Here is a 57,671-nt window from a genome sequence, read left to right as displayed (position 1 = left end):
TAACGGAAGAGATATTATCAGGCACCTTGGTGACGATTGGCGATGCATCGCATCAACGACATGTCTCGTATTTTGCTTATCGGTATCAGTCGCGTTTGCATCCATCTGGTGAGCAGGTTTGGTCATCCCTGAAAAAATTGCAGAACAAGCCTGACAATGTGTAGATTCGCTGCATCCAGCTTTTGCTGCTTACCGAGAATAAGATGTTATCTCAAAATAAAATCGAACGAAGAAACGTGAAGTTACCCAAGAGTAACCTTTGCACTGCTATATTTTTTTAACGCGTTGCCGATAACGAGAAAAGATGAGTAGACATTTCACATTTGCTGCGAAAAGTCATAGTTTCAAACGGGAGGTGTTATGCCGTTGAAAGAGCTAATCCCAAATTTCGTGAAAGCGATGGGACATCGCGTTGTCAGCTACATTCTTAACGTTTCTGAGTCAGAAGCGAGGCAAGTATTACAACAGCAATTCAAGCTTTCATTAAAGCAAAAAGATACCTTGGCTTCCTACATTCAGTTGTGCCGACAAATGCGCGCTGTCGCGGTGTCTCAAGGGGATATTGAGCAATCTTTCTTTCATCGTTTACCTCATGTTCTGCATGGCAACCATCATATCTTCACGGTTTGGCACAAACAGAATGATGGCCGTGTTGTAGAACCTAAAGTGGCCGATCCTCTCTCAAACTGTTTGGCTGCATTGGCTGTCGATTTATACCCTTTATTTTTGGTCAAAGCGGGGACTCGGCCTCACCTGTTTTATCGGGCTTCAGGTTATCTCAGTGCTGCTATATCTCACCTTCCCGGCAGCAAAGCGTTATACCGACAAGTTTTGGAAGATTTGTCATTTGAACGCATTTTTGAAGTTATCGGTAATTCACCCAGTGAAACGTATGGACACTATGCCGATTCAAATGGTCGGAGAGGGGTCATCACGTTGGCGTCCTTACCCGCGGCGATTTTGATCAATAGCTACGATCTCATGCGTATCCGTGGGCCAGTTTCGTTGAATATTTTTGTTGATACTGTACTGGAAATGCTCGAAATAGCCAGAAGCGTCGCCGATGGAGAAGTCGCGCAAATTCCACTTTTTGTGGGGTTCAGAAACGCGTCATTAACCCATATTGACGAGCTGGAAACCAAGTGGGGAACGTTACGTCGATATACGCCAGCTATCGCCGAGTATGTATTGCAAATACCGAGTCAGATGGCAAAGCGAAAAGACAGTGGCTTTATGCTGGAGTCGGGGTTTGCTTATGCTGTCAACAGTGGCGACTTACTGGATGACGATGACTGGCCTGATGAGGTGCAAGATGCAGAGAATGAACAAGCGTCAACTGAACTGAATATCACGCTTTGTATGGCAATGTGTTTTTTTTCCGAATCTTCTCCCTTTGTTGCGCCGGAATGGGTTTGGCGCATCGATCCGTTCTCTCTTGAAAGTGCCAAAGAGTGGGTGGACACAGTACAGGAGGCCGAATACCCGCTAGAGATCACTGATGGCGTTCTTAACGATTTGGAAAACTGGAGCTTGAGGCTGGAGGATACTGATTCGAGAGGCATACGCATTGCGTTCTCTCGGCTGTTTTGTGCAGCGAGGCAGCCCGACAAGTTGGATGGTTTGTTGGACAGCATATTGGCATTGAGAAACCTGTTTGCTGCGGGATCTGACGTAAAACGCGTTTCAGAAGGCGTTGGCGCGTTGGTGATTGGGGGAAGTGATGAGGCGGTTCGTTTGGCTGAAATGCTAGAGGAAGACTGGACACTGATCCTATCTGGTGAAGCGTGGTGGGACGGTGATGAAATACGCGAAAAAACACTGAGTTGTATTTCGCTGTGTTTAACCTGTCTTCATCATATCTACCTAAAATATCCGACGCTCATTAGTGACCCAGAACGTCTGGATCACATTATCGCCTTGCAAGCACACTAACATGTGATACTTCTCATGATAAACGTCCTGATAAAGAGGCGGAATATAGTGTAGAACTTAGTTTGAGGGTTTAGTTGATCGTGAAGAATGTGCTCTAATTAAAAGGAATGCTAACAATCAAAAATACAAGGGACCATTGTGAGCGCGAAAGTCAGTCAACTTAATGTATTTCCAGTAAAATCTATCTGTGGGTTAAGCCTTTCTAATGTGTGGGTCGAGAAGATTGGATTCACCTTCGACCGACGTTTTATGGTTGCGGACAGCACTGGCAAGTTCGTAACAGGTAGAACTAAGCCCGAGATGACGAAGATTAAAGCGTCGATTAATGCGGATGGAATTTCCCTGACTCACCCAACCATGTCCCCTCTAATGCTCAAATACGCGCACTTTTCGATGGAGCGCGTCGATACCAATGTTTTCAAAGATGAATTTCCGGCATATTCGACAACATCGACTGCGAATGCGTGGTTTAGCCACCTTTTAGGGGGCAATAATCAATTGCTTTATGTTGGTCATGAATCTTCACCTCGCGTTTCTTCCAGCGCTGAAACAGAGGTAAGTTTTGCGGATGGATTTCCGGTGTTGCTTATCTCTGAGGCCTCCTTGGATGCGCTTAATGCTCGCTCTTCCGACAAACATTCGATGGATCAATTCCGTACAAATATCGTCGTGACTGGCTGTGAAGCGTTTGAAGAAGACACTTGGGGTAAAGTGCGTATTGGTACTGTTGTGTTTAAGGTTGCGCGTCCGTGTAGCCGTTGTATTTTCACCACACTGGATTTAGAAAACGGGCGTTTTCGCGCAACGGGAGAACCCATTACAACGTTGAGCCAATTCCGCACCGATGAAAATGGCAATGTAAATTTTGGTATGAATTTGATCGCGCTTAACGAAGGAGTCATCTCTGCGGATGATGAAATTGAAATACTAGAATACCGCGATGCAGAAACGTATGAAGACCATACCACGTCAAAACTGAACTTGAAGGTCAGAGAAGTAGAATCGATAGCCAACGATTTCAAAACATTTTGGTTTGACAGCAAACAAGGTACCTTACCGGTATACAAAGCAGGGCAACACTTGCCAATAGAGTTAAATATTGATGGTCAACGTGTTCAACGTCGTTATACCTTGTCCTCTTCACCGACCCGCCCTGACAGGCTGGCAATTTCGGTTAAACGTGTAGAAGGTGGTCAGGTGTCGAACTGGATTCATGACAACCTTGACGTTGGTGCCCAATTCAAGGCATTGCAACCGGACGGCCAGTTTCATCTGAATGACGATGTGTCGAAGCGCAATCCGTTGCTGCTGTTGTCGGGGGGAAGTGGTGTCACGCCTATGATATCAATGCTTCGAGCCTTAGCGGACAGTGATAGTATTGAGGATGTGGTGTTCTGGCATCAATGTCGTTCTGAAGAAGATATCCCGTTTAACGCAGAGCTTCAGGCGCTCACTCAACAACATCCGGGTTTAGTGGTTATCTACAGTCTCAGCCGTCCATCCTCTTCTTGGTCGGGGGAATCTGGCCGATTAAATGTGGCCCATCTATCCGCGATTCCTGAGCTTGAGAACCGAGAAATTTATTTGTGTGGGCCATTCGGTTTTATGGACTCGGCAAAAGCGCTGCTTGAAGAAATCGGTATCCCTTCGGAGAACGTTCAGCAGGAGTTTTTCGAGGCACCGTCGGTAGAGAAAGACGCGCCAGCGAAAGCGGTCTCAATCACTCTTGATGGTGAGTTCATTCACGGCAGCAATCAACGATCTATTCTCGTTCAAGCTGAGGAAGCGGGCGTTCAGGTGGATTATTCATGTCGAGCGGGTGTTTGTGGTTGCTGTAAGTTGAAATTGGTGGAGGGTGAGGTGGATCAGCCTGACATGCCAGCGCTCTTCCCTGGTGAGAAAGAAGAGGGTTTGGTGCTTGCCTGCTGTTGTATTCCGCAAAGTGATGTGGTTTTGACTAAGGTTTAATCAACTGGCAAAAACCTAACGGAATTTTTCTGAAACCTAACATAATTCGCTGCTGCTGTGCGCTATCATGGCAGCAGCTTTTTTATTGGATGAAAACAAATGACAAACATGAAAAAAATACTGATTGTGCTGATCGCGAACGGGATTGCATTCAGTGGCTACTTGACGGTTCAGTATTTGTCATCCAATCAACTTTCTTCTCAACACGCGTTAGAGGCGGTGATCGCTCAGCGAGAAGCAACAAACCTGAAATTGGCGGCATCCAGAGACGAAGTGACCGCATTGGCCCATGAAATAGACGCGAAGAATACGAAAATAGAGACGCTGCTACGTGATATCAGCGAAAAAGAAAGCTCGTCTCAGTCCCTCCAAACTCAAATCAACACTCATCAACAAGCATACGCGCAGCAGCTCTTAAAACGGGAAGAGACCATTGCTGCTTTGGACTCACAAATTGCAGCGTTAAAACAGCGTATTGTTGATACGGACAAGCTATATGCCCAAAGGTACTCCCTAGCAAAACAGGTCGGCGATCTTAATGAACGTATATTGAAAGCCAGCCACAAAGCAGAACTTAGCAAAACAGCATGCGAAGAGTTTAAACAAGGAAACTCGTGGAATTGGGTCTCTGAGGAAGACTGTAACAACTTCAACAAATGGCGCCAAGAAGGTCAGCAACTTATTGTCGAGTTTGAAAATAAAAACAGAGAACTGGATGGGGTGAATCGGCAAATAGCGACATTCAATGCTTCTTGACCGTCTTCTCCGGCTTCTAACGACGTATGACGTTACGTGGCTGATGGAGATCGAAAAACGGCTTCCCTTCGGCTAATGCTGCGATAGAAATCAATATCGTGGCGATAAAGTGGGCAACACGCACTATGCTTATGAGAAGGATGTCATAAGCATGAGACATTAGTGCGTAATTTACGTTATATTTTGCGCCTTGATAGATTGGCGGTAGCCAGAATTTTCCTTGATGCATTCAGTATCAAAATCATTGAAACGTAGGGGGAGACACTTTGACGACCCGAGTATTGATCACTGATGACTCTGCTTTAGCGCGAAAGCAGCTAGCACGCTCATTACCTTCAGATATTGGCGCTGAGGTGTCGTTTGCAGAAAACGGCAAGGTCGCTGTTGAAATGCTTCAAGCAGAGCAATTTGATGTTATGTTTCTAGATTTGACCATGCCAGTGATGGATGGTTATGAGACGCTAGAAGCGCTGAAAAAGAGCCGCATAAACGTCCCTGTTTATGTAGTATCCGGTGATATTCAACCGAAAGCGCAAGAACGCGTGCTAAGGTTGGGCGCGAAAGCGTTTGTCAAAAAGCCGGTTAGCGTTGAAAAGCTCGAAGAGATCCTCGAACCTTACAAATCAAACGAAGCCGCGCCAACGCCAGCACCTAGTGTTCAACCCAGTGTTTCAAATCAACCAAGTCCAGTAAGCCCCGCCCCAACAAACACGCTGAACGATATGAAAGTCGGCAGACGTGAAATGTACATGGAAGTGGTTAACGTTGCGATGGGGCGAGCGGCGGATTCGCTCGCTAAATTTTTTGATGTATTCGTTCACATGCCATTACCGCAGGTCAATGTGTTAGAGGTGAGCGAATTGGTGATGGCCATTCGCCATTTAGCCAACAATGACAACATGTCTGGCATCTGTCAGGGCTTTAGTGGGGAAGGGCTGGCAGGCGAAGCGTTGATGTTGATATCAGATTCCTCGATGAAGGATCTGCTCGACATCATGGATTATCCAGATGATGGTTCAGTCGATAACGAACTTGAAGTGATGGTCGACGTTAGTAACGTTCTTATCAGTGCATTTTTATCGGGTATCGGCGAGCAAGCAGGTCTTGTTTTTGCGCAGAGTTACCCCGCCATTATCGGTCAGCATTTGGCTGTAGATAGATTGGTTGAAAACATGCATGGTACGTGGAAGCGAACGGTAACCATAGAAGTGACATACTCGATCGATGGTACAAACATTAAGTGTGACTTGCTCCTGTTACTGGTGGATGATTCACTGCCTTTACTCGATGCAAAACTGGCTTATTTGATGGATGACGAGGATTAACCATGATTGACTCACCAGAATTTGAACAGTTCAACTGGATGGTCGATATGGTTCAGAATATCGACATGGGCCTTATCGTTGTAGATCGCGATTTTACTGTCCACATGTGGAACGGCTTTATGGTTCATCACACGGGAAAGCACCCAAATAAAGTGCAAGGTAAATCGTTGTTTGATGTGTTTCCTGAGATAAATGAAGCGTGGTTTCGCGCCAAGTGTCGTCCCGTGTTTGAATTGAAATGTCGAAGCTTTGTGGTGTGGAAGCAGCGGCCATATCTTTTCCACTGCCGGAATGTTCGGCCTATTACGGGGGAGGCTAACTATATGTATCAGAATGTCACGCTAAACCCTATGGTGAACTTACGGGGTGAAGCGCAGCACATGTTCATCTCCGTTGCGGATGTGACGGGCGAAGCGTTAGAACAGAAGCACAGATAAGTAGAAAAATGCCTGCAATGAGCAGGCATTTTTTTTAGATATTTGTCTGGGTCAAGGTCTCACGCAATTTGGCGCTTTATTGTTTGAGGGTGGTAAACGGTTAATCGCAGCTTGCAGGTCAGCTATTCGTGTGGAATGCGAAGGGTGTGAGGAGAAAAACTCCGGCGGCGCACCCTCTGAAGCCTTCGCCATGTTCTTCCACAGTTCAACGCTTTGCTCCGGGTTAAATTCCGCGTCGCTCATGAGTTGAAGGCCAATTAAATCCGATTCAGATTCGTGTGTTCGGCTGAAGGGGAGAAGCACCCCAACGTTAACGCCCAATCCAAGTCCCGCCATGATTGCATCTCGGTTTGCTGTGCCTGAAGCGCCTAACGCTATATTGGCGATTTGGAGTGCCCCGTTCGCGGCTACTGAGCTGGAAACACGTTCCCCGCCATGGTTTGCCATCACATGGCCAATCTCATGACCCACGACGGCCGCGAGTTGGTCTGGTGTTTTTGCGACATTAAGCAAACCGGTGTAAACCCCAATTTTACCGCCGGGTAATGCGAATGCATTGACCTGATCGCTGTCAAAAACGACCACTTCCCAACTTTCAAAATCAGGCTGCGGCGGCGTGACTTTTAGAAGGGCATTGGTGACGCATTGCACGTAAGTATTCGTGCGTTTATCGTGGCTGATTTTTTCTTCTTTTTTTAGTTCAGAAAAGGACTGGCTACCCAACGTCGCCATTTCGGAGCCTGACACCATGATGAATTGATTCCGTCCAGTAGGCGATGTCGAACAACCTATAAGTACTGTAATCAGTGCTGTTACAGCGGTAAGTTTCACAATAGATAACGTCATGACTTCGTCCTTTAAAGCGTGTCTTTTTTGAAGTGTATCCTTTCGGTAACGATTTTTACCACTTCGCTTTACAAAGGTGAAGGCCTTAATAAAAACCTGTCGCTTTTTAAAACATTTACTCCAATGAGCTTCAAAGAAGTCACATTGAAAGACGGAATAAGCTGATGGAAAAAAATAGCGATTTCATGGCGGAGAAAGGATAATGACGCAAAGACGCATGCAGTATCAGGAGCTACCTTGTCTATCTGGAAGAAACCGATTTCAATTGAAGGATTGAATGCCACCTCTGCAAACACCTTGATGGCATATTTGGATATTCGCTATACCGAGTTTGATGACAACAGCTTATCGGGCACGATGCCCGTTGATCATCGCACTCACCAGCCAATGGGTATGCTCCATGGCGGTGCTTCGGTGGTATTAGCCGAATCATTGGGTTCTCTGGCCGCAAATATGGCGGTAGATGAAAACAAGTACTGCGTTGGTTTAGATATTAACGCCAACCATATTCGTGCGATGCGTACCGGTCTTGTGCACGGAAAGGCCACTGCGGTGCATTTAGGGGCGACAACGCATGTATGGCAGATTGAAATCACAGATGAGCGTGGACGTTTGGTGTGTACTAGCCGATTGACAATGGCTGTTTTGCAACATAAAGGTAAGTAAGAAATGGTAATCCAAATTTCTGGCGGTCGTGTCATTGCTACCATGCATGAAGTCATGGTGAAACTTCAAGAGAACAGAGCAACACTGCAAGCACAAGTGGATGATATTTCCATTTTGGCGGCAGCCAAAATGCTGGTGGTTAGTGGCGGTAGCATCAATTGGAGTATATCGCTGGAAACGGACGAAAACGTTCAAGCCCTAAGTGATGCAACGGGGATTGCTGCTAAAGAATAATAAAGTGATAAAACGCGCGAGAGTTCTATACTCGCGCGTTCCAATGTAAACGGTAGGCGAATCAGAACGTTGCCGTTACTTCATAACTGGTGAACTTACGAACGTTAATCACACCAGCATCAAAAATGAGGTATTGCCCTTTAATGCCTTTCAGTACCCCGGAGACAACTGGGTCTTTGTCAAAATTCAATGACGTTATTTTTACGGGAAATTTCGTGACAGGGTAACTTATCTGGACGATATCATGTTGAACGGGTTCGACAGCATCAAAACCATATTGAAGACGAAGGCTGAAAATTTTCGCATCAATTTGAGGTAATAGGCGACGCGCTTCTTCTTTTAAATCGATATCAACATTGTTGCCTTTCAGCATTGTTCGCCAATTGGTTTTGTCTGCCAAAAACTCCGCAATAGCAACCTCGACCAGCCCTGACAATTGGCGTGTTTTTACCTTCAGAATCGGCAGAGCTTGTGTCGCACCCTGATCAATCCAGCGCGTAGGGATTTGACTCGCGCGGGTGATGCCTACCTTCAAACCCGATGTGTTTGAGAGATATACGATATGGTCTGTCATGCAGAACTGCTCGCCCCATTCAGGTTCGCGGCACGTGCCGTCTGCAAAGTGACAGGTTTCTGGCTTCAAAATACACATGTCGCAGCGTGCGAGTTTTTTAGTGCAAGGAAAACAGTGCCCTTGACTGAAGCTCTTGTTTGTTTTTGAGCCACAGGCATCGCAATAGATATTACCTGTGTATGTCAGTGTGAGTTTTTTCCCGATAAGGCTATTGAGTTCGACGAGTTTGTCGCCCACGGGTAAAGAATATGTCACGCCATTTTCCAGCGTGCTCTTCATTTTGCTCAAAGTTCCAGTAGTCATGCTCGTTATTATATTTGCTTCCTTTTGGTGGCAGTAGTGTATACCCAAGCGACTTAAAAATGCAGTGATCTGAGAAAGATCTGAACGTGGAATTCAGTAAGACAAGCGCGGCGTGGGGCATTAGGGGTTCTGCGCTAGCGCGAAACTAAGCCATCATTCAGATTTTTATATAGCGAGACAGAGACGATCAGCATATTGAGGTTGATGTCTTCATTGATGTCATCAATGACGAAAAGGTCTGCTTCTGACGCCGAGGTATTGTGTTTAGCCAATGCGACGATGTCTTGATTGATGTCGCCATAAATTGTGCGTTGTTCCACTTTTTGATATTGACCAAACTCAAGTAGCGAAAGCGGAGCAAGTTCAGGCTGAGCAGAAACCGGAAAAGTGAAAACCATAGCAGCAGCAAGCAAAGAGGCTTTTAACAAACGCATATCATATTCCTTCATTATTTTTATGAAGAGTGTCATACGCCTCGTTATTCTATGTCAGACGTGCGTCAGAAGCCGGACGTGAAACGGTTAAATCGCTTTAAAAATGCGGGCTCTGGGCTGAAGATCACGTTGTCACTGAGGGGGGGGGACGAAAGGGAAAATTAGGCGTTTACACAACGTGTGCTGCATAAACGCCTGAAGATTATGCGTCGACCTTGATGAGATTCAAAGCAACACGGTAGCTATCGACAAATGACGGAATTGGCAAAAACTCAAACCGACTGTGAAAGTTGTGTGCGCCGGTGAAAAAGTTCGGCGTAAACAGCCCTTTTACTGATAACGCAGAGCCGTCGGTGCCGCCACGCATTGCTATGGTCTTCGCTGGGATCTCCATCACCTCCAACACACGATACAGACGCGTTAACGCTTCTACATCGTCGCCCATTGCCTGCGCAATGTTGCTATACACATCGGTCAGGGAAAGCGAGATTTCGGCTTTTGGATGCTTATGCTTTAGCAGCGTTTCAACCGACTGCAAATACGCCTTTCTATCGTCGTATTGCGATAGAACGAAGTCTCGGATAGCGACGACCACTTTGGCCGTATTTTGATTACCTTGAATATCAGTGACCCAGAAATAGCCTTCGCGACCCTCGGTTTGCTCTGGCAACCCGTGATCTCTCAGCAAATCAATAAAGTCAGCGGCAATGAGGTTTGGGTTGACCAACACATTTTTTGCGCTCATTGGGTGCGCTGTTGTGCCTGCAATGTCAAGCACAGCAGTCCCCGCATTGAAGGTCTCATAAATCACTTCTCCGCGTTCACAGCAATCAATGGTGTAGCAATAGTCGACAGGGAATTTGTCGAGAGGCAACGCTTTAGCGCCTCGCAGGCCAATCTCTTCGTCAGGGACAAACGCAAAGTAGATGTCGCCATGTGCGATGCGAGAGGTTTTCAGCTCACTCGCAAGCGTCATCATCACGGATATAGCAGATTTGTCATCTGCACCGAGCACACTGGTGCCGTCAGAAAACAGAATGTCCTGATCCCGATATTTTGCTAACTCTGGATGAGAATCTTCGCCAATCATGATGTTCTCTTGCGCATTGAGGCACAGTAGTGAACCTTCGTAGCGGAGGATTTGAGGGTGAATATCAGGGCTAAGACCGACATCTACCGTATCAAGGTGGGCGATAAAACCGATTTTTTTTGCACCATCAACATTGCCCGGTAAGCGAGCAAGGGCAATTCCAGTTTCTAGTAGCTCAGTTTCCGCATAACCCATGCTATTTAACTCATCGCAAAGCAATTTAGCCAGCGTGCGTTGTCCTTCACTGGATGGCAACGTGGTAACACTGCCATCAGACTGGCTACTGACAGCCACGTATCGTTTGAAGTTTTCAATGAGTGTTTGTTCGATGTTTTTCATTATTGTTATCTCTTAAAGGCCGTACGTGTATCCACTGTTAAAGCCAAGTGGGATATTGAATCCCCAGAACAGATAAAGCATTGCCATTAACGCGAAGAGCAGGGCAACGGTATACGGCAACATCATTGAGACCAAGGTACCAATTCCCGCCTGGCTGCTGTATCGCTGCATATAGGAAATGATCAAAGGATAGAAGGCAAACATCGGGGTGCTGACGTTGACAGCGCTATCTGAAATTCGGAACGCCGCTTGTGTTAACTCTGGTGAAATACCTACTGCCATTAACATAGGCACCAGAACAGGGGCAAGAATCGCCCATTTTGATGATGCAGAGGTAATGATGATGTTCAGAACTGCAGTAAGTAAAATCACACCAAAGATGGTCAACTGGCCCGGCATGTTTAGAGCTTTCAAACCTTCAGCACCAGACAGTGCAATCAGGCTACCAATGTTGGATTTGCTAAAGCAGTAAAGGAACTGTGCACAGAAGAAAGCAAACACGATAAACGATATCAATGATGCCGTAATACTTTCCATGGATTTGGTGACATCTTTCGATGTTTTGAATTTTCCGCTAACAAAGCCGTAAACCAAACCAGGTGCAGTGAAGAAAATGAGCAACATGGGAACAATGGTTTTCATTGCTGGCGCGGCAGGGCTGGTGAGTGAACCATCAGGCGCACGGAACAACGATGACTCAGGTACCATCAAGGCCACCATGAGCAGAGCGATGCCCAACAGTGTCCAGTTGGCGAGCCTGAACGCACGTGCTTCGCCATCTGACAGTGTTTCGCTGTTTTCATCTACTTGAGGGACGTCAACAGGCAAAGTGCGCTTCAGACGCGGCTCAACGATTTTGTCCGTCACATACCAGCAGGCACCAATAACGGCAAAGGTAGAGGCGAATGAATAGAAGAAATTACACAGAACATTGACGACGTAGGTAGGGTCTAACACTTGCGCAGCAGACTCTGTAAAACCTGCCAGAATTGGGTCGATAATAGACGGGGTGTATGATGCCGTGAACCCACCAGCCAGACCCGCAAATCCGGCGGCGATACCCGCTAAAGGATGCTTGCCTGATTTATAGAAGATATACGCTGATACGGGCATGAGAACAACATAAGCAGAGTCAGACGCCACATGCGCCAAAATGCCAATGAAGATCACGGAAGGCGTTACGGCTGACATAGGAACCACTGCCAGCAGTTTTCTTAGTGCTGTGGTGATATAACCTGAGCCTTCTGCAATACCAATTCCCAGTGTCGCCACAATAACAATACCTAGCGGAGGGAAATTGACAAAGTTACTCACCATCGCACTGAGCAAACTCATCAACTCTGTTGAGGTAAAGAGATTTACCACTTGAATAGGTTTGTTAGTCAGAGGGTGTATGTAATCAAACTGAATTTGTGATAGCACCATCGAGAGCATGATGCAGATGAGTGTTGCGAACAAGAACAGCATAGTAATGTCGGGAATTTTATTACCAACGTTTTCTATACGATCAAGCCAGCTTTTTTTATTGAGAGGTTTGGGTGATGTTTGTGTCGCCATGAATAATCCATTATACAGCAGTTATTAATAGACCTGTTTATTAGCTTTTTTAATTGGGGTATGGCAAGAAGAAACAACCGATACTTTGCGTTGAGATAAGGAAAGAAATGGATTGTATATTGGCGTATTAGAATATTGTTTTAATTGGTATTTAAATTGTTATATGTGGCACGTGGAAAGCGCAGAGAGCCAGTATTAATGGTCCGCTATCTTAGCGTGCAAGTGTTGTCATGAAATGTATAGAAATTTATATAAGATGGCTATAGTTCAACATAAACAGGACAATGATCGGAAAGACGATAATTTGCCACTGTGTGGTATGAATATCGAAACTGTTTTGCAAGAGCAGGAACGGTGCTGGAGAGGGCGCCGGGGCTGGCGATGACATGGTCAATCAATTTGTCATAGACGACTTGCTCCCAACGTTTGGTTCGGTAATTAAATCTGCGTGCTTTGCATTTGGCCCGCGTGTGCTCAGAAAGATTGATCAATAGGCCTTCACCCGCTTTTTTTATTAATGATTCCCATACCCATTCATTTGATGAATTCATGTAATGATTAAAATCACCCGCAATAACAAATTCCTGCCCCAGTTTTTGACGTGTTTTAATCCATACATTCAGCGCATCAATTTGTCGTTCGAGTTTTTTACAGCTGTTATTTCGACGGACGGGTGTTTCAAAGCACCCTGATTTGAGATGAATAGAAAGCAGGTGTAATGGTGGCCTGTTTTTTCTTTTTACTTCTATATACGATCCGTAGCGTAAATGACCGCGAGATAAAAACGTAGGTAAGCCTAGAGGTTCGTAATCGGCATGGTCAATGACCTCTAGACTTTTTCTGACAGCCCAGCCTGTGAACTGATTGCTTTTGCGGCTCTTAGTGTAAAACTGCGCCCGATCAGATAAGAAGAAATTGTATTCATCGGGGTCGATAACCTTAGCAAGTGTGTCCAGACTGTCCACTTCCTGAAATGCCACAAGATCCGCGTTTAACACTGAGACCACCGTTTGCATCATGAGGTAGTCTTCTGCATTTCTCTGTCCTTGAATCATGTCACCTTTGTCGCTCAGCCATTCCATATTCCATGTCGCAAGGGTTAACGATGCGTTTGCACTGCTAACTTTCACCGACAGAGCAACAACGACTGCAACACATACAGTACGAAATAGCTGGGACAGAGAAAGGTGATTTTGACGCATCATTAAGTCGAGGATCCTGCGCTGGGTTAGGGTGTTCTTTCACACTTCTAGTGGTGTGTGTCATGTTTGCTGTGCGCGCCCATGAGAATAACTCTGAGTGTTCATTGGGCTAGATGTTGTTGGCTCCTTTGAACGATTCGTTGTTGACTACTGACAAAGATGTACATTTAACCGGATAGTAGAACATTGTCATCTTGGTCGTTTTACAACATGGTGATTTTGAGTGTTGTGTTGGATTTTTTTACAGACTTTTTTTGAATATTGAATTTATTGCACAGTAATCGAATAGATAAAAATCGCATGCATGTATGCAATGATCTAAATCAAAGTATTGGCTCCGCTGAAATCGTCTAATGCACCACATGTTGTATCTCTGTGTGTGAATGCCCCTACATTTTGTATTTATTGACCTTGCTCTCATTTGAGTGTAATGCGACTTTTCTTCGCGTTATTTTTTGTGGAGGCAGGAACAAGATTCGGGTATTTCAGTCGTGGTTAAACGCAAAAAGTCAGACGTTTCCGCCCATCACCAGATTGATACAATCCTATCTATCCCTGCCGTAAGCAGGGCTTTTTGTTGAGGAGCTAGTAGTGAAACCTGTTGTCATCAAACGCGATGGATGCCGCGTACCTTTCCAGCGTAAGCGTATTGAAGAAGCTGTTTTAAGTGCTGCTGATGCTGTAGAAGACATGGATCAAGCCTATGCAGCAGCAGTGGCAGATGGTGTTTTATCTCAATTTATGCGCCTAGAAGAAGTAGAAATACACCAAATTCAAGATGCCGTTGAGAATCACCTGATGGCAGGGCCATACAAAGCTGTCGCTCGTGCATATATCGAGTACCGTCATGACAGGGACAGTATTCGTGAGAAAAAGAGCCAGTTGAGTCACGAGATCCGTGGCTTGGTAGAGCAAACAAACTCCGACATCCTTAACGAAAACGCAAATAAAGACAGCAAGGTTATTCCGACACAACGCGACCTGCTTGCAGGTATCGTCGCGAAACACTACGCCAAGCAATATATGTTGCCACGCTCCGTGGTTCGTGCGCATGAGATGGGCGATATCCATTATCACGATTTGGATTACGCACCGTTCTTCCCAATGTTTAACTGCATGTTGGTGGACTTGGAAAACATGCTTACTCATGGTTTCAAAATGGGTAACGCGGAAATTGATACGCCGAAGTCCATTCAAACCGCTACGGCAGTGACTGCTCAGATTATCGCGCAGGTGGCGAGTCATATTTACGGTGGTACAACCATCAACCGTATTGACGAAGTACTGGCTCCGTACGTCGAAATTAGCTACGAGAAGCACCTTGAAGTTGCGCGCGAATGGGACATTCCGAACGCAGAAGAATACGCGATAGCACGTACTGAAAAAGAATGTTATGACGCATTCCAATCACTGGAATACGAAGTAAACACACTGCATACAGCAAACGGTCAAACTCCATTCGTGACCTTCGGTTTTGGTTTGGGCGAATCATGGGCTGCACGCATGATTCAACAGTCTATCTTGCGTAACCGTATCGCAGGTTTGGGTAAAAACCGTAAAACGGCGGTATTCCCGAAACTGGTGGTTAGCCTGAAATCTGGCTTGAACCTGAAAGAGGGCGAGCCAAATTACGACGTGAAACAATTGGCTTTGGAGTGCGCGTCTAAGCGCATGTACCCAGACATCCTGAATTACGATCGTGTTGTTGAAGTGACGGGTTCATTCAAAACGCCGATGGGTTGTCGCAGCTTCTTGTCCACGTACGAAGAAAATGGCGAATTGATTCACGAAGGTCGAAACAACATCGGTGTCATCAGCATTAACTTGCCACGTGTCGCAATGCGTGCCCAGGGTGATGAAACCGAGTTTTATCGTCTGCTTGATGAAGTCTTGGCTGTTTCGCGTGAAGGTTTGGATACACGCATTGCGCGTCTGCAAGGCGTAAAAGCACGTGTAGCTCCGATTCTCTATATGGAAGGCGCGTGTGGTGTTCGTCTAAACCCTGATGACGACGTTAGCGAGATCTTCAAAAATGGCCGTGCGTCAATTTCACTGGGCTACATCGGTATTCATGAAACCGTGAATGCGTTGTACGGTACTGCTGATCACGTCTACGACTCAGAAATGCTGCGCCAGAAAGCCATTGAAGTGGTTGAATACCTGCGCAAAGCGACCGACAGCTGGAAAAATGAAACAGGCTACGGATTCAGCCTATACAGCACGCCGAGTGAGAACCTGTGTAGCCGTTTCTGTAAGATCGATGCGAAGGAATTTGGCGTCGTTGCAGGTGTGACAGATAAAGGGTATTACACCAACAGTTTCCATTTGGATGTTGAGAAGAAAGTTAACCCTTACGACAAGATCGATTTTGAAATGCCATACCCAGCAATCGCGAACGGTGGTTTCATTTGTTACGGCGAATATCCAAACATTCAGCATAACGTTGAAGCGTTGGAAAACGTTTGGGACTATAGCTACGAGCGCGTTCCCTACTATGGGACTAACACGCCAATCGATGAGTGCTACGAGTGTGGTTTCACCGGCGAGTTTGATTGTTCAAGCAAAGGCTTTGTATGCCCGAGCTGTGGCAACCATGATTCCACCAAAGTATCGGTAACGCGTCGCGTATGTGGTTACTTGGGAAGCCCGGATGCGCGCCCATTCAATGATGGCAAGCAGGAAGAAGTCAAACGCCGCGTTAAGCACATGTAAGGCAAAGATGAACGTTCATCAGTATTACCCCGTTGATGTGGTTAATGGCGAAGGTACGCGTTGCACCCTGTTTGTGGCCGGGTGTGAACACCAATGTCGAGGCTGCTATAACCAGTCAACGTGGTCGTTAGATTCAGGGTCGTTATTTGATCAGGCAATGGAAGACAAGATCATTGCCGATCTTAACGACGCACGTATTAAACGCCGCGGTTTGTCACTCAGTGGCGGTGACCCGTTACACCCTGCAAACGTTGAAACCATTCTTAAACTGGTTCAGCGCGTGAAAGCGGAATGTGAAGGCAAAGACATTTGGCTATGGACAGGGTATACGCTTGCTGAGTTGACGGATGCACAGCGCGAAGTCGTTCAGCTTGTTGATGTGTTAGTCGATGGGAAGTTTGAAAAGGATCTTGCCGATCCTTCATTGCCTTGGCGAGGAAGTTCGAATCAAATTGTTCATCGTTTGACACAAAGTTAATACACCAATTCGTCTATCCTCATAACGCCGCTTACCATAGCGGCGTTATTTTTAGGGAACTTGCGCCGTTTTTGCCGTCTAACACCTTACGTATCGAATCCTCATAGAATGGATGAATTTATGAAGTACAAATTTGTTGCCTTCTTTTTCTTGCTTTGCTTAAGCCCTTTGTCGTTTGCAGCATCGAGTGCTGATGCTCAACACTACGAACACGCGCCGGATGGCAAACTCATTATGGGAGAAAAGGAGTGGGTAAAGGTTGATACCGTTGGCGTCACCCTTAAGGCAAGAGTGGATACTGGGGCTACTACCTCTTCGATAAGTGCCATTGATATTCAGTCCTTCAAAAAAGAAGGCAAGAAATGGGTTAAATTCCGCTTGGCACATGACGGGAGAGAAAGTCGCGAGATTGAGCGACCTGTTGTTCGGATTGTCCGAATTATTCAATCGAGCGCTGAAGGGTATGACCGTCGTTACGTTGTTGAATTACCCATTACTATTGGTGATGTGACCGAAACAACACAGTTTACCCTTCGAGACCGACAGCATTTGATTTTTCCTGTGTTACTAGGGCGCAGTTATCTCAAAGGCATCGCGATGGTGGACGTAAGCAGAAAGTATGTGCAGCCAAAGCCGCTTGAGGCGCAATAGACACATCATTACTTTATCAATTGCCATATATGGGTATAATCCCCGCCTTACTTAGCGTCACTTCTACTTTTACGAGCATCCCATGTCAAAAATGTTTTACAAAGGCCGCAAAGAAACCAGACAGAATCATGTTATGTCTGGCTATAACGTTAACCGCGATGTAAAGGTTGGTACGGAAGAGTCTCCTGTTACAGTGACAGTGAAAAGCGAGCAGCGCAAAGAAGAAATTGAAGCATTGGTTGCTGAGCACAGCATCGTTGCGATTATCGTTGTAGATGCTGATCAAGAAGAAAACACCGTCGAACTTGATACTGTTATCAACAAACCAAAAACCATCGTGTTTGAGAAAACGCCAAACCGTAATGATCCATGCTCTTGCGGTAGCGGCAAGAAGTACAAAAAGTGTTGTGCATAAGCAACGCGAAACAAGATGACCGCCTATGGCGGTTTTTTTGTATTTGCGGGTCAAAAAATACTGAGCGAATTTGAGTGAAGGTAGTGCATGTCCTGAGCACATGCAGGGAAACATCTGTTCATCGATAACAAGCAGAAACGTTGAAATCGCTCTACATGCTTTCAGTGCAACGTTAATCTACTCTCAGGATGCTGTTTTTACTTGCACCCATACAGCCTTTCGTTATACATACAAAGGATTAGGTGTTCGATAAGGAAGTTATCTCATGTTTAACCTGCTTTCTCCTGCGCAGCAGGATCCCATCCTCTCACTTTCCGTGGCATTCCGCGCAGACCCGCGCGACGAAAAAATGGATTTGGGCATTGGTGTGTATAAAGACAGCCAAGGCGCGACACCCATCATGCAGGCCGTAAAATCTGCACAGCACATTCTCGCTGACACGCAAACCACGAAAAGCTACGTTGGCTTGTCGGGAAGTGAAGGCTTCAATCAGGCGATGACAGACTTACTGTTGAAAGGTACGGCAGGTTACAGTCGTTCCGCCGCTGTTCAGACACCAGGTGCGAGCGGTGCACTGCGTATGCTGGCTGATCTGATGTTTTTAGCCAAGCCAATCACTACCGTCTGGATCAGTAATCCTAGCTATGTGAATCACAAGCCAGTGATGGAAGCTGCGGGGCTTACGGTAAAATTTTACCCGTACTTTAACAGTGAAACCAAAACCGTGGATGCTGATGCAATGCTTGACGCGCTGGCAGCTGCAGGCCCTGATGACGTGGTATTGCTCCATGGTTGTTGCCATAACCCCACAGGCGCAGATATTCGCCAAGAGCATTGGCAAGCTGTTGCGGCATTGGCACAGAAAAACGGTTTCATCCCGTTTGTAGATATTGCCTATCAAGGTTTCGGCGCAGGGCTAGAAGAAGACGCCTATGGCGTAAGATTAATGGCTGACAGTGTGGAAGAAATGCTGATTGCCACTTCTTGTTCAAAAAACTTTGGCTTGTACAGAGAGAGAACTGGAGCGGCCATTGTGATTGGTAAAAACGCCAATGAAGCGATGAATGCAAAAGGTCGTATTCTCCAGCTTGCGCGTTCTACTTATACAATGCCACCTGATCACGGGGCAGCCATTGTTGAAACCATTCTTTCAAGTGAAGAACTGACAAAAGAATGGAAGGCTGAACTGGATGTGATGAGAAACCGAATTATCACGCTACGTAGTGGCTTGACCGCAGCACTTGCAACGCGCTGTGGTGACGACCGATTTAACTTCATTAAGCAGCACCAAGGCATGTTCTCGATGTTGGGTTTGTCGCAAGAGCAAGTTGCTCGGTTGAAAGACGAGTTTGCTATTTATGCTGTTGGAGATAGCCGTATAAACATTGCAGGCTTGACGGAGTCGCGGATTGATTATCTGGCTGATGCATTGATGGCGGTTGTGAAATAGCACTTAGAATGAAAAGAAACAGAGCCAGCGATTGCTGGCTCTTTTTTTTATTTCTCTTTAAATACCAAACTCACACTAACAGGCACTGTGCTTGAGATGTCAATGTTGCCAACCGTGGCTGATACTTTTTCAAGATTCTCTTCAGGGATGCCAAAGATCGCGCCACTAATAATGACGGGCTTATAAGTGAAAGCGAAAATACTGTCATCAGTCTTAATAATGTTCATGTCTAAGGTGATGTCTTTAGTATTCCCAAACAATGTGACTTTTGCGGGAATGGACTGCTGCAACATGGTTCCGTTCTTATCGAGCCCCGCCATATCAACATGGCCTTCTACCTTCAGTGACGGGAATTTTTTCGAATCGAAGAACAGATCGTTAAGCCGTTGATTACGGATAGGGATCCCCGTTGAAACGGAAGATATTGGCGCGGTAATACTAAATTTGCCGGAAGCATCAACACTCCCTTCAAGACCGCTGAGATTTGCCGGTTCGACAACGTAGGTTTTCTTGATGGTGGCAAAGCTGATGGAAGAAGCATCACTAACAACGGTGTAGTCGCTTGATGCAAATGTAAGAGAAGGGGACAAAGACACAGCCAAAATAATTGCTGACGAAATACTTTTCATTTTTCATTTCCTTTTTGTTGACGGTTTATACCCAAACAACCTGAATCCTGCGTGGTCAGGTTGCTTGGGTATATATAGCCTTGTTGATTAAGCGCATTTTGTACATCGGTTTATTTCGATAGGGAGTTGCTGAAATTCCGATTGAAGCCCGTTTGCTTCATGTGCTTCAACGTTAAAACAACAAGAACAGGATGGGTTACAGCTTCACTGTACCATCGGTGTTTTAACCATGCTGAGATGACGTGCTATAGCGCGTTCTGTTAGTATGTGTCGACTCATTAAAGGTGGAAGTAACACAATGAAAATTCATCGAATTAATCCGACTAAACGATGGTCAGATGTAACAGTATATAACGGTATCGCACATTTTGTTGAAGTACCAGAAAGTGACCTGAGTGCAGACATCAAAGGACAAACCGCGCAAATTCTTTCTCAAGCAGAAGAGATGCTGGCGAGCGTTGGTAGTGACAAAACCCGTGTACTGTCTGTCACAATTTATGTGACTGACTTTGCCCACTTTGAAGGCTTGAACGAAGTGTGGGATGCGTGGTTTGAAGAAGGTACGGCACCAAGCCGTGCTTGCATTAAAGCAGAATTGGCCAAGCCAGAATATTTGGTAGAAATGGCCTTTGTTGCCGCCGCAGGTGAAGCGTATTTAGCGTAACGCTCAACGGCTCTATTTAAAAAGGCAGTGTATTTATGACACTGCCTTTTTATTAGCTAATCATCAAACCTTTCATCAATGAATGACTGGGAAGGGATGAAATAACTGTTACCCGTTTTAGCCTCCACAAAATCGAGTAGCTTGTCATAATCGCCGTTTTCATCCGCGGTGATCATTTGGGTCAGCGATGTTTCGATAATGGACGGGGTGTTCGCAAAGCCGACGAACATGGTGCCATGCTCCATTGCGTTACCGTAAGGGCGGTTCTGGCGGAACATTTTTACTTCCTCGCCATCAATTTCTACCTTACTTTTTGCATTGTGTGCCCAAGCTGGCTTCGCATCGTCATCAAGCTCGATATCATCCATCTTGGTTCTACCAACCACTTTTTCCTGATGTTCGGTAGATAATGTATCCCAGGCACCTTGTTTATCAACATAGCGTTGAACAATGAGATAGCTACCGCCTTTAAACGTATCCTCTTCGGAAATGAGAACAGAGGCTATACGTTCTTCGTCGATAGGGTTTTCAGTGCCATCGACAAAATCAATCATGTCCCGGTTATCAAGGTATTTATAACCTTGAATGTCTTCAATTAATGCTGCGATAGAAGACAGCACTTTTGCCACATGCTTGGCGACTTGAAAGTTCAGATCTTTACGTTCTGATTTCACCATAATGAAAATATCGCCAGCGGTTGATGGGAAACGGCGCTCGCCATCATTCATTTCTGGGAAGGTATGAAGCTCTTTGGGCTTGCTAAGGTCAGGAAAGAGCATTGGCCACGCATTGTCAGAAAAGCCCATTGTCATGGTAAGGCTGGCGGACGGATCTTTTTGTCGAATCGATTTTTCAATGCCCGGAAGTTGCGAAAGCGCGTCATTGATTTCGTCCATGTTAAACCATTGGTCTTTTAACACGAATGTTAGGTATTCCACATGAGATGTTGGGTTGGTTAGTACACCCGGTTGAGCAAGCATTGCTAAATTATTCATAGTCTTTCCTGTTATAAACTTCATTGCGTTTCATTGACGCTTTGTAACTTTAGAATAGGGTAACGCGCGTTAGTGCGGTAGGAATGAGACGTTCGAAATTTTAAGGCCTTTAAACGAAAAAGCCCCGACAGAGTCAGGGCTTGGGAATTATCTTTTGTTGCGAAGGTAGCGTTTACGGCGTTCTTCTTTATTTTTGGCTTTATCTTCAGCCTTGCGAGAGGCGGCTTCCTCAACCTCAACCAATTCTTTATCGATCATGTCTGGATGTTCTAGCGTTACAAGGCCTAACGTACCGTTACGCAGGTCATTGATGAGAATCTCAGATGCTTTGTGGATATCGATACGTCCACCGGCACGCAGACAGCCGCGTTTCTCACCGATGGCTTCCATCAGTTCGATTTCCGTTTCAGGAAGTTCTTCAATGTTGTAACGCTGCTTGAGTAAATCTGGGTATGCTTTTGCTAGGTACTCAACGGTGTAGAATGCTACCTCATCGTATTCCATCGCCGTGTCTTTTACTGCCCCTGTTGCAGCCAGACGAAAACCACTGTGTGGGTTTTCTACTTTTGGCCAGAGAATGCCAGGGGTATCAGAAAGTACAACGCCATTTTGCAAATTGATACGTTGCTGCTGACGCGTCACCGCAGGTTGGTTGCCGGTTTTTGCAACAACGCGCCCTGCTAGGGTGTTAATGATGGTTGATTTACCAACATTAGGAATACCCATGATCATAGTACGAATGTTTTTACCCATCTCTTCACGATGCGGGGCAAGTTTTCGGCACAATTCCATGATCTTATTCACTTCACTGACGTGATCAGTAGTGATTGCCATGGCTTTAACACCTTGTTCTTTTTCAAGGTGCTCTAGCCATAGCGCCGTCATTTCAGGGTCTGCCAGATCGCGTTTGTTCAACACTTTGATAACAGGCTTATCTTTACGGATTCGACGGATCAGAGGGTTTTCGCTACTGAAAGGAATGCGAGCATCCAGCACTTCGATGATAACGTCGATTTTAGGTACGACTTCTTCGATTTCTTTTCGTGCTTTGTGCATGTGGCCCGGAAACCACTGAATAGAGTTGTTAATCATGGGGGTGATTGCCTTCGTAAATCCTGATATCGCCCATGGGTTATTGGATGGCCCCGGCGAAATAATGGCAGGGATCTTATCACTTAAATGTGATTAACGGAAAAGTATCAGGAAGATTGGCGTTTGAGCGGATGTTTATTGTGCGGTGGGAAGGGATAGTTCGATATCCCCGGGTGTCAGCGGGTTATGTGGCTTTGCGTAGCTGAGAAAAATCAAAGGGATTTGTATCGAAATATTCTGACAATGGCTGGGGCATGCCAAGATGAAAACCTTGGTAATAAGCAATGTTCAGGGCTTTCATTGCGTCATATTCTTCCTGATTTTCTATACCTTCGACCAGTAACTCTGCACCGACTTCTTTGGCGAGCGCAATTGAGCGAAGAATGGCTTCTACTTCCCCTTGAACGTAACTTTGAACCAATGAGCGATCGATCTTAATTATGTTTGGGCGAAGCATACGCACACGTGCTTCTTCAGACCCTTCCACACCATAATCGTCAACAGCAATGCGAAATCCATTTTTAATGGATTGATTCGTCGCTGCGGATAACGAGACAGAATCTGAATGTAAGTGTTCGACGACTTCCAATACAACATGCTCACGAGGGATGGCCATCTCAGCAAGACGTTGAACCATGAGATTTTGATTGGAGAAGGTTTCTATAGATGCAACAGCGTAGGATGGAAGCATATTGAGGAAGACCCAGTGTTGCCCCGCATATTTAGCAAAGTTACGCAGGTGGATAACACGCGCCAATTTATCAATGCTGATTTGATTTGCGAAATCTGGGTGGCCTTGGTCAATGCATCGAAAAAGATGTGCGGGGCATACATGAGAGCCATCAAGAGCAACGGCGCGAATTAACGCCTCAAAGCCAACGACAGTACCATTTCGGCGGAATATGGGTTGGTAGACGCTTCTTAGGTTCAATCCGTTGAACTCAGCGGTGGTTTCACCATCGTCATTGGTTCTTAAACACTGTTCAAATTCAGCGCGTGTTCTCAGGTGATCTACCACGTATTTGTACCTCTAACGTCACTGAGAGAATATGTTACGTTAAACCGAGGGAATGGAAAATGAAACCTTCATTTGCGTCTTGAGTTAATGTGATCATCCCCTCTTCTTTTTTTATTCTAGTACGAATTTTGGTCTCCCAAGTTGCAAATTAAAAGCAATAGAAATAAGCAACTGAGTGCAATGTAAAAATAGATTGTAAAATAATTTTTACGTTCATTCGTACTGTAACAAAGGGGGGTGGCTGACAGATTAAGTGACTTATTACTATCGTTTTAGGAGGAGAGCTAAATTGGAGGCGTAGATGAAAGCGTATAGGTACGAATCTAAGCCAATGGATGTAAAGGGAAAGGTGAACTGGAATGATGAGGAAGCCGAAGTTTGGCACCACCTCATGACACGTCAATTATCGTGCATAGAAGGAAAAGCGTGTAAAGAGTACCTTGATGGTCTTGAAATGCTGAATTTGCCGATAGACCAAGTTCCCCAAATTCCGGACATTAACCGCGTATTACGTGACGTGACAGGGTGGTCTCTGGCCCCCGTGCCTGCCCTAATAGATTTCGACAGATTTTTCGCGCTGCTAGCAAACCGGCAATTTCCTGTTGCAACGTTTCTTCGGACGAGAAAGGACATGGATTACCTCCAAGAACCTGACTATTTCCATGAGATATTCGGTCACTGCGCAATGCTGACGGATCCGGCTTTTGCTGCTTTCACGGAGTTGTATGGGAAACTGGGTGTTAATGCGTCCAAAGTGGAGCGGATATATCTTGCTAGGCTATATTGGTTTACCGTTGAATTTGGCTTGACACGTTCAGGCGAAGAATTTTCAATTTATGGTGGAGGTATTCTTTCTTCGCCTGCGGAAACGGTATATGCATATAGTGATGAGCGCGCATTCAGAGAGCCACTGGATATTATTGAAGTGATGAGAACGCCTTATCGTATTGATATATTGCAACCCATCTATTTTTATTTGGAAGATATGAGCGATTTATACGCTTTCTCCAAAATTGATTTGATGGCCTGTGTTAGAAAAGCCATGTCGTTGGGTCTACACAAACCGTTATATCCCATGAAAATCGCACAATGAGGAGGCGTGATGACAGAACTGACTGAATTGCAATGTGAAGCGTGCAGAGCTGACGCACCAAGGGTGTCTGACGAAGACGCCAAGGAAATGCTGGGAACGCTTGAAGGTTGGGCAATGGTAGATGATGAGGGGATTCTCCAACTGCAACGCGTGTATTCTTTTAAGAATTTTAAAGAAGCTTGGGCATTTTCTAACAACGTAGCGCAACTCGCCGAAGATGAAGGGCATCATCCTGCAATATTGTTAGAGTGGGGTCGTTGCACGGTGACATGGTGGACACACAAAATCAAAGGGTTACACAAAAATGATTTCATCTGTGCAGCCAAAACAGATGCCCTAACATTGCCATAGTTAGACGGTATCTCTAAAGCTAGAGGTAGCTCTAAAGCTAAAAGGTATCTCCAAAGATAAAGATATCTTCGTAGCCAATAAGCATTCCTATCGCCAGCACATGTTCTCATCAGCGGTAGGCATCGTCATAAACAGCAGGGGCCTTGGTGGTCCCTGTTCGTCTGATTGACCGCATCTCTCTTTGGATTGCAATTTTTCGGACTTTGCCTATGTCTTAATAGTGGAGAGCGTTTCTCGACGATGACCGGAGCTATTATGTCTTTGCGTTTGATCAGCCCGATCCTTTTGCTATTCGTTATCGGGTGTTCATCCCTTCCTACATCTCCTTTACTTGCTATTGACCCAAATTGGATATCGAAAACCTTGCCCAATGGTTTTCAATATCACCTTTATCCTATTGAAGGCACTGAAGTCGAAATTCGTTTTATCGTGAATGTTGGCAGCCTTAACGAAAAAGACACTGAGCGAGGATATGCGCATTTTGTTGAGCATATGGCTTTTAATGGTTCGCATCGCTTCCCGGGAAATACCGTTTTTAATGCGTTTGCAACTGTCGGTGTTCAGTTTGGGCCGGATATCAATGCAGTGACGGATTACACCAGAACGGTATATACGCTTTCGCTCCCCGATGAGCAAAAGCTAGGTGATGCCATCGGGTGGTTTCGTGATATTGGGGACGGCTTAACGCTTAGCGAAGAAGAGGTCGAGAGTGAGATTGATGTGATTTTTGGAGAGTGGCGTTTTGACAATCGAGCAGACGCCTCTTGGCAACTGAAACTTTACGATACCTTGTTGGAAAACTCGCAATATGCCGATCGTGATCCGATTGGCAGTGAAGCAACACTTACTTCTGCGAAATCTACATCACTCAGGGAATTTCACGAACAATGGTATCAGGCCAATAGGATGCAGCTGGTTATCGTTGGTGGAATTGATACGAGCCGTGTCGAAGCGTTGATTGACAGCCAATTCGAAACGCTTCGAACCGTGGAAAGTGAACCTGAACGTCATCATGTACCGACGCTGGAAGATGATATTCACTATCCTTTGACGGTCTATGCTCCTCAGGGCCAGTCATCAGCGCTGGTATTGAGCTTCAATGAAGGACATTATTTTCCACCGAAAACGCTGAAGCAACAGCGAGAGTTGTGGGCTGACTGGTTTGTTCTTGATGCGATTGAACAACGGCTGAGTGAGCAGCTAGATCGACGTGGAATCGCCCACAATGGGCTCTATTCAGGTTATGCGTTTGTACCGGGATGGAGCCTATTCGAAATTGTCGCAGAGTTTAATGCCAAAGACCGTACCTTGATCTTGAATGCTATCGCAGACGATTTGGCGTCTTTGAGAGACGAAGGAATCAGTGACAGTGAGTTTTTAGCGCTACTTGAATATTTTGAATCATCAGGGTACTTACTTGATGATTACTTGCCCATTGAAGTTGCGGAAGCAGCGACTGATGAACTATATGACAACACGCTCCCTCAAGATGGTGAACAGAGGCTGAACAACTTTGAGCGGTTTCTGGCTGAGGTTGATTATGATGAAATCAATGAACGATTAAACCGTTATTTAAGCGATTTACCCCAATCGCTCTCGTTGGTGTATGTGAAAAATGAATCGTTAGCGGGGGCCGACCCCCTGAAAAGGGGCTATTTCTCGCGGCTAGCGAACGTGGGGGTAGACACGCAAGTTGATTATGTCGATGTAAACATTCCTCAGCCAGGTGTTATTCCTTCTCATAAACCGTCACTCACTGTACTTGATAATGAAATGTACACATGGGTAATGCCGAACAACGTTACCGCTGTCTTTCACCACACTGACGATCTTTCTTTGATGAGTCACGTCGTTTTACAGGCAAAGGGTGGGCTGGCGTCGTTAACAAGACCGGACCGCGCCGCGGTTGACATACTGTACGAAGTGTTTCGCAGCAGCGATGTTGGGCCCATAGACGCACTGGACTTCAATCATTACTTAGAAGGCAATGGCATCGTTATAGAGCCATCAGTGTATGGGCAGGGTCACAACATTTCGATGTCGGTGCAGAGCGAACGTCTACCCGAAGCCCTAAATACGTTGCGTTATCTTCTTGAAAATATTGCCTTGAATGAGGCGGTGTTTGAACGAGAAAAGGCCAGAGTGGTGAGCCGTATGCGGAGTTTAATCACGTCGCCCTATGATGCTTTTGAACGGGCGCAGCGTTCGATGATTTATCCAACGCAGTCCTACGAAGCTCCGCTTACGGTTGAGGACTATGAAATGGTCACGTTTGCGCAGATCGTACGTGTTTATTCTGCGCTGTTCGGAGATTTGGGTGGGTTCAAGGTGTATGTGACCTCCGATTACTCGGCGGAAACCGCAACAGATCAAATCAATGTGTATTTGGGAAACATCAAAACGACACGTCCGGCAACAATTCCTCGCAAACTGATTTTTAATGCCCACGGGGGAGTGCTCAACAGAGAGACGTCACCAGAGGACAGAACTTACATTGAGTTTGTGGATGTTTCACCCGTTCCGTCTCGGAATTTAACGGTGATTTTTGCTGAAGATATGATGAATCGTGTTCTACAGGATCGATATACCAAAATCATGAGAGAGGAGCACGCTTTTGATTACGACCCGTATTTCGCCTCTTGGTCAGGTGATGGTGATGGCGTACGAATTACAACACTCACCGCATTAATATCTCCAGAACGAGAAGAGCAACTCAACCAAATGTGGCCGGAAATCAGACGCGCTTTAGCGAAACCAGTGACAAAGACAGAGCGTGACAATGCAGCCCGACAATTGGAAAGGGATATCATGTCCCTTAACAGTGACAGTTATCATCTTGTTGGTGCATTGGCGCGTTACGATACGTGGGGCTACGGTATTGATGGGTTGTTTTATCCGACCACAATAATTCGTGGGATTGATCGGCAACAACTAAGTCACTTAGCGAAGGAGCTCTTTTCGGGTACTGCGCGCTATAAAAGTGTTTTACGGCCATCAGCAGCAACATCAAAAAAATAACGCGCCAAAGGCGCGTTATTTATCAGTAATTAGTGCGATTTTTTGCCACCAAAATACTTTTCAAGGATCTCTGGCGTTAGTTCGCCTTTTGCTTCTAGTGCCTTCAACTCTGCCGCAATGCGCTTTTGTTCTTCCAAAGTAGGCAGTGGTAAGTCTGGTTCACGTTCTGGTGCGTCTTTCATCAGGTTTTCTATATCGATCATATCGAATTCACTCATTTTTTAGATCTGCGCGTATTCTAAGTAAAAGTGCCTACACCTCGCAAGCATTCCAAGTAGGGGGGTGGATTTTGAAACAAACAATAGACGTTAGGGAGTCGACTTTAACGCTTTGAGCCAATACAAAACGCTTTTTCTGCTCACTGTGTAACTACGGGAAATAATAGCGTCGCTTATTCTTGTGTTTTTGCTGGTTTTGTAACACTGTAACAAATAGGGCCCGAAGAAAAACTGACAATAAGAAAAACAAGGAATGGTAGATATGGCTGATATTCTTGAAGTCTACACAGTGAACGCCTTCGTCGCCGATAACCAAGGCGGCAATACAGCAGGCGTTGTTTTAAACGCGGATGGGTTGAAAGTTGCGCAAATGCAACGTATCGCTGCAGATCTTGCATTCTCGGAAACCGCATTTGTCCTTGCATCTAAAAAGGCTAATTTCAAAGTTAAATTTTTTACCCCAACGGAAGAAGTGAAGTTTTGTGGTCATGCAACCGTAGGGGTGTTTTCAACCTTGCTCCAGACTGAACGTGTCGAGCCAGGACAATACACGCAAGAAACAAAAGCGGGCGTACTTGCCGTTGATGTTGCCAGCGATGGCAGAATTACCATGGATCAAGCGACGCCTCAATTTGGCGAAGAATTGCCAGCAGAAGCTCTGGCGGCGCTGTTAGGTATTCATCCAGAAGACATATTGTCAACGGGTCTTCCCGTTAAAGTGGTTTCTACCGGTTTGGCTGACATCATTGTTCCCGTTTGTGACGAAGCGGTGCTGAATGCGTTGCAGCTAGATTTTGCAGCCATTTCGGCTTTTATCAAGAAACACAAGGCCATGGCAATTCATGCCTTCGCATTGACGCCGACGGAATCTGACATTTCAGCGCGTTGTCGAAATTTCGCCCCGCAGGTAGGGATCAACGAAGAGTCGGCGACTGGCAGTGCAGCAGGTGCCCTTGCAAGCTATCTACATGTGTACCAAGGCGGTAAGTACCGGTACCTCTTTGAACAAGGTGAAATACTCAACCGCAGGTCTTTGCTCTCAGCGAAAGTTGATTCTAGCGAGCAAGGTATAGAAAGAGTGACGGTAGGTGGACTTAGCGACAAGGCACAGCGGATACCGTACAGGCTGATTGAAGAAGCCACACAGTAAAAACCCCACACGAATCAAGGGAAGTTGAAATGCTTCCCTTTGTTTTTAGTGCATCTATTTAGTGGAAAAAAAGGAAAAATGCTGCGCTTGTTCTAAATTTAAGAGAGTGTCTCTTTAATGGAATTATACCTACGTGGCTGAAGTTTTTTTTTCCTGTCAACCCGTGTTTGCAAATGACCTCCAGCAGTGGGGCAGCGAGCTTCTTTTCCGCGAAGGGCTGGAAAACAAATTTCCTTCCATCGATGAAGATACAGCGACGTCTAGGATCCTGAGTGCCAACTTTCTTGCCAGCAATGCAAACCAGACTCAAAGTCGCTATATCGTTAGCTTTGGTGAGTCCTCTTTGTTGGACGAAATTCCCCTGTCTATGCCAAGCCAGAGCCTGATCATTTTTGTTACTGATGATTGTATGCCGTCGGCGGAGATGATTGCTAAATTACGGGCTTACCGCTCCCAAGGTTACCGCATCATGATGGATGGGAAAGCCATGCACAATTCGTGGCGAAACTATTTGGAGCTGGTGGATATTTTCAGTATCAGCATGGAAAGGGATAATCCCAGTGATTGGGAACAAACGATCAGCCAATATTCCCAACAAGTTTTCTTAGCCAGAAAAGTAGAAAAGCATGACGAGCTGCTTACCGCTCAGAGTGTGGGTTTCACGCTGTTCCAAGGCTATTTCTTTGAAAAACCCACCATCGTTCGGTCTGAAGACATTGCACCATCAGTTATGTCTCTTCTGGATATTTGTATCATCATTAATAAAAATCCAGACGATATTGATACATTAACCAAAATCATTTCGAAAGATGTATCTCTTCTCTACAAGGTCATCGCGAGTGCCAATATTCTCGCGAAAACAAAAACAAACAAAATTGCGAACCCACGGCAAGCGGTGGTGTATCTTGGTGTACAAGCGTTAAGGCGGCTTGTTTCACTTCTCATCATGTCGAATTTGAACCATCAGCATGCCGCCCAACTTCAAAATATCGCGCTACTGCGTGCGACGTTCTTTTCATCGTTACAACTCGACAATAAAGACTTCAATGCAGATGAAGCCTTTATCGTTGGGGCATTTTCAATGTTAGATACGATGTTGAGCAAGCCAATGGCGGAAATTGTTGGCCAACTAGACCTGTCGAATAACGTAAAAAAAGCACTGAATACGAAAGAGGGCGTTTACGGTCAATTAATACTCATGGCGCATGATATCGAGCATGCCAACTGGAACGGATTGATCCACTGGTGCAACGAACTCAACCTCAATGACAAAACCGTACTGAAAGAGTTTGAAATGGCGAGGATAAATACTGCCGAAATAACCTCCAGTATGCAGGTTTAACAGCATGTTTTTGATGCGAACAAAGCTTGCAGTCATTCTCATTGTCAGTGGTACGCTGATACTAAGTATGTTTGGCCTGTTTAATTACTTCAAAACACACGATCGCTTATATGGTGAGTTGGAGTCTGAGGTGTCATCTATCGCACAGCGTCTTTCCTATCGGCTGCCTAATCAAATTTGGAACTATGACTTTGAAAATGTGGTGAATGACTTGGAGAGTGAGGCCACATCACGCTTTATTTATCGTATTGAGGTGATTGCTAAGGAAGACAACTTTCGACACATTACAGCGCCCAAAGACGGCCTGAACGAAAACGAATTTCATCTGCGTATATTCCCTATCATCTACGATGGTGTCGATCCTCCTGTTGATGTGGGTGAACTGATTATCTACGAAGACCCTCGCACAATCACACATACATTGACCTCCGAAATCGTCTCGGGTGTTGCGCAAGTTTTCTTGCTTGATTTGATGATCATGTTCTTGATTTGGAAATATGCGCGCGCTTCCAAAGAGATAGAATCCAATCAACGCTATCTTAACACGATCATTCATAGCTATAACGATGGCTTGATTGTATTGGCGGAAGATCACCGAGTCGTGACACTTAACGAAGCGGCGATACGAATATTTGAACTTGATAACCTTGCCGATGCTGAACCGCAGCTTTCGGATATTATTACCAAGGTCGTTCCTGATTCTCGCGCCTATTTTTCTCAAGCTCTGTATGGGTTCAATACAAAAAACCTGAACTACGAGTTGGTGAGAGAAAAAGAAAAAGTGATAGTTCAAGTTCGCTCAACGCGAATTCTTGTGAATGACGAGCATCTCCAAGTTGCTATCTTTAGAGACATAACAGAACAGCACATCGACAAAATCAAAGTGTCTAAAGGGGCTGAATTGTTCTCGGCGGTGAAAACACTGCAAGACAAATTCCTGACCAGTGAAGATTTCCAACACAGCTTTAAAGAAGTCCTTAAAATTTTGCTTAAGATTGGCGAGAGTAACCACGGCATTATTGTCGAAGTGGATTACGACAGCCCCAATAATTACCGGACCTTGGCGCAAACAAGGCTAGTGGCGAATGGGTTTGTTTCCTCCAATTTCGTCAATGGTGTTATCACCGACGTGATTGATACGAAGAAGGGGAATCGCAGTCTTCAAGTTGCCGGTTTGACTGAATCCAATAGCAAGCTCATCATCAACTCGCTGAGTATGCCGCTGTTCTTATCAAATCAATTGGTGGGTGTGGTTTGCTTGTTTGATGAATCCACCTACTACGAAGACGATTTGTTGTCGTGGATTGACCCGGTTCTTTCCAGTTTAAGTGCCATGGTTAACTTCGTTCGACAGAAAAAACTCAATGATCTTATCTCAGAGGAAATGGTCAGGGCGAAAGAGCAAGCAGAAAAAGCAAACGAGGCAAAAACCAACTTCCTCGCGATGATGAGCCATGAAATAAGAACACCCATGAATGGGATTGTTGGTATGTCGAATTTATTAAAAGAGACGACACTAAGTCAGCAACAGTCCTATTTTGTCGATACCCTTGTGCACTCGTCTAATGCACTGCTCAATATCATCAATGATGTGTTGGATTTAACTAAAATTGAAGCTGGGAAAATGCAGCTTATTGAGCAAGAAACGGAAATAGCAGAAACGGTGCATGACGCGTTAGCGGTTTTTCACAGCAAAACGGTAGAGAAAAGTATTCGTCTCCATTGTTTGATTGACCCTGATTTGCCTAAATGGCTGCTGCTGGACCAAGTACGTTTCACTCAAATTATCCTTAATCTCGTTGGCAATGCAGTGAAGTTCACCAAAAATGGCTATGTGTTTGTGAAACTTCATAAAATTCCGCGTCCTAGTGGACCGATATTGCGGTTGCTGGTTATTGATACCGGCATCGGCATTCCAAAAGAGAAACAATCCTCGATTTTTGAAAACTTCACACAGGTAGACTCCTCCTATTCACGATCATATCAAGGAACAGGTTTAGGTCTGCCTGTCTGTCTCAAGCTTACTGAGCTAATGCATGGTGTAATCAGCTTTGAAAGTGAGGAAGGTGTTGGCACAACATTCACTGTAGATGTGCCGCTAACATCGGTAAAAGGAAAGCTTGATACCTTGTTTGACGAGTTTCAATTAAGTGTAGAGGTGCTATCGCGACCGATATTGATAGCAACGGAAGACGACAAGCTATACGCCGTGCTACATCGCTACATGGAACCTTTGGGTCTTCAGATTTCTAGAGTTTCAGAACAAACTCCGCTCGCTGATAATGCGTTGGAATCAACTGTTTTACTGGTTGATGATGATGTGTTGGGGAAATACCAATCACTCGTTCAGAAGGTTTCTCATGCTCTATTGATCAGTCATGATGGATTAATTGAAGATCATGGAATGCCGTGTCTGATTAATCCGATTAGCTCAGAAGCGTTGGTCAATGCGCTCGATTTTGACAAGGCGTTACCCGTCGAGACCGAAAGCATTGAAAAATTTGAGCCCGTGTTTGAAGGGCTCAATGTACTGATTGCAGAAGATCATCAGGTCAATCAAGAACTGATGGTTTTAATACTTAATAGCATTGGCTGTTACTCAACGTTGTCAGAGAATGGTGCTGAAGCGCTTGAAAAACACAAAGCGTGTCAGTTTGATCTTATTTTAATGGACTGCCAGATGCCTGAGATGGATGGTTTTGAGGCGACAAAACGCATCCGAGAATTTGATACGGTTACGCCCATTATTGCCGTCACCGCCAATGCATTATCTGGTGATGCTGAACGTTGTTTAAAAGCGGGCATGAACGCGCATCTAGCCAAACCCTTTACGAAAGAACAGTTAGTCAACTTGATGACGTTGTACGTGTCGTCTGACAAGTTCTCGACTCGTGCTCTGTCGCCCCCTGTCTGTATAGAGCCAATATCAACAGTGACAGATTCACACGCAGCAGAGCCACAAACACCTGCAATTGGAGCGGTGTCAGACAGTGAACCGAGCATTGATTTAGACAGGTTAAGGGACCAGTTGGGGGATAGCGAAGAACTACTTCACCATATTCTGTCGAAATATGTGACGAGTCAGCAAGTCGATCTGGGTGCCTTCCAATGTGCATTAGATAGCGGTGACATGATTTCGGCGAGAAAAGTTGCGCACCGCATGAAAGGTGCTGCTGCGATGGTGGGTGCCGATGATTTAGCCGCGTTATGTCTGACGATAGAAAAACACCAGAGCGATGATATTCAAGACTTGTACAACTTCTTCGAACAATTGAATCAGCGAGCACAGTCCATCGTCAAAGAGGTCGAAAGTATCTGCACTGCATAGCTCGCGTCATCATCGTCAAATTAGAAGGGAAAAAAATGGCCTGGCTCCGCAAGTGTTAAATATGAACTGCGAAAGCCATTATTCCATTCGTGTAACATGTAGCCCCCCGTATTTTGAGTAAACCCCACGGGCGCATTATCTCTGTGATCGGTGAGGAAAGTACTTGCTGTCGAGGGTGAAGAGAGCACAGTTTTTCCCCCTACACTGCACACAATACTGTTGTGCAGATGACCACATATGATTCTCACTTCTCTTGGTGTACTTACGAGTATTTCGTGCAATTCATTCACGCCTTCTAGCCCTATTGCATCCATAAACTGAATTCCAGACTCAAAAGGGGGGTGATGCATAGCGATTAGCGCGGGCTTGTCTGTCGATTGACCGAGTGATGAGTCCAAAAACTGCAAGGCATTTGGTGAAAGGTGGCCACCTCCGCTACCCGGTATAACGGTGTCCAAACCGATAAGATCAATGTCGTGAAAAGGCAGGAGCCAATTGATTTCATCGGATTGATTTAAATCATTCAACTGGTTGAAGCATTGGTGCATGGAAGACCGTAGATCGTGATTGCCAGGAATGACGTAATACGGGATAGCAAGTCGTTCAATCACCAGCTTAAACGCTTCATAACTGGCAACATCACCACAGTCAGTAATGTCGCCAGTGACGATGATGCCATCAATATCGCCGAGTTTTGGCAAGTCCTTATTGATCTTTTCGATGGCCCGCTCAAAGAGCGAATAGGTATCGAGTACTCCTGACACTTTTTGGGATGGGCAAACGATATGTGTATCGGTTAACTGAATAATTCGGGTCATGAGTCATTCCTCATTTGATGCCTGCACGCAGGAATGCTTGGACAAATTGCCGTTGGAAGATGAGAAAAGCGATAAGCAGAGGCGCGATCGACATCATCGTCGCCGCTGAGATGACTGAAATGTCGACGCCATTCTCTGGTGCGCCGAAAATAGAGAGACCAACGGTGAGAGGGCGTGTGTCGTCAGAGTTAGTAACGATTAAAGGCCATAGGAAATTGTTCCAGTGTGTCGAGACAGACACCAAGGCATACGCAAGGTAAGTTGGTTTGGCCAAGGGCACATAAACTCGCATCAGAATGCCAAAGAGCGAACACCCTTCAACACTTGCCGCTTCATGCAGTTCATAAGGCACAGATTTAAAAGACTGACGCATGAGAAATATGCCGAATGCACTCGCCATGTAGGGCATGCCAACACCAAGAATCGTGTCGAACAACCCAAGTTTTGATGTGACCGCATAGTTTTCCACGATCAAGACTTCAGGCAAGATGAAAAGTTGAAGCAAAACGAGAATAAATACGAAATCTTTGCCCGGGAAAGACACCTGGGCAAACGCAAATCCGGCCAATGTGGTAATGATAAATTGACCAATCAAAACCACAGTAACGAGGCAAAATGTATTTATAAAGTATTTAATCCACGGTGCCCCTTCCCACGCGATGCGGAAATTGTCGAGTGTCCATCCAGACAGTAGATTGAAGTTGACGGCATCCGATGTCGTATGAAACGCAGCCCAGAACGCGAACAGCAGCGGTGAGATCCAAATGACCGCGAGAAGCAGTGCACCGAATGTGTCGAGATGCTTTTCGATAGCTTTCATTGGTAATGCGTCCTTTTATCGAGATACAGAAACTGAACAGCGGCTGCAATTCCTAAAACAATCAACACCAGCACGGTCATTGCGGCGGCATGAGGTGCATCGAAGAATGCGAATGCCATTTCCCATATGTAATAGAGGATGAGTTTTGACGCATCAGAGGGACCACCTTTGGTCAGAATAAACAAGTGGTCGATAAGCTTTACTGAATTAATCATGGCGTTAACCACAATAAACAGAGTGGTGGGCATCAATAAGGGCAACACGATTCGACGCGTGTATGTCCAGCGTCCTGCCCCTTCAATATCGGCAGCTTCCTTGTAGTCCGCAGGTATAGTTTGAAGCGCGGCAAGGTAGAAGATCATAAAAAAACCGGCTTCTTTCCAGATCGTCACAATAATCACTGCCCACAATGCGGTTTTCGGTTTCCCAAGCCAATTGACAGACTCAAAACCAAAGAAGGCACCAATTTGATCGAGGACGCCAAGATCAGGTGTGTAAAAAAATAGCCATAGATTGGCTGCTGCGATCATCGGCAATACGGTTGGCGTAAAATACGCGGTGCGGACAAATCCTTTTCCTGAAATCTTCCCGTTAGCCCAAAGCGCCATCGTCAGAGCAATGATGATGGAGAGAGGTATCGTCATTGCAGCATAGAAAAGGTTGTTTTTTACCACTATCCAGAATGTCGGGTCATTGAACAAATCGACATAGTTTTCAAGGCCCGAAAATTCGGAAGGTCGACGTCTGGTGCCTTTTGAAAACAGGCTTTCCCACAGGGTTGCGGCTGAGGGATAGAATGCAAACAGCGAGAGCAGAATTGCGGCCGGAGTTAATAAAAACCAACCGTATAAATGCTGTCGACGACGCTGCAATTCGGCGTAATGATTCATAGTAGAACTCTACAACTAGAGAGCTCCCCGCATGAACAGGGAGCAGGTGGCTTACTGATAGTCGCGAAGAAGACGTTTCGCCGAGGTTTGCGCCTCTTCCAATGCGACTTCCGGTGTTTTCTGGTCGGTCAATGCAAATTGTATTGCGTTGTTTAAACCTTCACGCACACGTGCCGTTTCATAGGTGGAAAATTCCGCCACTGCATGTTCGAGCTGGTTACGAGCAACAAGGGCAGGGGGGAATGATTCGGTATATTCTTGCAGCGTTTCTGTCTCATATGCCCCTTTCGAAACGCCCATATACCCGGTAGCTTTAGACCATTTAGCGGTTTGTTCAGGGGAGGTCATAAATTTAATGAGCTTCATCGAAGCGGCTTTTTCTTCGTCAGAAGTGTCTTTGAATAGGTAGAAGTTACCACCACCAGTTGGTGAGCCGAGACGAACATTGCCCGGCAACATAGCAACGCCGAAATCGAATTTTGCTGCATTTTTAACGGCGGTTAGGTTACCCGTTGAATGCCACATCATGGCAGTATTGCCTTCGAGGAAAGCTTGACGCAACGTGCCCCATTCAACCGTCCCTTTGGGCATAACACCATGTTCTTCAGATAACGACTTCCAGAACTTAAGCGTATCGACAACGTCTTTATCATTGAAGTAGGTAGTCAGGCCATCATCCGACATCAGCTTTTTACCGTTTTGAATAGCCAGAGCCTGGAACATCCAATAGGGGTAGCCCGTAGAAGGGATCATGATGCCGTAAGTATCATCGTTGGTGAGCTTTTTACTGACCTCAACCAACTCATCCCATGTTTTTGGCGGTTTTTCCGGATCTAAGCCCGCAGCGCGAAACATGTCTTTGTTGTAGTAAGCAACGATGGTGGAGCGTTGGAAAGGAATGCCCCATGTTTTGCCTTCTGCCTGACCGTTTTCCATTAGCGCAGGATAAAAGTCATTGAGCCAAGCCTGGTCTGCTTCGCCTTTAAGTTGATCATCAAAAGGAGAAATAAGGTCTTGCTCAATCAGGTCATAGACATTGATAGAAAACATGACGGCTAACTGCGCAGGTTCTCCCGAATTTAGGGCTGATAAGGCACGAACGCGCGTGTCGTCATAGTTGCCTGAATAAATTGCATTAACTTTAATGTCAGGGTTTTGTGCTTCAAAATCACCGACAATTTCATCCACGACTTTGGTTAGGGCTCCACCTACTGCAATCGGGTAATACATATTGAGCTCAGTCGTTGCCGCCATTGCTTGTGAAGAAAGTGTGAACGCACTGGCAAAGGCACAACTCAATACTGTTGAGAACTTCATAATTTCACCATTGGTTACGTTGAACGTTATTTGAGGTTTCGTTTCTCGCAGCATCATGGATTGGAACGTGATGACGACAAGAAGTGGCGCCTCTCCGTGTTAATTCATTCTGTTTCCATCACCATCAAAGAAATGCAATGCACTGTCTTCGAAAGTTATGTCTACCGTGCTCCCTTCTTGTAGGGAGTTATACCCATGCAGTTTCACCACTAACCCTTTGGCTTTGGGGTGATCCAACAACACATGGGTCTCTTCACCGAGATATTCACTTTCGGATACGGTGCAGCTAAGTCGACCTAGACCAGATTCAACCACGTGAATGTTCTCAGTTCGAATGCCCACTTTTGAGGCGTGTTCAGTTTGATCGATGACACCGCCTTCGATGAGAGCCATCGGCGGTGCGCCAATGAATTCAGCAGCAAAAGTGTTCTGCGGTTCGTTATAGAGCTGTTGAGGGGAGCCTGTTTGCATGATGTTGCCATCTTTCATCAAGACAATAATGTCGGCCATACTCATGGCTTCGGTTTGATCATGCGTGACATAAACCACCGTCATGCCCAGTTCTTTCTGGAGCTTTTTAATGTCTTTTCGAACGGAATGTCGAAGCTTGGCGTCCAAATTAGAAAGGGGTTCGTCCATTAGGCACAAAGGCTGTCCCGCGACGATAGCCCGCGCTAAGGCAACGCGTTGGCGTTGACCTCCTGATAATTCACCGGGCTTTCTTTCTTCGTAACCAGTTAAGCCAGTTATATCGAGTGCATTGCTTAATTTCTGCTGTCTTTCGGCTTTGGGCACTTTGCGAACTTTCATGCCAAACATGACGTTTTCTGCAACAGAAAGGTGAGGGAACAGAGCATAGGATTGAAAAACCATCGAAAGGTTTCTGGCTGATGGCGCCATTTCAGTGACATCAGCACCTTCTATTCTTATCTGACCGTCATCAGGTATTTCCAAACCCGCGAGAAGACGAAGTGTCGTTGACTTGCCGCAGCCAGAAGGCCCAAGCAACGCAACGAATGCGCCTTCAGGAATATCAATCGAGATATTTTCGACACCAAGCTGCCCATTCCAACGTTTAGCGATGTTGTTGAATGAGACAAAGGGTTCTGAGTTCATGAAGCGTCGCCTCCTACTAACTTCAAACGATCTCCAACACGGTCACTAATCTCGGAAAAATCATCGCCGGGATGTTGATCCATGATGATCAAATCGACATCAAAAAGGTTTCCGCCGATGGCGGGAGCGGTTCGTGTTAATTTTGTACTGTCCATGACCAAAATGGATGTTTTACAGTGCGTGCGAATGGCTTCCCGGACGCGTACTTCAGACGTATGGAAATCAAGTAAGCCACCATCTTCTGCTACGCCCGCGACACCAAAAATGCCGTATTCGGCGCGGTAACTGTTAAAGAACTCCAAGACGCCATCTCCCAGTATGTCTCTATCAGGCATGCGTACTTCACCACCCGGAATAATGATGCGGTTGCTGGGTTCATTGCTTAGCACCATGGCTGCATTTAGGTTGTTCGTCATAACAGTCAGGCCGGATTTACTGGTTAGTGCTTCAGCAACAATGGCCGGTGTAGAGCCTATGGAAATAAACACCGTTGCCCCGTCAGGAATAACGTCTGCGACAGCCCCTGCTATTGCTTTCTTTTCCGTGGGGTTGGTTGCTGCGCGTAAATCGTAGGGCGCATTAAGCTGTTGCTCGAAACATTCAACGCCACCGTGGCGCCTGCGTAAAAGGTTGTCGCTACAGAGTTGTTTTAGATCCCTTCGTACTGTCTGAGGAGATACGTCTAACATCGCCGTAAGTAGCTCTACAGATACGTTGCCTCTTGCCCGTGTCAATTCGATGATCTTTTTCCTACGAATTTCGGCTTTTGATGACAGTTTTAATTCAGAGGTCATAGCTGCTCATTTCTCCCTGTTTCGATCAAGCAAAGAACATAAATAACAATTTAGCAACATTAAATGAGCGAATGAACATAAAAATGTTCGTTTGTTGATCAAAAGTTCACTTTTGACTAAGTTGTTAATAGACATATGCTCAAATTAGTTTGTTTAAAGCAGGCACGGCATCATTGAAAGTAAATGTAATTAGCGTGGTGAAATGGGGGGTGAATGAGTGGAACATATATATTTTTCAACCTGTTAGGAGGCGTTGCGTTACTGTTGTTTAGTCTGACTTTGGTCAAAGAGTCAGTGCTTAAAGCGTTTGGTGGGAAAATTAGACGGAGTCTCGGCCGCGCTGTTTTTAGTCGTTGGCGAGCGTTTGGTGTAGGGCTAGGTGTGACATGTCTGCTTCAAAGCAGTACTGCGACGGCCTTGTTAGCGAGTTCGTTAGCGAATCAGGGCTTGGCAACCGCAAGTGGTTTAGCGATTCTGCTCGGGGCTGATGTAGGGACGACACTCGTTGCCAAGGTTTTAACCTTTGATTTGAGCTGGTTACAGCCTTTGTTTCTCATCACGGGCATTATTGTGATGTCCTTTAATAAGAAAGAAAAGCATCGACCCATAGGTGCGATTGGTGTTGGTTTGGGACTGATGTTACTCGCGCTTAATATCATTGTGTCTACGTCAGAACCAATGCGGGATTCGCTTGCCATTCAATCAGTGATGACAGCCCTTAATGACGAGCCACTGTTCTCCTTGTTGTTGCGATGGCAAGCTCGGGAGTGATATCTACGGAAGGGGGAATGCCGCTAATTTTAGGGGCGAATCTCGGCGCAGCGTTACCAGCTGTGGTCAATACGCTACATGCATCTCCTTCGATTTATCGCGTGCCAATAGGCAATCTCGTGTTTCGTGCTATTGGTGTCATTATTACGTTGCCGATGCTAAATATCATTGCATCGTTGTCGTTGTTTCACGCAAGTGAACCTGCGATTGTCCTTGTCAACTTTCACATGATGTTCAATGTACTATTGGCGATAAGCTTCCTTCCTTTCGTTAAACCCTGTGCGAGATTACTTGAAAAGTGGGTGCCAGATACCGTCAATGAAGCCAGTGACAACAGCCCTAGATACTTGGACCGAAAAGCTTTCCGTAAGCCTTCTGTCGCCCTGACAAACTCGGTACGCGAAGTTCTGAGAGTGGGGGATTTACTGAAAACCATGCTGGATGGTGCATTTGATGCGCTCCACACCCGAAATAGGGCTGAGCTTCAGAACATTAAACGGTCAGATGATTTAGTTGATGAATATCATGAAAAAATAAACTGGTACCTAACCGAGCTCAGTCGGCAAGATATTCCTAAAAAGTATCAACGACGGTGTTTTAGAATTTCGTCTTATACCACCAACCTAGAACATGCAGGTGACATCCTGGAGTGCAGCATGACGGAAGTCATCAAAAAGATCATTCAGCAGAATGTACACCTTCCTGATTATGAAAAAGCCGCGATTGAAGAGTTAAAACAGTGTATTTACCGAAACATGGAACTGGCATTCAGTGTTTTGCTGACGGGGGATGTCACGAATGCACGCGCATTGATTGAACAAAAAAGTATTGTAAAGAGCATCGAGCGTGAAGCGACGTTGGCACACCAGAAAGGGCTTAGGGATAATCAAGGACCATTTGTTTCGGGGCGCTCTTTGTATTTAGATTTGTTGAGAGATTTGATACGGATTAATTCGCATTTTACTTCAATCGCTTACCCGATACTTGATCAGGCCGGTGAGTTAAGCCGTAGCCGTCTCAAGAACGCAGAACCTCTCGATGTGATTGCTACCCATCCGAGTCATAAACGGACATAGTTGTTATCAACAAGGTATAGGGAAATATGACCGTATTTAAAAATACATACATGATAATGAGACACGGACAGAGCGAAGCCAACGTGGCGGATATTGTCGTCAGTGACCCCAAAATTGGTTGCGTTAACTTTGGTCTTTCAGCGCTGGGCAAGGAACAAGCAAAGCAAGCGGCGATAGGGTGTCGAGATGCGCAGATTGATCTAATTTATTGTTCTGATTTTATGCGGACAAGAGAAACAGCGGATATCGTGGCAAAAGTGCTGGCGTTGAACAGCCCGATAAAAGATATACGGCTCAGAGAGCGTTACTTTGGTGACTATGAGGGACTATCGTCGCTGTCATATGAAGCAGTATGGGAAAAAGACGCGCTGGACTCAGATCAAGCGGAAAGGCGTGTTGAAAGTACAGCGTGTGTTAGGGCACGAACGTTGGATGTCATTGCTGACTTAGAGTGTCGCCACACGGACAAAGTCATTTTGCTGGTGTCCCATGGTGACGCGCTGCAAATACTAAGCTCGGCGTTTCATCATATTGCGTCAGGACTTCACAGAACGCTACCGCATCATGAAACGGGGGAAATAAAAACCTTGATACGCCGGGGTGCATCAAAGACCTTTTAACCTTGGCAAGTTTGCTTTGCCATTCTGACATGATAAATCAGGCTTGGTTTCTATTCGCAGAGGTTTGATTCTCAATCTCTTGGCTCCGACCATTCGAAAGCGCACTTCTTTGAGTGATATTAAATCGGTTGAAATTTTACGCATTTTATTCAGGCAAGTTGGCTGTATGCTCAAAATCCATTTCATTTGAAATACTTGCACGACGTCACACAAAAAAATTCACGAAAAATTGATTTGAAAACTTGACCTTTAAACTTCAATTAAAACAGTGGGATACAATTATTTCTCGGGTGTGGATAACGAAATTTTTATCCACAGAATCGGTTGATAAGTCGGTAGATTTGTTCTTGCAATACTGTTGTCATGCGGCTTCCCAGAAAGTCAATAGCACCCTTTTATATGTCAAAAATATGAAAGGCAAAAACACGTGGTCTGACCAAAAATATGGTCAGACTTTGTATGGAATACAGTGTGTTGTGCGAGGGGGATAACTGGGAAAATTAAATGACGCTGCTTGACTATTCAGCAACGTCTTGGGTGACGGCACTCTGTTGTCTCAAAGTATGCTTTAACGCCATGTAACCGATCACTGACGCTAATATAGATCCAATGAAAATGGCGACACGAGAGAGATCCACCAAAGCATGAGAGTCAGCCCCAGGGAACGCCAGTGTGGTGATGAAAATTGACATCGTGAAACCAATTCCGCAAAGGATCGACGCGGCCATAATGTGGCTAAAGTCGAGCCCTTTCGGGAGACTGGCAATATTCGCTTTGATTGCGAGGTAGCAGGCGGCTGAAATTCCAATCGGTTTACCCAGCAGCAACCCGAGCGTAATTCCGAGAGGCAATGGCTCTAACAGCATGTCTACGCTGAAATTGTCGAGAGGAACACCACTGTTAGCAAAAGCAAACAGCGGCAAGATAGCGAAACTGCTCCAAGGATGGATACCGTGTTCGAGGTACCTTAACGGGCTACGAACGCGGTGGTGTTTAATGCGCAACGGCACGGCAAAGCCTAAGATCACGCCCGCCACGGTGGCATGAACGCCTGACTTCAATACAGCAACCCACAGAATTGCGCCCACCAGTAAGTAGCCCGTCAATCTCGCAACACCTTTAGCATTCATATAAAACAAGGTGGCACTGGCCAGAACGGCAATGGCGAGTGAAATGAGGGAGAGATCGCTGCTGAAGAACAACGCAATGATGATGACTGCGCCTAAGTCATCGATAACCGCCAGAGCAAGAAGAAATACTTTTAAGCTAACGGGCGTTTGTTTGCCAAAAAGCGCGAGTACGCCGAGGGTAAAGGCAATGTCGGTTGCAGCAGGGATTGCCCATCCTTGCAAAGCTTCAGGGTTTCCCATGTTAAACGCGACAAAGACTAAAACCGGAACAGCCATCCCGCCAATCGCGGCTACAACGGGAAACATAGCGCGGGATCGAGTCCGCAATGCGCCTTGGATTAACTCACGTTTGACTTCCAAACCTATTAATAAAAAGAAAATGGCCATCAGGCCATCATTTATCCACAGTAAGAGGTTTTTCTCGATATCCAGTGCGCCAATCTTTATGTGTATCGGCGTATCCAGTAAAGACAGGTAAGCGGGAGCAAGGGGAGAGTTAGCAATAATCAATGCGGCAAAGGCCGTTGCAATGAGAATGATCCCCGGTGCAGTGTCGAGCTTAAAAAGTCGCCTATTTTCCTGATCAAAACGCTCTCCACCCTTAACAAACTTATACTTAAGTCTAATAAGCAAAAGAAGAAAAGGGCAAAAAGTTACCTTGATTAAAGGTTAAATTTGTGTGATAGAACTTAGACAAGCGACTTATACAGTACTAAATGTGGTTTTACCTATGAAACAACTTTCACTGAAAGCGTTAGGTCAAAAACAGCCATGGGTTCGTCGTGATTGATCGCGGGGCAGGTTGCGGTGATTCTCACTGCTTGATTTACACGTTCACCAGTGGCCAATGTCTTGTCCAGCATTTCGTCAATGAGTTTACCGTCGGTACATGTAAAAAGAACGTCGGCTTCTGGGCGTTTCAGAAAATCGCCTTTCACTGCTTTAAATGCCAGTGAGATTTTTCGCCCTCTGGCCTCAGCTTTACTCATCGCCATAAAGCCGCCCGCAACATCGGCACCTATTGCCAAGGTGCCAAAGTACATGCTGTTCAGGTGATTTTTGGTTTTTCGTTTGAGGGGGATGCGAACTTGTACTTGCTCGTCATCCAATACAAGGATCTTTGGGCGGCAATACCAAATTAACGGCACCTTGAAAAAACCAAAGAGTTTTAGCATTCGGTTGGCACGGACAAGCGTCTGTTTCATCTTTCATCCTTGATTCGATCCAGCAACATTTACCCTAATTCGACAACTGGTCGGATGTCAATGTAAACACATTGTTACGTCTGTCCTATGTGATCAAACCCATCAATTGTGCGCGGCAAAAGGCGACAATTGTTTTGCTGTCTTTAATTTCATTGTTAACGATCATCTGCTTAACATCTTCTACGGAAAAGTGCACAACTTCAATTACCTCATCCTCGTCCATATCCGCCTCAGCATGCGTCAGGTTTTTGGCCAAAAACAAGTACTGTGATTCATCACAAAAGCCGGGGGCAGGGAGACTTTCACCGAGGGAGTGCCATTCAGACGCGGCAAGTTTGGCTTCTTCTGCCAACTCTCGTTTTGCGCACAGCAATTTGTCTTCGCCACATTCTAATGTTCCTGCAGGAAACTCGTAAATCCATGACGCTATGGATGGGCGGTATTGACGGAGTAACACGAGCTTCCCATCGTTTGCGACTGGGAGGATCACAACAGCGCCGGGATGCGTGAGGGTAATATGCGAGGTCTCAACACCGTTGGGTAAAGTGTGCAATTTTTCTTCAAGCGTAAAGCGTTTCCAGCGTTGAAGGACTTTTGAATCTGACATATTGACCACTCTTTTAGGTTTCAATGGTTTGATAAGCTACTCGTAACCCTGCGAATTGCCGATGATTGGCGTATTAACGACCACAAAAGTGTGATCAAACACAATAAAAACTGCGTGAAATTGCAGAAATATGGTAGTATTCGCGCCGAATTTCCACGGGAGTCGCCATGGGTTGATGGGTAAAAGTAGACTCAGTAACTCCCTGTATAAAGAATGATTTTGGAGTATTACCTTTGCAATTTGAAAATCTGGGTTTAGACAAGCGCCTGATAAAAACAATGGAACACTGGGGTTTTGATGCAGCTACCGACATTCAGGCCGCAGCCATTCCAGTTATTTCTACTGGAAAAGATCTGCTCGCGTCGTCTAAAACTGGCTCAGGTAAAACACTGGCGTTTTTGCTGCCTGCGCTTCAGCGCGTTATGCGTGTGAAAGCATTCAGCCGCCGCGACCCTCGTGTTGTCATTCTTGCACCTACGCGTGAACTGGCCAAGCAGGTTTATGGTGAGCTGAAAAAACTGCTAGCAGGCACCCCATACAAAGGCGTGTTGATCCTTGGCGGTGAAAACTTTAACGACCAAGCGAAAGAGTTCCGTAAAGACCCAATGTTTGTTGTTGCAACGCCGGGCCGTCTTGCTGACCACCTTGAGCATCGCCATCTGAGCCTTGAAGGTTTGGAAATGCTGATCCTTGATGAAGCTGACCGTATGCTGGACTTGGGGTTTGCACCGCAGTTGAAAGCGATCAATACAGCGGCAGGGCACCGTCGTCGTCAAACCTTGATGTTCTCTGCAACACTCGACCACAAACAAGTGAACGAAATTGCCGCTGACATGTTGAATGAACCAAAGCGTGTTGCGATTGGTTACGTCAATGAAGAACACAAAGACATCGAGCAACGCTTCTACCTTTGCGACCATCTTGATCACAAACAAGCGCTGCTTGATCGTGTGATGGAAGAAGAGCAATACCAGCAAATGATGGTGTTCACAGCAACGCGCGCGGACACTGATCGCCTAGCGAAATTGTTTGTTGAACGCGGTATTAAAGCGGTAGCACTGAGCGGTGACATGAACCAAACGGCACGCAACCGTATTATGAACGAGTTCGAACGTGGCTTGCATAAAGTACTGGTAACGACAGACGTTGCTTCTCGTGGCTTGGATATTTCAAACGTATCACACGTAGTGAACTTTGATATGCCAAAACACGCAGAAGAGTACGTTCACCGCATTGGTCGTACTGGGCGTGCGGGTAACAAAGGTATTGCTATCTCGTTTGTGGGTCCAAAAGACTGGAACAGCTTTAAGAGCATTGAAGGCTTTTTGGATAAAACCATGAGCTTTGCAACGTTTGAAGGTCTGGTTGGCAAGTTTAAAGGCTTAGTGCCTAAGCATAAGAAAACGTATGCTAAAAAGCCGACACACGCGAAGAAAGCACATAAACCTTCAGCGAAGAAAGCCGCGCCTAAACAGCGTGATAAGAGCTTCTACAAAACGGTTTCTGTGGGCGAAGATGTGTTCATGGTTAAGAAAAAGAAACCAGACGCTGAGTAAGCCACCCTTTTTAACAAAAAGCGCCAGCATCTGGCGCTTTTTTTGTGTTTAAATAAAGAAAATTAGTCGACAGGGAATACGATGAAGATGTTTACTCGTCATGGTAAATCGATGGCATATCAGGATATCGGCAACGGTCCGGTCCTGCTGTTCGGACACAGTTATTTGTGGGACAGCAAAATGTGGGCTCCTCAGGTTGAGGTGTTGAGCCAATGTTATCGTTGTATCGTGCCAGATTTATGGGCGCACGGTGAATCTGAATCAATGCCCGCTGAAACACAATCATTGGTGGATTATGCCGCTGATATGTTGGCACTGATGGATCATCTGGACATTGAAACCTTCTCTATCGTTGGCTTGTCAGTCGGCGGGATGTGGGGAGCAGAACTTGCCCTTCAAGCTCCTTCGCGCGTGAAGTCTTTGGTATTAATGGATACCTTCGTTGGGTACGAACCTGAAATTACTAAAGCGAAGTACTTCGGCATGTTAGATGCTATTGAAGCCACACAAAGCGTTCCAGACCCCCTCATTGACGCCATTACGCCATTGTTTTTTGCGACGGATGCTGAAACCGCGAATCCTGAGTTGGTTGCAGGTTTCCGCGCCAAGTTGAGTGGTCTAAAAGGCAGTGAAGCTGTGAATATGACGAAAGTGGGTCGCATCGTTTTTGATCGTCGAGACACATTTGATGAAATCGAAAAGCTCACTGTGCCGACACTTATCATGGTAGGAGCCGAGGACAAGCCTCGTTCACCATTGGAATCGATGTTAATGCACGATGCGATCGATGGAAGTGAATATATTCTGATCCCTCATGCAGGGCATATCAGCAATATGGAGCAACCCGCCTTTGTTTTGGATGCGCTCACAACGTTTCTCTCAAAGCACGCTTAACCCGCGATATGATCTATAAAAGCCGCTCAGCGGCTTTTTTTATGTAAAAAGCATGACGCCTTTTGGCTTATCTTGGCATGACTGTGATCGTTCTCGGTTCATTGCGTATTCATTAGTGACGTTGTCACATCTAGTGTGTGTGGTAAGTGGCGAAGATGCGAGCGAGTTTATATTTATGGGGTGGCGCAACATTCTGAAAGAAGCAATATGTTAGTGTTATTAGCACATTGAGCAGGTATGTAGACGAACAATTATCCTTAAATATGTCGTTATAGACGAGATCTTGTGACATTGCATTTGTCTACAACAGCGAAACCTAGAGTGCTTTCCATACAACTTTTTGATTCTTTTCAAGTGGGGTACTTACTATGAGTCGCTATCTATTCTTTCTCAAAAACAAGGTTGCCATACATGTAGATTTCGACGGTATTGATTTCTACGCAGAAAAGTTTCAACTGCTAGAGCAGGGCTTTGAAATGAGTGGTGATATGGTTGAGGCTAAAACGGTTGCTGAAGCGTATGAGCTATACAAGCAAAGGTATGGCGAAGTTGATGTCGAATATCCGATGATCAATGCGTTGGCTAACATTCCGCAGGTTGTTGCCTGGCATACGATCTTTCGCGGGTGATTTACCCGCGAAATACACAGAGAATCATTGTTTTTCGTAAACACACTCACCGTATGAATAGGTATTGGCGATGGTTCTGTCATCGCCAATCGTTATCAGGACAAAGAGTTTGTCCTCTAACGATTTCGCGTGCTCCATTCTAAATCTCATCAGTTGTGTTGCATTGAGATCCAATACAACAAAGTCTGCTTCTTTTCCCGATTCGAAATTCCCAATTACATTGTCGAGAGACAGTGCTTTCGCGCCGCCCAATGTTGCTTGGTAGAGCGATTTAAACGGATGAAGTTTATCGCCTTGAAGTTGCATCACTTTATAGGCTTCACTCATGGTTTGCAGCAGTGAAAAACTGGTGCCGGCACCAACATCCGTTCCCATACCGACTTTGATCCCTTTTGCTTCCATATCTGAAAGTGGAAATAAGCCAGAGCCTAAGAAAAGGTTAGATGTTGGACAAAACGCGATAGCGGAGTCAGTTTCAGAGAGTCTGCTGCACTCTCCTTCACAAAGGTGAACACCGTGGGCAAATACAGATCTACTTGAAAGTAAGCCATGTTGATCGTACACATCCAGATAGTTTTTGCTCTCAGGGAATAACGCCTGTACCCATTCAATTTCTTTCTGGTTTTCGGAAAGGTGTGTATGCATATAAACGTCGGGGTACTCTTCTAGCAACTTGCCCGCTAAGCGCAATTGCTCAGAGGTACTGGTTGGCGCGAAACGAGGTGTTACTGCGTAATGGAGGCGACCTTTATTGTGCCATTTCTCGATGAGGGCTTTGCTGTCTTCGTAACCCGATTCCGGTGTGTCTTTCAGATCGTCTGGGGCGTTTCTGTCCATTAGCACTTTGCCCGCAATCATACGAAGATTGCGTTTCTCGGACTCTTGAAAAAACACATCAACGGATTCTTTATGTACAGTTCCGAAAACGAGTGCTGTGGTGGTGCCATTTCGTGCCAGTTCATCTAAGAATTGCACGGCAACTTCTCTGGCATAGTCTTTATCAGCAAAGCGTTTTTCTTCTGGAAACGTGTAGTTGTTTAGCCAATCCAGAAGTTGTTCGCCATAGGCAGCAATCATCCCTGTTTGCGGGTAGTGAATATGGGTATCAATAAAGCCAGGGGTGATGAGCTTGTTTTCCAGCTCGGTCACAACGACGCTGTCATCGAGTGTGGGTAATATCTCTTTTGCGTCTCCGACTTTAACGACATGGCCGTCCGCAACCAATAGAATGCCGTCTTCAAAATATTGGTATGAGTTTTCCAACCCAACATCAGTAGGGTTTGCAATGCTATGCAATATGGCAGTGCGAAAGGCTTTCGCCGGATGAGCTTTTGGGTCTTTCATTCCTTTATGCCCTTATTTTCTCTTTGTTATTTTTATCGTTTTCTTCAGGATCTCTATTCAGAATAGAGAGCTTTTCGGGTCGTTTCTGTGCCTCGGCTCCGTTTGTAGCGTGTTCGCGTTTATTGAGAATTTGTTCGCCTTGATAGCAAGCAATGAGTTCTCCAGCGACAGAAACGGCAATTTCAGCGGGGTGCTTTCCTTTGACCGCCTCAATGCCGATAGGACAAATCATGGTGTTGATATCGTCATCGTTAAAACCTCGCTCTTTTAAGCGATAGTCAAAACGCTTTCTCTTAGACAAGGAGCCAATAAGCCCAAAGTAGCGGCTGTCTCCCCGTTTTAGAATGGCGCGAGAAAGATCAAAGTCGAGCTGGTGGTTGTGGGTTAACACCAGATACATGCTGTTTGCAGGTAAGGTAGACACTTCACCCACAGGGTCATCATTCACGCGCATTTCGACGTTGTCGGGTAAATGTGCGGGAAATTGCTCTTCTCGCTCATCGATCCAAATGACCTTAAAGGGTAGCGTCGCCAGAATGTGTACGAGTGCTTTCGCGACATGACCTGCACCAAAGAGGGCAAGGACATGGCGTTGTTGACCAATGGGCTCGAAACTTAGCGTAACGACACCGCCGCAGCATTGCCCCAATCTCGCGCCGAGATTAAAGCGTTCAACTTTCATTTCTTGCTCGCCTTGAGCCAGCATTTCCTGCGCAGTTTTCATGGCAACGTGTTCGAGATGCCCACCACCGATGGTGGCGATGATATCGCTGTCAGTAACGAGCATCTTGGTGCCTGCGCCGCGAGGCACCGAGCCTTTATCTTCCAGTACAGTGACCATGACACACGGTGTGCCTTTGGCTTCAAATTCCGCCAGTGCCTGGATCCAATTGTCTTTAAACATGACTGACCTCCATGGTTCTGGTGCGCCGTTTACAGGGCAAACGACACAGAAGACTTACCTTTACGCGCTTGTTTAATCGCGTTGTAAACCTGCTCAGGTGTGGCTGGGGCAGGTAAGTGGGGAATTTCTCCTTCGTCTGCAATGCTCGCAATCGCATCGCGAAGCGCACTCCACACAGAAATCGCCAACATAAACGGCGGTTCACCGACGGCTTTTGAATGGAAGACGGTGTCTTCAGGATTGGCGCGATTTTCCACTAATCGTGTATTGAAAATTTCCGGTGTGTCAGCCACGGCAGGGATTTTGTAACTCGCAGGGCCCGATGTCATGAGCTGACCTTTATCGTTCCAAACCAGCTCTTCTGTCGTCAGCCACCCCATGCCTTGAATGAATCCGCCTTCAACTTGGCCAATATCAATGGCAGGATTGAGTGACGCACCAACATCATGAAGTATGTCTACACGCAGCACTTTGTATTCGCCGATGAGCGTATCGACAATGACTTCGGAGCAGGAAACGCCGTAAGCGAAGTAATAGAAAGGGCGGCCGCGGGCCGTTGCGTGATCGTAAAAGATCTTCGGCGTGCGATAGAAGCCCGACGCTGCCAACGAGATTTGGTTGAACCAGCAAAGCTCACTAAAGTCGGCGAAAGTCAGGGTTTCTTTGTCGCCAATCGTGACAATCCCGTTGCTAAAGACCACGTCATTGGGTGATACATCAAAATGTGAAGATGCAAAATCGACCATGCGTTCTTTGATGATCAACGCAGCATTCTGCGCGGCTTTACCGTTCAGGTCTGTGCCTGATGAAGCAGCCGTGGGTGACGTGTTGGGGACTTTTTCCGTGTTGGTGACCGTCACTTGAATGGTATCAACGTCCACGTTAAAGGTTTCTGCGACAATCTGCGCCACCTTGGTGTTAAGGCCTTGGCCCATTTCTGTGCCACCATGGTTAAGGTTAATGCTGCCGTCTGTATAGACAGTAACAAGTGCGCCAGCTTGGTTGAGGAAAGTGGCAGTGAATGAGATGCCAAACTTCACTGGTGTAATCGAAATGCCCTTTTTCAGGATTGGGCTGGTGGCATTGAATTCTGCAATCGCTTTGCGGCGCGCTTGGTAGTCACAGGATATTTCCAAATCAGCCGTCATTTCATGGATGAAGTTATCTTCGACCTTTTGGAAGTAGTGGGTTTCGTCTCGACCATCGCCTTTGTCTTGGCTGAATGAAGTGCCGTAGTAATTGGCCTTGCGCACCTCTAGCGGATCTTTATTAAGGTGGCCTGCAATGGTGTCCATGACATGTTCAATGGTCATCATACCCTGTGGGCCACCAAAGCCACGATATGCGGTGTTTGATGCCGTATTGGTTTTCACGCAATGCCCCGTCACGGTGGCATTGTTGAGGTAATATGCATTGTCAGAATGGAACATGGCGCGATCGACAATGGAGCGAGAGAGGTCAGGAGAGTGGCCCGCATTACCGGATACCACAATCTCGATACCTTGAATGACGCCGTTATCGTCAAATCCTACCTTGTACTGGTTGAAGAAGGGATGGCGTTTTCCTGTCATCATCATGTCTTCACGACGTGGCAGACGGAATTTAACCGGTTGTCCGGTTTGGATTGCGATCACAGCGGCGATACAAGCGGGTGCTGCTGCTTGTGTTTCTTTCCCCCCAAATCCACCGCCCATGCGGCGCATGTCGATAAGCACCTTGTGCATGGGTACACCCAACACGGACGAAACGAGCTTTTGTACTTCCGTTGGGTTTTGGGTCGAGCAGTAAACAATGACGCCGCCATCTTCCGTAGGAACAACACTGGATACCTGTGTTTCCAAATAGAAATGCTCTTGTCCACCCACATGCAGTGAGCCTTCTAGAACATGCGCAGATTGAGCAATCGCGCTGGTGGAATCGCCACGTTTTTGCGTGTGGCTGTCTGTCACGAACAGCTCTTGTGCTAACGCATCTTCTACGTCTAAAGCCGCAGGTAATTCTTGATATTCAATAATCGCGGCTTCAGCACCTTTGCGCGCGTTATCCAAGCTGTCTGCGGCAACTGCAATAACAGGCTGCCCTACATACACCACTTTGCCATCGGCAAGCATTGGGTCGCCCGGTAAGATTGGGCCGATATCGAGTTCACCCGGCACATCATTCGCAGTGATGACAGTACGAACACCAGGCATGTTATAGCAGGGAGACACGTCTAATTTAGTGATCGTGGCATGAGCATGAGGGCTCATTAATGCGTAGACATGGAGTTGATTCGGAAACTCGCCGCGATCATCGATATAGAGAGCTTCGCCAGATACCTGTTTTTCCGCGCTTTCGTGTTTGACCGATTTACCAACGCCGGTAGCTAAACCTGCTTTGGCCTGTGCCGCCATTTCTTCCATGGTCATATTTGGTGCTGTTTTACGAGACATAATGAATCACCCTCGTTTCAATCGTTTTTCCATCCGTGGTGTAGTTCAACTCCGTGAACAAGCGGTAGAGTAGGTTTGCAGCGGTTTCGGCGCGGTATTCTTTTGTTGCCCTGAAGTCAGAGATAGGGGAAAAATCGTTGCCTAATGCCGTCATCGCAGATTGAATCGTTGCTGCCGTTAATGGTTGCCCCACTAACGCCTGTTCGCAGTGACTTGCGCGCGCGGGTATCGCAGCCATTCCGCCAAACGCGATACGTGCGTCTGAAACAATGTCGCCATCAAATGTTAAATTGAATGCGCCACAAACAGCTGAAATGTCATCATCAAAACGTTTTGAGATCTTGTACGCCTTGAATGTCTGGTTTGGCTGAGGTTTTGGCACCCGAATAGTTTGAACAAACTCAGCAGGTTGTAACTCAGTGACCTTATAGCCTTTGAAGAAATCTTCGAGCTGAATTTCTCGCGCGGTATCGCCACGGCGTAAAACAATACTGGCTCCTAGGGCGATAAGAAGTGGAGGCCCGTCTCCAATCGGGGAAGCATTGGCGATGTTGCCGCCAATTGTGCCTTGATTGCGGATTTGTAGTGATGCAAAGCGTTGCAGCAAGGCTCCGAAATCGGGGTAGTGAGGTTCAAGCGCACGGTAGACATCCGTAAATGGCACGTTCGCGCCAATATCGATGTGCGTGTCGGTTTCGTGGACGGTTTTGATGTCATCAACGCGGCCGAGGTAAATAAGCTTGTCGATATCGCGATGAAACTGCGTCACTTCAAGCGCTAGGTCTGTACCACCTGCAAGCAGTTTTGCATTTGGATGCGCCATTAAGGTTTGTGCAAGCTCATCGCTATTGGTTGGCGTGAACGCCGTTTTACCATCGGCATGATACTCAAGATCAGGTTTACCGATTGCATTGAGTTTCGCGATGATGTCGCTTTCGTATTCGGCGAATTGGTCGCGGATTGGTGTTTCCTGACTCAATGACAGTGCAGCTTCGACAATGGGACGATAACCTGTGCAGCGACAGAGATTTCCCGCTAACGCTTCGTAGGTTTCTTCTTTGTCAGCGTTTGGGTGGTTCTTAGTCAGCGCAAACATCGACATGATAAAGCCCGGTGTGCAGAAACCACATTGGCTACCATGAAAATCGACGACGGCTTGCTGTACTGGGTGCAAACCATTCTTGGTTCGTAAATCTTCAACGGTAATGAGCTGTTTGCCATGAAGGGCTGACACAAATGTTAGGCATGAGTTCACACTGCGATACTCAAGTTTACCTTCGACCACTTCGCCCAATACCACTGTACAGGCCCCACAGTCGCCAGAGCCACACCCTTCTTTCGTGCCTGTTTTGCGCACGTGTTCGCGAAGGTAGTTCAGTATGGTCAGGTTAGGAGAGATGTTGGTCTCTTCCTGTAAGTTCTGATTTAAGAGAAAACGGATCACACGGCCTCCATGACGTCTTCGTATCCATTGATTACAAACTAGTTATTTCTGACCGTGCGGTCAACTTTATGAAAACACTGCGATAACATGGGTGTAACATGTTAAATGATAATAAAAACATAGGGTAATGGTTTTTCCACCATGCCGTTTAACAAAATGTTTAGGTGAAATTGTATACAATCCGTGATGGGGATTGGTATGAATTCTCAAATGTGGTATGGATTTCAAGTTGGATATAAGTGCGCAGAGGGAACGTTGCCCCACCGAAATGTGGGGCGATCGGCGAAGAACTTAGGCTTTCTTTTTCACGACATTAGAAAATACAGCGTGAAGATCTTGAGCATTATTTTCGTCCTGAAGGTTAAGTTTGGAGTTGATATGATCGAGGTGTGTTTTCATCAGCGCGATTGCGGACGCTTTGTCTCCCGCTTCGATAACATCCAGTAATTGCGTGTGCTCATCGCAGGAGCAGTTGGTTTTCTTGGACGATTCATACAAGGCAATAATGAGCGAACATTGAGAAACCAAACTGCGCTGGAAACTCATCAGTGGCAGATTGTTCGCCATCGCAGCAAGCTCAATGTGAAACTCGCCGGACAGGCGAATGCTTCGACCTGTATCATTTTGCGCGATTGCCTCTTGCTCTTCGGCCACCATTATGCGGCATTTGGCGATTTGTTCACTGGTGGCATTCTCAGCGGCAAGTTCAACGATCGCCAACTCCATGACCTCTCGCGCTTTCAAAATTTGCATGGCTTCTTCTACTGATGGAGAAGCCACAATGGAACCGCGATTTGGCCGAGTGCTGACCACCTGTTCCACTGAAAGACGGAGTAAGGCGCGTCGTATAATGGTGCGGCTCACGCCAAATATTTCCCCTAATGCTTCTTCACTGAGCTTGGTACCGGGCGGAAGACGCTGTTCGAGGATGGCATCAAAAATATGCCCGTAAACGATATCGTCTTGGGTGAGTTTAGGGTTTGTCGGTTTGTTTTTTTTATGGGTTGCTTTGAGAAGCCCTGTCATACAGTAGTTCCTTTCCAAATTCGTCACTCGACGAACTTGCTGTTAAATAACGTTCTGAAAGCGAACGAAACCTTTTGTTGTTGATTTTTGTATATGAATATCTGAACTGATTGTACAACATTGCTGCTTTTATTGTATCGGCTCTGTTATGGGTTTGCGGTATGTGTTCTGTTCCATAGCGGAGACTACGGGGAAATTTCATAGGGAATGAAGTGAAACACCGCCAAATAAAAATTTTTAATGCGTGTGGCGGTGTCTCTTGTAAAAGTTGGCGTGCTTACAGGGTCAGCGAACTGTCGGTGCAAAATTTTGCCGCAAAAATACCTTCAATCGCAACGGCTTCATCCGTATCAGAAATGTCACCGGACACCCCGACGGCTCCAAGGAGTTCAGACGTATCATCACGGATGAGCACACCCCCGGGCACCGGAACAAGGTTGCCTTGTGCGAGGGTGGCCACTGACGAGATAAAGCAAGGCCGAGTTTGCGCATCATCCGCGATTTTTCGAGATGAACAGCCCAGAGCTAATGCACCCCATGCTTTGGCAATGGCGATCTCAGGGTGCATCATGCTTGACCCATCCTGCCTTTGAAGCGAAATAAGCGCACCACCTTTGTCTAAAATGGCCACCGTTAGTGGCGCGGTTTTTCGCTCTTGGGCAGCGAGAAATACCTGCGTGGTTATTTCCAGTGCCTTTGTCATCGTCAGATTTTCCATGTCGATCTCCTTGAAGTGGACGGCAGCGACAGTCTTGCCGCTGCCAATGCGTGTTATTCGAGTTTTTCGTAGCAAGGAATTGTCAGGAAATCTGCAAAGTCTTTATCCGTGGAGAGGGAATAGAACATCGCCGATGCGTCTTCAAATTTCCTGTTCTCTTCATTGCCAGCCGCTGCCGTCATGTCTGCGACCTCTTGGTTCAGCCATTGTTTGAACATCTTAATGGTAAAGACTCTGCCATCGTCTAAAGAGACTTGATGTTTCAGCCATTGCCAGATGTTGGCACGAGAGATTTCTGCCGTGGCAGCATCTTCCATCATTCCGTAAATGGGAACGCAGCCTATGCCGCGAAGCCATGCTTCCATATAAAGCACAGCAATTCGGATGTTCTTTCTGACGCCAGCTTCGTCTTTTGGCCCTTGACAGGGTTGAAGCAACACAGCTGCGTCATAGGTGCCATCCGGCATAAAGCAACGTTGGTTCGTCGCGCCGTTCAGGTATTGATCAAACGTGTCGCGTGCAAGGGTGACGAGGTGCGGGTGTGCTACCCAAGTGCCATCGTGGCCGTTAGTGGCTTCTCGGCGTTTGTCTTCAATGACCTTTTGCGTCACGCGTGCCATTTCATCAGGGTCTTTTGAAGGGATAAATGCTGACATGCCGCCAATCGCTAATGCTCCTCGACGGTGGCAGGTTTGAATCAAACGTTTGCTGTAAGCGTCGAGAAAAGGCTGATCCATGCCGATAGCATGACGGTCAGGTAAGATGCGATCGGTGTGATTTTTTAGCGTTTTGATGTAGCTGAATATGTAATCCCAACGGCCGCAATTCATGCCCACGATGTGCTTGCGCAAGGCATACAAGATTTCTTCCATTTGGAATACGGCGGGCAGGGTTTCAATCAATACCGTTGCGCGGATTGTCCCTGACTCGGTTTTAAAATAACGCTCGGTGAAATCAAAAACCGCTTCCCACCATGCCGCCTCTTCCATGGACTCCAATTTAGGGAGGTAGAAATAGACCCCTTGGCCACGCTGTTGGCGGCTTTGGTAGTTATGGAAGAAGTAGAGCCCGAAATCCATCAAAGCGGCTGGGATCGACTTGCCATTGAAAATGATGTGCGCTTCTTCAAGGTGAAGTCCACGCGGGCGATGGATCAAGGTTGCAGGCTTGTCGACCAGTTGGTAACGCTTTCCATTTTTAGGATCAGTGAAGGCTTTGTTGCTTAAATCGATGGAACTAAATCTAGAAGCTACGATCTGATCGGCTACACCCATCAATCGTCGTAGTCTCATG

The 57,671-nt window shown here is 46.1% G+C and carries 54 protein-coding genes (1 of these 54 running past the window's edge); 26 read left to right on the top strand and 28 right to left on the bottom strand.

Annotated elements, in window-relative coordinates; genetic code table 11:
• From B5D35_RS08730 to B5D35_RS08715, 4 genes are all read left to right on the top strand, one after another.
• A protein-coding gene (locus tag B5D35_RS08730) for a LysR family transcriptional regulator (protein ID WP_078752206.1) crosses the window boundary here: on the top strand, positions 1 to 164 show its end. It extends 730 nt beyond the left edge of the window; only the last 164 of its 894 coding nucleotides appear in the window; its start codon lies off the left edge, out of view; it ends in the stop codon at positions 162 to 164.
• Between the two features lie 196 nt (positions 165 to 360).
• The gene (locus B5D35_RS08725; protein ID WP_078752205.1) at positions 361 to 1,932 is read left to right on the top strand and encodes a hypothetical protein; all 1,572 of its coding nucleotides are present in this window, start codon (positions 361 to 363) and stop codon (positions 1,930 to 1,932) included.
• 138 nt (positions 1,933 to 2,070) lie between these two features.
• Positions 2,071 to 3,900 (top strand): hybrid-cluster NAD(P)-dependent oxidoreductase, encoded by a 1,830-nt coding sequence (locus B5D35_RS08720; RefSeq protein ID WP_078752204.1) that lies wholly within the window; start codon positions 2,071 to 2,073, stop codon positions 3,898 to 3,900.
• 99 nt (positions 3,901 to 3,999) lie between these two features.
• Complete coding sequence (locus B5D35_RS08715) at positions 4,000 to 4,656, top strand: hypothetical protein (protein ID WP_078752203.1); 657 nt, start codon at positions 4,000 to 4,002, stop codon at positions 4,654 to 4,656.
• 16 nt (positions 4,657 to 4,672) lie between these two features.
• On the opposite strand, the gene B5D35_RS08710 is transcribed toward B5D35_RS08715, so the two are convergent.
• Complete coding sequence (locus B5D35_RS08710; RefSeq protein WP_078752202.1) at positions 4,673 to 4,885, bottom strand: hypothetical protein; 213 nt, start codon at positions 4,883 to 4,885, stop codon at positions 4,673 to 4,675.
• 37 nt (positions 4,886 to 4,922) lie between these two features.
• On the opposite strand from B5D35_RS08710, the gene B5D35_RS08705 reads away from it, so the two are divergent.
• Both B5D35_RS08705 and B5D35_RS08700 read left to right on the top strand, forming a co-directional pair.
• The gene (locus tag B5D35_RS08705) at positions 4,923 to 5,981 is read left to right on the top strand and encodes a response regulator (RefSeq protein WP_078752201.1); all 1,059 of its coding nucleotides are present in this window, start codon (positions 4,923 to 4,925) and stop codon (positions 5,979 to 5,981) included.
• 2 nt (positions 5,982 to 5,983) lie between these two features.
• Positions 5,984 to 6,418: a PAS domain-containing protein gene (locus tag B5D35_RS08700; protein WP_078752200.1), complete on the top strand. Its 435-nt coding sequence runs from the start codon at positions 5,984 to 5,986 to the stop codon at positions 6,416 to 6,418.
• Between the two features lie 51 nt (positions 6,419 to 6,469).
• On the opposite strand, the gene B5D35_RS08695 is transcribed toward B5D35_RS08700, so the two are convergent.
• Positions 6,470 to 7,264 (bottom strand): M48 family metallopeptidase, encoded by a 795-nt coding sequence (locus tag B5D35_RS08695; protein ID WP_078752199.1) that lies wholly within the window; start codon positions 7,262 to 7,264, stop codon positions 6,470 to 6,472.
• Positions 7,265 to 7,501: 237 nt separating this feature from the next.
• On the opposite strand from B5D35_RS08695, the gene B5D35_RS08690 reads away from it, so the two are divergent.
• A complete protein-coding gene (locus tag B5D35_RS08690; RefSeq protein ID WP_078752198.1) occupies positions 7,502 to 7,930 on the top strand; it encodes a hotdog fold thioesterase in 429 nt (142 codons plus the stop codon).
• Positions 7,931 to 7,933: 3 nt separating this feature from the next.
• Positions 7,934 to 8,164, top strand: a complete 231-nt coding sequence (locus B5D35_RS08685) for a DUF3389 family protein (RefSeq protein ID WP_078752197.1) — start codon at positions 7,934 to 7,936, stop codon at positions 8,162 to 8,164.
• Between the two features lie 61 nt (positions 8,165 to 8,225).
• Here the strand turns inward: B5D35_RS08685 and B5D35_RS08680 are convergent, their stop codons facing one another.
• The 5 genes from B5D35_RS08680 to B5D35_RS08660 form a co-directional block, all read right to left on the bottom strand.
• Positions 8,226 to 9,050: a DUF2797 domain-containing protein gene (locus B5D35_RS08680; protein WP_212567535.1), complete on the bottom strand. Its 825-nt coding sequence runs from the start codon at positions 9,048 to 9,050 to the stop codon at positions 8,226 to 8,228.
• Positions 9,051 to 9,175: 125 nt separating this feature from the next.
• Positions 9,176 to 9,475 (bottom strand): hypothetical protein, encoded by a 300-nt coding sequence (locus B5D35_RS08675; RefSeq protein WP_078752195.1) that lies wholly within the window; start codon positions 9,473 to 9,475, stop codon positions 9,176 to 9,178.
• Positions 9,476 to 9,677: 202 nt separating this feature from the next.
• Entirely contained in the window at positions 9,678 to 10,904 is a 1,227-nt protein-coding gene (gene pepT / locus B5D35_RS08670) for a peptidase T (protein ID WP_078752194.1), read from the bottom strand.
• Positions 10,905 to 10,916: 12 nt separating this feature from the next.
• Positions 10,917 to 12,461 carry an AbgT family transporter gene (locus B5D35_RS08665; RefSeq protein ID WP_078752193.1) on the bottom strand — a complete coding sequence of 515 codons (1,545 nt, stop codon included), beginning with the start codon at positions 12,459 to 12,461 and terminating at the stop codon, positions 10,917 to 10,919.
• 260 nt (positions 12,462 to 12,721) lie between these two features.
• On the bottom strand, positions 12,722 to 13,543 hold the full coding sequence (locus B5D35_RS08660) for an endonuclease/exonuclease/phosphatase family protein (RefSeq protein WP_078752216.1): 822 nt from the start codon (positions 13,541 to 13,543) through the stop codon (positions 12,722 to 12,724).
• 711 nt (positions 13,544 to 14,254) lie between these two features.
• Here B5D35_RS08660 and nrdD point away from each other — a divergent pair.
• The 5 genes from nrdD to B5D35_RS08635 all read left to right on the top strand — a co-directional run bounded on the left by nrdD (position 14,255) and on the right by B5D35_RS08635 (position 19,369).
• Positions 14,255 to 16,375, top strand: coding sequence for an anaerobic ribonucleoside-triphosphate reductase (nrdD, locus tag B5D35_RS08655; protein ID WP_078752192.1), 2,121 nt, complete (start codon positions 14,255 to 14,257; stop codon positions 16,373 to 16,375).
• Positions 16,376 to 16,382: 7 nt separating this feature from the next.
• Positions 16,383 to 16,853, top strand: coding sequence for an anaerobic ribonucleoside-triphosphate reductase-activating protein (nrdG, locus tag B5D35_RS08650; RefSeq protein ID WP_078752191.1), 471 nt, complete (start codon positions 16,383 to 16,385; stop codon positions 16,851 to 16,853).
• A 120-nt stretch (positions 16,854 to 16,973) separates the two neighbouring features.
• Positions 16,974 to 17,504, top strand: a complete 531-nt coding sequence (locus B5D35_RS08645; protein ID WP_078752190.1) for an ATP-dependent zinc protease family protein — start codon at positions 16,974 to 16,976, stop codon at positions 17,502 to 17,504.
• An 82-nt stretch (positions 17,505 to 17,586) separates the two neighbouring features.
• Complete coding sequence (locus tag B5D35_RS08640; protein ID WP_078752189.1) at positions 17,587 to 17,919, top strand: PBPRA1643 family SWIM/SEC-C metal-binding motif protein; 333 nt, start codon at positions 17,587 to 17,589, stop codon at positions 17,917 to 17,919.
• Between the two features lie 265 nt (positions 17,920 to 18,184).
• Entirely contained in the window at positions 18,185 to 19,369 is a 1,185-nt protein-coding gene (locus B5D35_RS08635) for an amino acid aminotransferase (RefSeq protein WP_078752188.1), read from the top strand.
• A gap of 47 nt (positions 19,370 to 19,416) precedes the next feature.
• Here the strand turns inward: B5D35_RS08635 and B5D35_RS08630 are convergent, their stop codons facing one another.
• On the bottom strand, positions 19,417 to 19,998 hold the full coding sequence (locus B5D35_RS08630) for a YceI family protein (RefSeq protein ID WP_078752187.1): 582 nt from the start codon (positions 19,996 to 19,998) through the stop codon (positions 19,417 to 19,419).
• Positions 19,999 to 20,296: 298 nt separating this feature from the next.
• Here B5D35_RS08630 and B5D35_RS08625 point away from each other — a divergent pair, with 298 nt between their 5' ends.
• Positions 20,297 to 20,662, top strand: a complete 366-nt coding sequence (locus B5D35_RS08625; RefSeq protein ID WP_078752186.1) for a RidA family protein — start codon at positions 20,297 to 20,299, stop codon at positions 20,660 to 20,662.
• Between the two features lie 56 nt (positions 20,663 to 20,718).
• On the opposite strand, the gene B5D35_RS08620 is transcribed toward B5D35_RS08625, so the two are convergent.
• The 3 genes from B5D35_RS08620 to B5D35_RS08610 form a co-directional block, all read right to left on the bottom strand.
• A complete protein-coding gene (locus tag B5D35_RS08620; RefSeq protein ID WP_078752185.1) occupies positions 20,719 to 21,657 on the bottom strand; it encodes a Dyp-type peroxidase in 939 nt (312 codons plus the stop codon).
• A 147-nt stretch (positions 21,658 to 21,804) separates the two neighbouring features.
• Complete coding sequence (gene ylqF / locus B5D35_RS08615; protein WP_078752184.1) at positions 21,805 to 22,749, bottom strand: ribosome biogenesis GTPase YlqF; 945 nt, start codon at positions 22,747 to 22,749, stop codon at positions 21,805 to 21,807.
• A 184-nt stretch (positions 22,750 to 22,933) separates the two neighbouring features.
• Positions 22,934 to 23,767 carry an EAL domain-containing protein gene (locus B5D35_RS08610; protein WP_078752183.1) on the bottom strand — a complete coding sequence of 278 codons (834 nt, stop codon included), beginning with the start codon at positions 23,765 to 23,767 and terminating at the stop codon, positions 22,934 to 22,936.
• Positions 23,768 to 24,068: 301 nt separating this feature from the next.
• On the opposite strand from B5D35_RS08610, the gene phhA reads away from it, so the two are divergent.
• The 3 genes from phhA to B5D35_RS08595 all read left to right on the top strand — a co-directional run bounded on the left by phhA (position 24,069) and on the right by B5D35_RS08595 (position 28,229).
• On the top strand, positions 24,069 to 24,860 hold the full coding sequence (gene phhA, locus B5D35_RS08605) for a phenylalanine 4-monooxygenase (protein ID WP_078752182.1): 792 nt from the start codon (positions 24,069 to 24,071) through the stop codon (positions 24,858 to 24,860).
• A 9-nt stretch (positions 24,861 to 24,869) separates the two neighbouring features.
• On the top strand, positions 24,870 to 25,211 hold the full coding sequence (locus B5D35_RS08600) for a 4a-hydroxytetrahydrobiopterin dehydratase (protein ID WP_078752181.1): 342 nt from the start codon (positions 24,870 to 24,872) through the stop codon (positions 25,209 to 25,211).
• A 255-nt stretch (positions 25,212 to 25,466) separates the two neighbouring features.
• Positions 25,467 to 28,229 carry a M16 family metallopeptidase gene (locus B5D35_RS08595; protein WP_078752180.1) on the top strand — a complete coding sequence of 921 codons (2,763 nt, stop codon included), beginning with the start codon at positions 25,467 to 25,469 and terminating at the stop codon, positions 28,227 to 28,229.
• Positions 28,230 to 28,258: 29 nt separating this feature from the next.
• Here B5D35_RS08595 and B5D35_RS08590 read toward each other — a convergent pair whose 3' ends face one another.
• Entirely contained in the window at positions 28,259 to 28,432 is a 174-nt protein-coding gene (locus B5D35_RS08590) for an ATPase (protein ID WP_078752215.1), read from the bottom strand.
• Between the two features lie 277 nt (positions 28,433 to 28,709).
• On the opposite strand from B5D35_RS08590, the gene B5D35_RS08585 reads away from it, so the two are divergent.
• The 3 genes from B5D35_RS08585 to B5D35_RS08575 all read left to right on the top strand — a co-directional run bounded on the left by B5D35_RS08585 (position 28,710) and on the right by B5D35_RS08575 (position 34,267).
• Positions 28,710 to 29,597: a PhzF family phenazine biosynthesis protein gene (locus B5D35_RS08585; RefSeq protein WP_078752179.1), complete on the top strand. Its 888-nt coding sequence runs from the start codon at positions 28,710 to 28,712 to the stop codon at positions 29,595 to 29,597.
• A gap of 133 nt (positions 29,598 to 29,730) precedes the next feature.
• Complete coding sequence (locus tag B5D35_RS08580; protein ID WP_078752178.1) at positions 29,731 to 30,939, top strand: EAL and HDOD domain-containing protein; 1,209 nt, start codon at positions 29,731 to 29,733, stop codon at positions 30,937 to 30,939.
• A 4-nt stretch (positions 30,940 to 30,943) separates the two neighbouring features.
• The gene (locus B5D35_RS08575; RefSeq protein WP_078752177.1) at positions 30,944 to 34,267 is read left to right on the top strand and encodes a response regulator; all 3,324 of its coding nucleotides are present in this window, start codon (positions 30,944 to 30,946) and stop codon (positions 34,265 to 34,267) included.
• A gap of 20 nt (positions 34,268 to 34,287) precedes the next feature.
• Here the strand turns inward: B5D35_RS08575 and B5D35_RS08570 are convergent, their stop codons facing one another.
• The 6 genes from B5D35_RS08570 to B5D35_RS08545 form a co-directional block, all read right to left on the bottom strand.
• Positions 34,288 to 35,085, bottom strand: a complete 798-nt coding sequence (locus B5D35_RS08570) for a phosphodiesterase (RefSeq protein WP_078752175.1) — start codon at positions 35,083 to 35,085, stop codon at positions 34,288 to 34,290.
• 10 nt (positions 35,086 to 35,095) lie between these two features.
• Entirely contained in the window at positions 35,096 to 35,905 is an 810-nt protein-coding gene (locus B5D35_RS08565; protein ID WP_078752174.1) for a carbohydrate ABC transporter permease, read from the bottom strand.
• Complete coding sequence (locus tag B5D35_RS08560) at positions 35,902 to 36,795, bottom strand: carbohydrate ABC transporter permease (RefSeq protein WP_078752172.1); 894 nt, start codon at positions 36,793 to 36,795, stop codon at positions 35,902 to 35,904. The genes B5D35_RS08565 and B5D35_RS08560 overlap by 4 nt, the downstream gene beginning before the upstream one ends.
• A 51-nt stretch (positions 36,796 to 36,846) precedes the next feature.
• Complete coding sequence (locus tag B5D35_RS08555) at positions 36,847 to 38,112, bottom strand: ABC transporter substrate-binding protein (protein WP_078752214.1); 1,266 nt, start codon at positions 38,110 to 38,112, stop codon at positions 36,847 to 36,849.
• A gap of 99 nt (positions 38,113 to 38,211) precedes the next feature.
• Positions 38,212 to 39,228: an ABC transporter ATP-binding protein gene (locus tag B5D35_RS08550; protein ID WP_078752171.1), complete on the bottom strand. Its 1,017-nt coding sequence runs from the start codon at positions 39,226 to 39,228 to the stop codon at positions 38,212 to 38,214.
• Positions 39,225 to 40,022, bottom strand: coding sequence for a DeoR/GlpR family DNA-binding transcription regulator (locus B5D35_RS08545; RefSeq protein WP_078752170.1), 798 nt, complete (start codon positions 40,020 to 40,022; stop codon positions 39,225 to 39,227). Before B5D35_RS08545 ends, B5D35_RS08550 begins: the two co-directional genes overlap by 4 nt.
• Before the next feature lie 213 nt (positions 40,023 to 40,235).
• On the opposite strand from B5D35_RS08545, the gene B5D35_RS24820 reads away from it, so the two are divergent.
• From B5D35_RS24820 to B5D35_RS08535, 3 genes are read left to right on the top strand one after another with little or no spacing between them, the layout of a single operon-like run.
• Positions 40,236 to 40,793 carry a Na/Pi symporter gene (locus B5D35_RS24820; RefSeq protein ID WP_244556537.1) on the top strand — a complete coding sequence of 186 codons (558 nt, stop codon included), beginning with the start codon at positions 40,236 to 40,238 and terminating at the stop codon, positions 40,791 to 40,793.
• 17 nt (positions 40,794 to 40,810) lie between these two features.
• A complete protein-coding gene (locus tag B5D35_RS24815; protein WP_244556536.1) occupies positions 40,811 to 41,869 on the top strand; it encodes a Na/Pi cotransporter family protein in 1,059 nt (352 codons plus the stop codon).
• A 26-nt stretch (positions 41,870 to 41,895) separates the two neighbouring features.
• Positions 41,896 to 42,489, top strand: coding sequence for a histidine phosphatase family protein (locus tag B5D35_RS08535; RefSeq protein WP_078752168.1), 594 nt, complete (start codon positions 41,896 to 41,898; stop codon positions 42,487 to 42,489).
• A 518-nt stretch (positions 42,490 to 43,007) separates the two neighbouring features.
• Here B5D35_RS08535 and nhaA read toward each other — a convergent pair.
• The 3 genes from nhaA to B5D35_RS08520 all read right to left on the bottom strand — a co-directional run bounded on the left by nhaA (position 43,008) and on the right by B5D35_RS08520 (position 45,431).
• Positions 43,008 to 44,159 carry a Na+/H+ antiporter NhaA gene (nhaA, locus tag B5D35_RS08530; protein ID WP_244556540.1) on the bottom strand — a complete coding sequence of 384 codons (1,152 nt, stop codon included), beginning with the start codon at positions 44,157 to 44,159 and terminating at the stop codon, positions 43,008 to 43,010.
• Positions 44,160 to 44,347: 188 nt separating this feature from the next.
• Positions 44,348 to 44,824, bottom strand: a complete 477-nt coding sequence (locus B5D35_RS08525; protein ID WP_078752166.1) for a DUF4442 domain-containing protein — start codon at positions 44,822 to 44,824, stop codon at positions 44,348 to 44,350.
• An 85-nt stretch (positions 44,825 to 44,909) separates the two neighbouring features.
• The gene (locus B5D35_RS08520; RefSeq protein WP_078752165.1) at positions 44,910 to 45,431 is read right to left on the bottom strand and encodes an NUDIX hydrolase; all 522 of its coding nucleotides are present in this window, start codon (positions 45,429 to 45,431) and stop codon (positions 44,910 to 44,912) included.
• A 233-nt stretch (positions 45,432 to 45,664) separates the two neighbouring features.
• On the opposite strand from B5D35_RS08520, the gene B5D35_RS08515 reads away from it, so the two are divergent.
• From B5D35_RS08515 to B5D35_RS08505, 3 genes are all read left to right on the top strand, one after another.
• On the top strand, positions 45,665 to 46,987 hold the full coding sequence (locus B5D35_RS08515; RefSeq protein ID WP_078752164.1) for a DEAD/DEAH box helicase: 1,323 nt from the start codon (positions 45,665 to 45,667) through the stop codon (positions 46,985 to 46,987).
• Between the two features lie 81 nt (positions 46,988 to 47,068).
• Complete coding sequence (locus tag B5D35_RS08510) at positions 47,069 to 47,881, top strand: alpha/beta fold hydrolase (protein WP_078752162.1); 813 nt, start codon at positions 47,069 to 47,071, stop codon at positions 47,879 to 47,881.
• A 368-nt stretch (positions 47,882 to 48,249) separates the two neighbouring features.
• On the top strand, positions 48,250 to 48,510 hold the full coding sequence (locus B5D35_RS08505) for a hypothetical protein (RefSeq protein ID WP_078752161.1): 261 nt from the start codon (positions 48,250 to 48,252) through the stop codon (positions 48,508 to 48,510).
• Between the two features lie 24 nt (positions 48,511 to 48,534).
• On the opposite strand, the gene guaD is transcribed toward B5D35_RS08505, so the two are convergent.
• The 7 genes from guaD to B5D35_RS08470 all read right to left on the bottom strand — a co-directional run.
• On the bottom strand, positions 48,535 to 49,854 hold the full coding sequence (guaD, locus tag B5D35_RS08500) for a guanine deaminase (RefSeq protein ID WP_078752159.1): 1,320 nt from the start codon (positions 49,852 to 49,854) through the stop codon (positions 48,535 to 48,537).
• 4 nt (positions 49,855 to 49,858) lie between these two features.
• Positions 49,859 to 50,758 carry a xanthine dehydrogenase accessory protein XdhC gene (xdhC, locus tag B5D35_RS08495; protein ID WP_078752158.1) on the bottom strand — a complete coding sequence of 300 codons (900 nt, stop codon included), beginning with the start codon at positions 50,756 to 50,758 and terminating at the stop codon, positions 49,859 to 49,861.
• Positions 50,759 to 50,787: 29 nt separating this feature from the next.
• Entirely contained in the window at positions 50,788 to 53,190 is a 2,403-nt protein-coding gene (gene xdhB, locus B5D35_RS08490; protein WP_078752157.1) for a xanthine dehydrogenase molybdopterin binding subunit, read from the bottom strand.
• Positions 53,180 to 54,634 carry a xanthine dehydrogenase small subunit gene (gene xdhA, locus B5D35_RS08485; RefSeq protein WP_078752156.1) on the bottom strand — a complete coding sequence of 485 codons (1,455 nt, stop codon included), beginning with the start codon at positions 54,632 to 54,634 and terminating at the stop codon, positions 53,180 to 53,182. Before xdhA ends, xdhB begins: the two co-directional genes overlap by 11 nt.
• 291 nt (positions 54,635 to 54,925) lie before the next feature.
• A complete protein-coding gene (locus B5D35_RS08480) occupies positions 54,926 to 55,660 on the bottom strand; it encodes a GntR family transcriptional regulator (RefSeq protein WP_078752155.1) in 735 nt (244 codons plus the stop codon).
• A gap of 277 nt (positions 55,661 to 55,937) precedes the next feature.
• The gene (locus tag B5D35_RS08475; protein ID WP_078752154.1) at positions 55,938 to 56,378 is read right to left on the bottom strand and encodes a GlcG/HbpS family heme-binding protein; all 441 of its coding nucleotides are present in this window, start codon (positions 56,376 to 56,378) and stop codon (positions 55,938 to 55,940) included.
• A gap of 53 nt (positions 56,379 to 56,431) precedes the next feature.
• Positions 56,432 to 57,671: malate synthase (locus tag B5D35_RS08470; RefSeq protein WP_101210303.1), on the bottom strand; the 1,240-nt coding region annotated here is incomplete at its 5' end.

The sequence above is a fragment of the Enterovibrio nigricans DSM 22720 genome, assembly GCF_900167155.1.
GTDB classification, from domain to species: Bacteria; Pseudomonadota; Gammaproteobacteria; order Enterobacterales; family Vibrionaceae; genus Enterovibrio; species Enterovibrio nigricans.
This window is presented reverse-complemented; position numbering and strand designations above follow the sequence as displayed.

What these genes read in the sequence shown, in the direction of transcription:
- B5D35_RS08625 (WP_078752186.1), top strand. Translation starts at nt 20,297, where the DNA reads ATGAAAATTCATCGAATTAATCCGACTAAACGATGGTCAGATGTAACA.
- guaD (WP_078752159.1), bottom strand. Translation starts at nt 49,854, where the DNA reads ATGAAAGACCCAAAAGCTCATCCGGCGAAAGCCTTTCGCACTGCCATA.
- B5D35_RS08550 (WP_078752171.1), bottom strand. Translation starts at nt 39,228, where the DNA reads ATGAACTCAGAACCCTTTGTCTCATTCAACAACATCGCTAAACGTTGG.
- B5D35_RS08640 (WP_078752189.1), top strand. Translation starts at nt 17,587, where the DNA reads ATGTCAAAAATGTTTTACAAAGGCCGCAAAGAAACCAGACAGAATCAT.
- B5D35_RS08505 (WP_078752161.1), top strand. Translation starts at nt 48,250, where the DNA reads ATGAGTCGCTATCTATTCTTTCTCAAAAACAAGGTTGCCATACATGTA.
- B5D35_RS08700 (WP_078752200.1), top strand. Translation starts at nt 5,984, where the DNA reads ATGATTGACTCACCAGAATTTGAACAGTTCAACTGGATGGTCGATATG.
- B5D35_RS08575 (WP_078752177.1), top strand. Translation starts at nt 30,944, where the DNA reads ATGTTTTTGATGCGAACAAAGCTTGCAGTCATTCTCATTGTCAGTGGT.
- B5D35_RS08600 (WP_078752181.1), top strand. Translation starts at nt 24,870, where the DNA reads ATGACAGAACTGACTGAATTGCAATGTGAAGCGTGCAGAGCTGACGCA.
- B5D35_RS08630 (WP_078752187.1), bottom strand. Translation starts at nt 19,998, where the DNA reads ATGAAAAGTATTTCGTCAGCAATTATTTTGGCTGTGTCTTTGTCCCCT.
- B5D35_RS08715 (WP_078752203.1), top strand. Translation starts at nt 4,000, where the DNA reads ATGACAAACATGAAAAAAATACTGATTGTGCTGATCGCGAACGGGATT.
- B5D35_RS08510 (WP_078752162.1), top strand. Translation starts at nt 47,069, where the DNA reads ATGAAGATGTTTACTCGTCATGGTAAATCGATGGCATATCAGGATATC.
- B5D35_RS08560 (WP_078752172.1), bottom strand. Translation starts at nt 36,795, where the DNA reads ATGAATCATTACGCCGAATTGCAGCGTCGTCGACAGCATTTATACGGT.
- B5D35_RS08595 (WP_078752180.1), top strand. Translation starts at nt 25,467, where the DNA reads ATGTCTTTGCGTTTGATCAGCCCGATCCTTTTGCTATTCGTTATCGGG.
- nrdG (WP_078752191.1), top strand. Translation starts at nt 16,383, where the DNA reads ATGAACGTTCATCAGTATTACCCCGTTGATGTGGTTAATGGCGAAGGT.
- B5D35_RS08635 (WP_078752188.1), top strand. Translation starts at nt 18,185, where the DNA reads ATGTTTAACCTGCTTTCTCCTGCGCAGCAGGATCCCATCCTCTCACTT.
- B5D35_RS08660 (WP_078752216.1), bottom strand. Translation starts at nt 13,543, where the DNA reads ATGGAATGGCTGAGCGACAAAGGTGACATGATTCAAGGACAGAGAAAT.
- B5D35_RS08545 (WP_078752170.1), bottom strand. Translation starts at nt 40,022, where the DNA reads ATGACCTCTGAATTAAAACTGTCATCAAAAGCCGAAATTCGTAGGAAA.
- ylqF (WP_078752184.1), bottom strand. Translation starts at nt 22,749, where the DNA reads ATGATTAACAACTCTATTCAGTGGTTTCCGGGCCACATGCACAAAGCA.
- B5D35_RS08695 (WP_078752199.1), bottom strand. Translation starts at nt 7,264, where the DNA reads ATGACGTTATCTATTGTGAAACTTACCGCTGTAACAGCACTGATTACA.
- B5D35_RS08570 (WP_078752175.1), bottom strand. Translation starts at nt 35,085, where the DNA reads ATGACCCGAATTATTCAGTTAACCGATACACATATCGTTTGCCCATCC.
- B5D35_RS08480 (WP_078752155.1), bottom strand. Translation starts at nt 55,660, where the DNA reads ATGACAGGGCTTCTCAAAGCAACCCATAAAAAAAACAAACCGACAAAC.
- B5D35_RS24815 (WP_244556536.1), top strand. Translation starts at nt 40,811, where the DNA reads ATGCCGCTAATTTTAGGGGCGAATCTCGGCGCAGCGTTACCAGCTGTG.
- xdhC (WP_078752158.1), bottom strand. Translation starts at nt 50,758, where the DNA reads ATGTTTAAAGACAATTGGATCCAGGCACTGGCGGAATTTGAAGCCAAA.
- B5D35_RS08555 (WP_078752214.1), bottom strand. Translation starts at nt 38,112, where the DNA reads ATGAAGTTCTCAACAGTATTGAGTTGTGCCTTTGCCAGTGCGTTCACA.
- B5D35_RS08645 (WP_078752190.1), top strand. Translation starts at nt 16,974, where the DNA reads ATGAAGTACAAATTTGTTGCCTTCTTTTTCTTGCTTTGCTTAAGCCCT.
- phhA (WP_078752182.1), top strand. Translation starts at nt 24,069, where the DNA reads ATGAAAGCGTATAGGTACGAATCTAAGCCAATGGATGTAAAGGGAAAG.
- B5D35_RS08620 (WP_078752185.1), bottom strand. Translation starts at nt 21,657, where the DNA reads ATGAATAATTTAGCAATGCTTGCTCAACCGGGTGTACTAACCAACCCA.
- B5D35_RS08710 (WP_078752202.1), bottom strand. Translation starts at nt 4,885, where the DNA reads ATGCATCAAGGAAAATTCTGGCTACCGCCAATCTATCAAGGCGCAAAA.
- B5D35_RS08665 (WP_078752193.1), bottom strand. Translation starts at nt 12,461, where the DNA reads ATGGCGACACAAACATCACCCAAACCTCTCAATAAAAAAAGCTGGCTT.
- B5D35_RS08475 (WP_078752154.1), bottom strand. Translation starts at nt 56,378, where the DNA reads ATGGAAAATCTGACGATGACAAAGGCACTGGAAATAACCACGCAGGTA.
- B5D35_RS24820 (WP_244556537.1), top strand. Translation starts at nt 40,236, where the DNA reads ATGAGTGGAACATATATATTTTTCAACCTGTTAGGAGGCGTTGCGTTA.
- B5D35_RS08675 (WP_078752195.1), bottom strand. Translation starts at nt 9,475, where the DNA reads ATGCGTTTGTTAAAAGCCTCTTTGCTTGCTGCTGCTATGGTTTTCACT.
- xdhB (WP_078752157.1), bottom strand. Translation starts at nt 53,190, where the DNA reads ATGTCTCGTAAAACAGCACCAAATATGACCATGGAAGAAATGGCGGCA.
- B5D35_RS08565 (WP_078752174.1), bottom strand. Translation starts at nt 35,905, where the DNA reads ATGAAAGCTATCGAAAAGCATCTCGACACATTCGGTGCACTGCTTCTC.
- B5D35_RS08590 (WP_078752215.1), bottom strand. Translation starts at nt 28,432, where the DNA reads ATGATCGATATAGAAAACCTGATGAAAGACGCACCAGAACGTGAACCA.
- B5D35_RS08525 (WP_078752166.1), bottom strand. Translation starts at nt 44,824, where the DNA reads ATGAAACAGACGCTTGTCCGTGCCAACCGAATGCTAAAACTCTTTGGT.
- B5D35_RS08520 (WP_078752165.1), bottom strand. Translation starts at nt 45,431, where the DNA reads ATGTCAGATTCAAAAGTCCTTCAACGCTGGAAACGCTTTACGCTTGAA.
- B5D35_RS08725 (WP_078752205.1), top strand. Translation starts at nt 361, where the DNA reads ATGCCGTTGAAAGAGCTAATCCCAAATTTCGTGAAAGCGATGGGACAT.
- B5D35_RS08585 (WP_078752179.1), top strand. Translation starts at nt 28,710, where the DNA reads ATGGCTGATATTCTTGAAGTCTACACAGTGAACGCCTTCGTCGCCGAT.
- B5D35_RS08535 (WP_078752168.1), top strand. Translation starts at nt 41,896, where the DNA reads ATGACCGTATTTAAAAATACATACATGATAATGAGACACGGACAGAGC.
- B5D35_RS08685 (WP_078752197.1), top strand. Translation starts at nt 7,934, where the DNA reads ATGGTAATCCAAATTTCTGGCGGTCGTGTCATTGCTACCATGCATGAA.
- pepT (WP_078752194.1), bottom strand. Translation starts at nt 10,904, where the DNA reads ATGAAAAACATCGAACAAACACTCATTGAAAACTTCAAACGATACGTG.